Consider the following 57,671-nt stretch of genomic DNA (forward strand, 5'->3'; position numbering starts at 1 on the left):
TTTAGTTTATCAGTGCCACCAAATAGTGGAGATTCAAACTTTTCCGAATATTCGGGAAAAATAGCCGCATAAAAAAGGCTGCCCTTTTCGGACAGCCTCCCCGGGGTGAGGTGATTTGATGCCATTCTTTATTTTTTTTAACATTTTGATTTTTAAATTAGGTCAAACTCACGTTACTTCCCGAAAAATAGTAGCCGATTATCCTTGATTTCCTATCCGAAATCCTTATTTTGGTTATTGACAACCGAGAGACGGGTGGCGCATGGTTTGTGTGCAAGCAACCATCCTTTTGAGATAGGGATAGTAGCCACCACTTTCTGATCAAACACCGGCAACGAAAAAAGCGGCAATACTATTACGAATGATAACCGGGAGATTGCTGATTAATGTACTATTCAAAGTTTCGGATAGGGGATTTATTGACACATTCCCCCAACGAAAAAAAACTTACATTTTGATCCTGTAGAAGCATGGAAGAAGACGTTCAAGATAGGATATGGCCGATGCCAAAGTTTTACTTTACCGTCACCTTTGATTCACTGGAAAAAGCAGTGGTGTTTCAGGAGGTTACTGGTCTGGATGCGGAAACGGACATCATCGATTACCGCCACAGTGATTTTTCTGCGATCAAAATGCCGGGCATTGGCAGGATAGGCACGGTAACACTACGAAAAGGGATTTTTCAGTCCGATACCCATTTCTATGCCTGGTACAATGCCATTCATATGAATACGATTAAACGAGAAACGGTATCGATTCGATTGTTAGATGAGAAGGGTCACCCATCAATGACCTGGAATTTACAGAATGCCTGGCCCACAAAAATCACAGGTACTGATTTGAAATCCGAAAGCAATGAATTTGCGGTCGAGTCCATGGAGTTGGCGCACGAAGGATTAACGATTGTAAGTGGATGAATGGTGGTTTTTGGGTTTTTGACGATAACACAGTGAATCGGCACTAAAAGATACTACTTACCTTTTAGAAGTGCTAGAACCCGGAGAAAGAGCTACGTTTGTTACAGTCCCTCTACCCGGAGTGTTTACCGACGGTATTGCTTTTTGGCCGAAAGGATTTGGCGCGCCGTTTTTTAAAAAAATTATACCCAAAAAGTCTGGGTAGACGGTTTTGTACCGGGTTTCGGCTCCAATGATGCCAGGGAGCGTGTTTTGATCCATGCTGTGCAAACGTCGAAGGATATATTGATCACCGTATTAATGTACCGGACCTCGACCAGAAATACCAACTCGTCCCAGGTACTGGTGCGGTATTTGTTGCTACCTGATGCTGCTTCGGTCGGAATCATTTCCTGGAACTGGTAGAAAATCCGATCCAAGGAGGGGTTGGGAAGGCAAACATTTTGCTAAAATACCTCGAATCCGTGAGGAAAAAACAACCGAAATGCTTAAGTTAGAGTAGAGACGGGTATTGACCCCAATTGGTCATGGTCGGTCACTAATTTTTAGAATTGACGTAAGATTGTAGATGGAGAATATTCACGATTATAGCACCTTATTTTATTTCAATCCCTTGCCAAATTGGGTGTATGACAAGGAAACGTTTGAAATCGTAGACGTTAATCAATCGGCCATCGACCACTACGGCTACAGCAGGGAAGAATTCCTATCCATGACCATTCGGGACTTGAGACCCGCGGAAGAGATACCCCGCCTCCATGCCGCACATGTGGGGTTAGCGGACAAAAAGAACACCATTTATTTTGGTACGTTTACCCATACGAAAAAAAATGGGGAGCGAATTCGGGTGGATGTGAACGGGCACCCTGTGGATTTTATGGATCGAAAGTGCCTCATGGTCACCTGTCAGGACGTGACCGAGAAGGAGCAGCAACTATTGGAGCTAACGGATTCCGAACAGAAATTGAAAACAGCTTCGTCCATTGCCAAATTAGGCTATTGGCGGCAGGAAGTGGGTTCCAGCGTATTGAATTGGTCGGACGAAGTATACCGGATTTGGGGAAGAAAGAAAGCGCAGTTTGAAGCAACTTTTGAAAAATTTTTTGAAACCATTCATGCTGCAGATCGGGACCGATTTTTGCAGGAGCAGCAAGCGGTTTTCGCAGGAAAAGAAGCCCTAGATGTCAGCCACCGGATCCTTTTGCCGAATGGAAAAGTGAAATGGGTACATGAATTGGGACGGTTGAATAGAGATGCGCAGGGAAATCCCATTTCCTTCGAGGGTACCGTCCAGGACATCACTACGCAGAAACAGGAAGAACAGCAACTCCGTTTGCTAGAAAGTGTGGTGACCCATACCAGTGATGCCATTATGATTACCGAAGCGCCATCGGCAAATGAATTTGGGTCGAGGATTGTCTACGTCAATGAGGCATTCACCAGAATGACCGGCTACACATTCGGAGAGATCGTTGGAAAATCTCCGAAGGTACTGCAGGGTCCCAAATCCGATAGGGAAGAGCTCCGCCGACTAAGTCAAGCCATAAAGGACCAGCAAGACTGTGAGATTACGACCATTAACTATAGAAAAAATGGCGATCAATTTTGGATCAATATTTCTGTTTCTCCGGTTGTAGACGAAACTGGGCAGGTTAGCCATTGGATCGCTGTTGAAAAAGACGTGAGCGCCCAAATGATCGAGCAGCTTCAACGGGACCTTTTGGCAAAAATTAGCGCCATATTTCACGAGGGAACGGATCTTCGAGGCGCTCTTGGAGGCGTCTGTGAATTAATTGCTACTTACGGGGATTTTAGTTTTTGTGAGATTTGGCTTCCGGATATCCAAAAGAGAACGCTTAATTTGGCTGCCCATTATGCGCAGGACGCTGCTGGGAGAGCATTCTATACCCAGGCTGGAAACCTCTCCAAGATGGAGACTGGAACGGGCCTGCCAGGAAGCGTTTGGTTGGAAAACGTCGCCCTGATTTGGGATAAGGTAGCACAAAATGATTTATTTATTCGCAGGCAGGCTGCGCAGCATTCGGGCTTAGCGGTGGTGTTGGGAATTCCCTTACACCATCAGGAAAGCAAAGTAGGTGTAATGGTAGTGGGTGCTTGCGAGGAAAGGGTCACGGTGGAGCGACACCAGCCCGTGTTAACCCGGCTACAATCGTTTATCGGATCAGAAATCAATCGAAAAGGCTTGGAGGAGGAATTACTTCATTTGTTTGAGGCATTACCGGATATCGTTTGCCTTACCGATTTTGCGGGCAATTTCCTAAAAATGAACCGATCAGGTTGTGAGCTTTTAGGCTACGCGAAAGGGGAAATTCTGGGTAGCACCTTTGCTCGATTTGTTCATCCCGAAGATGCCCAGATAACGGCAGATGCATTCAAAAAACTGAACTCGGATGCCGACACATTCAAACTGGAAAACCGGTTTTTGACCAAATCCGGTAAGGTGTGTTGGTTGAGTTGGTACGGCAATCCCCAGGTAAGTGAGGAAGTAATCTATGCTTCCGCAAAGAATATCACCGAGGAAAAAAAGCTACAGGAGCTGTTAGAAGACGCCTCACAACTTGCAAAAATTGGAGGATGGGAATACGAAATAGCCGATCAGGAGGGCAACGATGCCATGTATTGGTCGCCGATGGTCCGAGAAATCCTGGAAGTACCGGAGGATTACAATCCTTCCCTTTCCGGCGGCTTTGAGTTTTATTCGGCAGAAAGCAAAGCAAAAATAATGGCCGCGGTGGATCGGCTGATTGACCAGGGTGTTGAATTTGACGAAGAACTGCTCCTGTTAAGCAATTCGGGAAAAGAAAAATGGGTTCGGTGTATCGGTAGGAGTGAACGGATTAATGGGAGGTGCACGAAGATTTTCGGTAGCTTCCAGGATATCGATGGCATGAAGAAAACGGAACTGCGTATTTCTGAGATATTGGGGAGTATTTCCGACGCGTTTTATGCCGTGGATGCCGATTGGAATTTTACCTACTTTAATAAAGAGGCAGAAAGCCTCCTTAACAGGAAGAGCGAGGAGGTTTTGGGCAAAAATATTTGGGAGGAATTTCGGCCGGCAATTGGAACCCAGCTGGAACGAATATACCGAGAAGTAGCGGCACAGGGAAAGGCAGTGAGTTTCGAATACCAGTATCCCGGCAACGGTGCCTGGTACGAGATCAATACCTACCCCTCGGGTGGAGGGATTTCTTCCTATTTTAAAAATATTGATGAAAAAAGAAGCGCGGCCGAAAAATTGGAAAAGGCATACCGGGAAAAAATCGATATCATCGAGAGCATTGGCGATGGGTTTTTTACGGTTGACAATCAATGGACGGTTACCTACTGGAACAAGGAAGCGGAGCGCTTGATGGGTAGAGACCGGGCGGCGATGCTGGGCCAAAATCTTTGGAACGAATATGACGATATCGTGGGTACCGCTTTCTATACGCAGTATAGGCGCGCCATGGAATCCGGTGAAAACGTGACCTTTGAAGAATTTTACCCGGCGTTGAGCAAGTGGTTTGAAGTGGCCGTTTATCCAAATATGAATGGATTGTCTGTTTACTTCAAAGACATCACCCGAAGAAAAATCACTGATTTACAAATTTTACGTGCGAATGAACGCTTTGAGAAAGTGACCCAGGCAACTACTGACGCCATCTGGGATTGGGATATTGAAAATGACACCCTTTTTCGCGGGCTGGGCTTCGAAAACTTTTTTGGATCCGGAGTTCGTCGAATGCTAAACTCGGCTGATTTCTGGCAGGATAGCTATCACCCCGAGGATGTTGCCGCCATTAAAGAAAGCCTGGAAGCCAGCCTTGCAGATCCAGAACAGGAAAAATGGCAAATGGAGTACCGAATTATTCATCCCAGCGGAGAAGAAAAAACGGTGATCGACAAAGGAATGATTATCCGGAATGATTCGGGAAAGGCCATACGGATGGTTGGGGCGCTGACAGATATCAGCAACCGTAAAAAGCACGAGCGAGAGGTTCAGGAGTTGAATCAACTATTGAAACAGCACATACAAGAGCTTGAAGTGACCAACGAGCAGTTGGAGCAGTTTGCTTTTATCGCTTCCCACGATTTACAGGAACCACTGCGTATGATTTCCAGTTTTCTCAACCAAATCGAACGTAAATACGGGGATCAGTTGGATGCAAAAGCCCACCAATACATTCACTTTGCGACCGACGGCGCAAAACGGATGAAACGAATTATTTTGGATTTGTTGGAGTATTCCCGTGCAGGGAAATTTGCGGATACACCCGAGCCAGTCAACATACACGTGCTCATTGAAGAATACAAGGTGTTGCGACGAAAGTTGCTCCGCGATAAAAAAGCGGTTTTGACTGCCGAAAGCCTTCCCACTATTTCCTGCTATAAGGCACCGCTCGTACAAACCTTTCATTGCTTGCTGGATAATGCGATTCATTATTCACGGGAGGGGGTGCCTCCCAGGGTTGACATACAGGTCAGCGAAAAAGAAACACATTGGGAGTTTGGTATCGCAGACAACGGAATTGGGATTGATTCCCAATTTTTTGACAAAATTTTCATTATTTTCCAACGTTTGCATAACCGGGATCGGTACAAAGGAACCGGAATTGGGCTTTCGATCGTGAAAAAACATGTGGAATCCTGGGGAGGAAAAATTTGGCTGGAATCCAGTCCCGAGGTTGGCAGTACGTTTTATTTTACCGTTAATAAAGAATTCGGATGAAAGAGGTACATATATTATTAGTAGAAGACAATGAAGGGGATATCGTTCTTACCTTGGATGCATTTGACGAATGCAAAATTAAAACCCGAATAAGTGTTGCCAAAAATGGGAAAGAAGCACTGGATTTTCTCTTTGGGGAGGAGGAGCAACCAGACAACCGTCCCGATCTGATATTACTCGACATCAATATTCCGGTATACAGTGGACACGAGGTGCTTAAGAGGATCAAGGAACACCCGTCTCTGAAAAAAATCCCGGTAATCATGTTGACCACCTCCTCCAACCAGAAAGACATCGACCTTGCCTACGAAAACCACGCAAATAGCTACATCACCAAACCCATAGAGATGGATCGTTTTATTAGCGCCATACTGAAAATCGAACAATTTTGGCTCCAATTGTCTAAATTAGCAAAATAAGCTTCCTTCCACTGTTGGTGTGTTAGCGGAACAACCGGTACCTGGCTTCCAAATACGGAGATGATTTTTTGAGGCTTCCCGAGCCTTTGCTCCAAAAAAAATGTAATTTCGCCGGGTCCTGTTTTTGGAAAATCCGACCCGTTTAAATATGCTAAAAATGGATCAACTAAACGCTACATATAAACTAGTGATCGAAAAGTACATCGCGGCTTACAATGCCAAGAATGTGGAAGAGATGGTACGGGACTTGTCTGTAGATGTGGTGTTTGAACACCTGACAAACGATGAGGTAAGCATGCGATTGGAAGGCCTGGATGCGTTTCGAAGACAGGCCGAGGAAGCCCTTTCCTATTTTTCCCATCGGAAGCAGACGGTTCTATCCTGGGAATTTGCGGGCGACCTTGTTCGCGTGGAGGTTGATTACCAGGCCGTATTGGCGGTGGATTTCCCTAACGGTCTCAAGGCCGGGGAGCGCTTGCATATGTCTGGAATCTCGGAGTTTACGTTTGAAAACGATAAAACCAAAGCCATCAAAGACCGAAGTTAACGAAGCCCGTATGGGCTGCTTTTAATAGGTTTTTGGTTGATTGGGGTCGGTGAGAACGATAATATCGGCTTTGTCCCGATGGGCTTCCCAGTTAGGTGCGTGGAAATCATCCGAGGGAAAACAGGAGATGGTAAGGATGTCAAGGCCCCGCTTTCTTTCTTTCACGGCTGCCACGGTACCCAATCCTTCGTCGCTATGAAATTTCCCTGTCAGGTGTAGGATTTTCGCTTTTCTATTTTTTTTCCAGGTAGTGACGATGCTTTCTGCCATCGTGGCGTCTCGCAATAGTTGGGCGTGAAAGATCGAGGGCCCCATGTGGTGCGCATGTTCGCCCATTGCCGCGTAGAATTTTTGGCGGTAGGGATCGTCTTCCCGGGGAAGTTCAAATAGGCTATAGTAAGATCTCGCCGCCTTGGGAAGCTGCTTTAAGGTACCAATCCCTTTTTGGCTGACCATGCTGGCATACCTTCCCGGGACGTTAGCCGCAATGACCTGTTGTGCTTTTGATTTGGCAAGCTGAACCAGGGGCGCGTAGTCGGCGTAATTGCTCCAGGCCCGGCTCTCTTTCGTAAAGCTTCGCTCACGGATAAGGCCGGCCAGGTACTCGTTTAGCACCAACTGTACGTCCCGCTCAAACATTTCCATGGAGAGAATTACCTGTGGGTATTCATCCAGCAAAGCAGCATAGAGTGCGTTTTGTAGCACATGTGCCAGGCTATCGTTGTGCTCTTCTCCGAATACAATTACTTGTTTTTTCCGGGACAGTTGGACGATGTCGGCCACGCTGATTTCTGTGGCGGAGGGTGTATGGTATAGTTTGACGCCGGTTTCTACGATTTGCTGCGCCCATGCCAAAGTGGGGGTTGCAAGAAAGAAAAAGAGCCAGATTCGGGTTCTCATGAGGGAAAAATTTTCAGTGAAAGTAAACAATTCTTTCCGTTTTTACCGGCTTATTGTGCCCTAATTCGGGTCAATGGCTTTCCGGCTTCGCAAAAAGCAAGTAACTTGCAGGAAACCGACCGGGTCCATACGATGACGATCAAACCCTATACAAAAGCGATCACCGGGATGAATCCCCGTTCCGATTATGAGCGAATTGCCTATTTATTGACCTTTCACTGTTTTCCCTGGGATATGGAAAAAGCACTGGAATTTGCCCTGTTCCGGACCTTTGCCGTTCCCTCGGTATCCAGGTTATTGCTGGCGACCGGAGAATTTGTCAACCGGACCCAAAAGCGATACGACGACACCGAACTCATCCTTTACGAAATCCTGGAAAATGGCATGGATAGTGTCCGGGGGCAGGCAGCCATCGCGCGTATGAATGCCATGCACGGTCGATTCAAGATTTCGAACGAGGAGTATTTGTACGTACTCTCCACATTCATATTTGAACCCATTCGTTGGATGGACCAGTGGGGATGGCGGCCGTTTACCCCGATAGAAAAGGAGGCCATTTTGATCAATTATCAGGAGCTTGCAAAACGGATGGGTATCCGGGAGGTACCCGATTCGCTGGATTCCTTCGAGGCATTTAATGTAGCGTACGAACGCGCTCATTTTTCCTTTGATCCGGCCAATAAAATCATCGGGAATAAAACCTTGGAATTGCTGTTGGGTTTCTACTTGCCGGGAAAGCTAATGCGGCTGGGCAGGCCCATCGCCTATTGCCTGATGGATTCCCGGCTTCGACAGGCGATGGGATACCCCCATCCACCGGGCTTGCTTGTGTTTCTGGTAAAGGTAGCGATGAAAGTCAGAGCACTGGTGACGGGTTGGATTCCGGAGCCAGGTAAACCGGTTCTTGGCACAAAACGCAAACGTTCCAGTTATCCCAAAGGGTACACCATCGAAGCATTGGGAACCAACACTCCTGGAAAATGAGTTCGTGTAGGTGCCGGATGGGGAGCCTTCAATGAATCGCTTTGTTTGGGAAATTCTGTAAGCAATTGAGCGAAGAGGTCATTTGATCTGATAATCCAGTTTCATGGTGATGGATGCGGTTTTCGCCTTCGAACTGGTATTGAAGGTGCCGCCCCAGGAGTAGTCTTCACCGGAATTTTGACCGGTGATCTGAAATATTCCCATGTTTGCAACAATCAGGTCTCCCAATGTTGCTCCTGAATTTTTGGCGATCGTCTCGGCGCGGATGCGGGCGTCTTCAGTCGCTTTGGAGATCAGTTCAATTTTCAAATCTGCCAGTTGGGTAAAATAATACCGGGGCGCCTGGGAGTAAAACTGAATTTCCTTGTTGAGCAGTTCGGTAATTTCCCGGGCTATTTTCTCCACTTTCTCCACTTCTTTGGATTCTATGCTGATGTTTTGACTCAGGATATATCCCAAAAATGTTTCTCCCATGAACCTGCCTTCAGGGCTGTATTCGGCCCGGGTATTTTGGCGGGACTGCACGGCGCTAAAGACAATTTCCTCCGAGGCAATTCCCTTCGAATTCAGGTATTCGGTAACGGCTTTGCGGTCTTTTTCCAAACCCGAATACGCTTCGCCCAGCGTATAGGCCTGTTTTTCAAAGAGTCCTTCCCAGACGATCAGGTCGGAAATAAAATCCGTCTCTCCGAGACCGGTGACGGAAATTTTCGCCTGGGCCTGGCTCCGTTTCAAGAAAGCATTCCCTAACACAATGGAGGAAAGTACGATTGCCAGGGCAAAAATTACAGCGGTAAGGTGTTGTTTCATTGCTTGGGGATTTTGATCGGTGGAATTTCGCAATTTATTGGCGAAATCCCCTAAATAGGCGCCAAATTTATTGATGCATTTTGGGCTGAAAAAAGCAATCACTGAGAAAAAGATGATATTTATCATGTTTGGCCCTTCCCAAAATCACTCTTTACCTTTCTTGCTAGGCCTAGCTTTGTAAAAAAAGATACGCTTATGCAGAGCAAGTTGGACGTACATTTTGCTTTTCCCGAAGACATTGTTACCGCGCACTACGGCTGTCCCTTACCCATGGGATTCCAAACCGGGGAAATGGAGGTATCCACCACGCAACAGCTACTGGGTCCGGCATCCGCTAAACTATATACCGCTCATTTACCGGAGGTATTGGATTGGTTGCATGGATTGGACTACCCCAAAGCTTTGGAAAGCGAGCCTTGCGAGGTGCCGGTTCTATTGTATGATCGGGAGCTTTCGTTCGAACGGTTGCTCTTTCATTACGATGGAACTCCAGCCTCGGCAAAGATTATCAAACAATTTCTCGCACTTTTTTCAGAAAATATTTCCAACAGTAGAGCAACCATTATTTCTCCGGCATTCATTCCCAAATCAAAAAAGAGGGAGGAGCAAGCAATCATTCAGGAAGTGAGCAATCACACCGCTGAAACGTCCTTCATTAAATTTAATTTCAATCGAATTGGGGATTTTTGGTCCTATGCGGTCAAACATCAGTGTACCTTTTTGGTCACTACCAAAAACAATCAGGCCGATCTGGCGAAAGTGTTGTTTCATTTTTACAAAGGCGGCATGTGGTACGAAAGACTTTCCTTTTATTTGGCTGTATAAATCAGTATATTGAATGACATTCGTCATGTTTTTGAGCTAGACGCTGAAGTAACTTGCCGCCAAATGGAGAATACATCTACCCCTGTTAAACAACCCGCTCAAATCAGCTGCTACCATTGTGGTGAGCGCTGTGAAGAGGAAATCCTGCACCATGAGGGAAAAGACTTTTGCTGTGCGGGATGCAAGACGGTGTACGATGTGCTGAGTGAAAACGACCTTTGCGATTATTACGACCTGTCCGATGCCCCGGGTTCAAACCGACGGAAGGAAAATACCCGGACCAATCGGTTTGATTACCTGGATGATACAGAGGTTCGGGACAAATTGGTTGATTATCAGGATGAGAAGCAGATCCACGTGACCTTTTATGTACCGTTGATTCATTGTGCCTCCTGTATATGGCTGCTGGAAAACCTTCACCGACTGCATGAGGGAGTGGTAGATTCGCGGGTTAATTTCATGGAGAAAAAAGTACAGATCCGCTTCCTCAAGGCCGAAATCGGTCTCAAAGAGTTGGTGGCGTTGATGGCGGGGATCGGCTACGAACCGCGCATCAATCTATCGGACATGGTGCAACAAAAAAACCACTCCGTTGATAGAAAGTTGGTGTATCAACTCGCCGTGGCGGGTTTTTGCTTTGGAAACATGATGTTTTTTAGCCTTCCGGAGTATTTTTCTGAGGCAGAATTGTTGGGTCAGGGATTCAGGGAGTTGTTTCGCTACCTCAATGTGGTGTTGGCCTTACCGGTCTTTTTTTATTCGGCTTCCGATTATTACCGAAATGCCTGGTATTCGCTGAAAAACAGATCCATTGGCATGGAAGTGCCTATTGTACTGGGCATCGTGACCTTGTTTACCTTTAGCCTTTATGAGATATTTCTGGCTGGTCAGGAAGGATACCTGGACACCCTGGGCGGGTTGTTGTTTTTTCTCCTTTTGGGCAAATTGTACCAACAAAAAACCTTTGATACCCTTTCCTTTGACCGTGATTATACCTCCTATTTTCCGATCGGCGTTAGTAAATTGACGCAAAACACAGAGCAAGTGATCCCTCTGACCAAAGTCCAGGTGGGGGATAGAATTCGGGTGCGGAACGAGGAGTTGGTGCCTGCGGATAGCGTATTGCTCGATGAAGTAGCCACAATCGACTACAGTTTTGTGACCGGAGAGGAAGTCCCGGTGCTGGTAAAAAAGGGCGCTTTGGTCTATGCCGGAGGAAGACAAAAAGGGGCTGCCATTCAGTTATTGGTTCAAAAATCTCCTTCGCAGGGCTACCTGACCGATTTATGGAACAACGAGGCATTTTCGAAAAATGAGCAAGAAGATTCCCTTGCCTCACTGGCTACCCGAATCAGCGGAAAGTTTACCTTCACTGTCCTCCTGATTGCATTTGGAGCCCTGAGCTATTGGAGTTTTTACGACTTTTCCATGGGGATTCGCGCCTTTACGGCCGTTTTGATCATCACCTGTCCCTGTGCGCTTGCCATGTCCACGCCCTTTACGCTGGGAAACGTGATGCGGATTTTTGGAAAACGTGGCTTTTATCTGAAAAACACCCAGGTAATTGAGAAATTAGCTGGATTAGACACCCTGGTGTTTGATAAAACAGGCACGCTGACCTCGCCGTCAAAAGCCCGTGTACATTACCAAGGAGAATCGCTTTCGGAGGAAACCCGTGCGGTAGTAAAAGCACTGGTAAACCATTCCATCCATCCACTGAGTAACCGAATCAATCGTTGGCTGGGGAGCGTTCCGGCAGTGGAACTGGAGCAGGTGGAGGAAATTCCAGGCAAAGGATTACGGGCGGTTTACAAGTCCCAGTCACTGGTCCTGGGCTCGGCCTCGTTTGCCGGCATGAAGGCATCTCCGCAAGCCCGCAGCGCGGGTAATGAAGTACATTTGGTCATTGAAGGAGTTCATTTGGGTACGTTTTACATTGAGAGTGGTATACGGCAGGGCATGGAAGAAATGATTCCTGCATTGGCTACCAATTATTCCCTGCATTTACTATCGGGGGATCAGGATCATGAAAAAACCGAGTTGGAGAAAAAACTGGGTACGGCACTTCGCATGCATTTTCAGCAGAGCCCGAAAGATAAATTAAATCAAATTCAGCAACTTCGTGAAGGGGGGCACCGGGTGCTGATGGTGGGCGATGGACTGAATGATGCCGGTGCATTGAAGGCAGGGCATGTGGGGATCGCTGTCACCGAGAATATTTCTCATTTTAGTCCGGCAAGCGACGCCATACTTGATGGAGAGAAACTTCGCCATTTACCGGCTTACCTGGATTTTGCGAAGCTAGGCAGAAAGATTATTAAGAGTAGTTTTGGACTCAGTTTTACCTACAACGCCCTTGGAATTTACTTTGCCGTGCAAGGGTTGGTAAGTCCCGTATTTTGTGCTATTTTGATGCCGGCGAGCAGTATTTCAGTGGTTTTATTTACCACACTGGCGACCAACTATTTTGCCCGGAGAAAGGGAATGAACGAAAAAACAGAGCTACGATGGAAGTAATTTTTGTATTGATTGGCATAAGTTTGGCAATGGCAGGAGGCTTTTTGTGGCTGTTTTTTAAAGCGATGAAAGGGGGACAGTTTGATGATCAGCACACGCCTGCCATGCGCATACTATTTGAGCGAAAGACACATAAAAAACATACAACCAATAAAAAAACACCTAAAAACACGAAGTGATATGTCAGGAACAACACTTGAACAGTTTAGTTACGATAATAAGATCGTAAAATACTTCGGTGCAGCCACCGTTATCTGGGGGCTCGCCGGTATGCTGATCGGGGTGATCGCTGCGACCCAGCTTTTTCTTCCCGAGGCCAATATGGGCAACCCGTACACCACTTTTGGAAGGATACGGCCACTCCATACGAATGCGGTGATTTTCGCCTTTGTAGGAAACGCGATTTTTGCAGGGGTGTACTATTCCATGCCCCGTTTATTGAAAGCGCCGATGTGGAACAAAACACTGAGTTGGTTTCATTTCTGGGGCTGGCAGGCCATTATTCTTTCGGCGGTCATTACCCTTCCGCTGGGCTTGACCTCATCCAAAGAATACGCCGAGTTGGAATGGCCCATCGATATTGCCATTGCGGTTGTTTGGGTGGCATTCGGGGCAAATATGATCGGTACGCTGATTACGCGTAGAGAAAAGCACATGTACGTAGCCATTTGGTTTTACCTGGCTTCCTTTGTTACGGTTGCGGTGCTTCATATCTTCAACTCCCTGGCCTTGCCGGTATCGCTTTTTAAAAGTTATTCGGCCTATGCGGGCGTACAGGATGCGCTGGTGCAGTGGTGGTACGGGCACAATGCCGTGGCATTTTTCCTGACCACGCCATTTTTGGGCCTGATGTATTACTACCTTCCCAAGGCAGCCAATCGGCCGGTTTATTCTTACAAGCTTTCCATCATCCATTTCTGGTCCCTGATCTTTATTTATATTTGGGCGGGACCCCACCATTTGCTGTACACGGCCTTGCCCGAGTGGGCACAGGTTTTGGGTGTGGCTTTTTCCGTCATGCTTATCGCACCTTCCTGGGGAGGGATGGTCAATGGCTTGTTGACCTTGCGTGGTGCCTGGGATAAGGTACGTGTAGATCCTGTTTTAAAATTCATGGTCGTGGCTGTAACGGCCTACGGCATGGCTACTTTTGAAGGCCCCTTGCTCTCTCTGAAAAATGTGAACGCAATTGCCCACTACACCGATTGGATCGTTGCGCACGTGCACATTGGTGGACTGGGATGGAATGGATTTTTAACCTTTTCCATGTTGTATTGGCTTTGGCCCAAGATGTGGCGAACCAATTTGTACTCGGTGAAACTAGCCAATACCCACTTTTGGCTCGGTACCCTGGGAATTTTGTTTTATGCCTTGCCCATGTATGTGGCAGCACTTACCCAAAGCTTGATGTGGAAGGAGTTTGGAGAAGCAGGCAGGTTGGCCTACCCGAATTTTCTCGAAACCGTAATACAGATTGTACCCATGTACATGTTGCGGGCCTTCGGCGGGGTGCTTTACCTCTCTGGCGCAATCCTGATGGTGTATAATTTGATAAAAACGGCTGCAGCTGGCTCGTTTCAGGAAGAAGAGGCAGACGAAGCCCCCGCGCTTGCCAAACACGTGCCTACCGGCGGAGAGTTTTGGCACCGGGCCTGGGAGCGAAAGCCCGTGTTCTTTACCATCCTGGCTACCGTGGCCATACTCATCGGGGGCGTGGTTGAAATAATTCCGACCATTTTGATAAAATCCAATGTGCCGACAATCAGCAGCGTGGAGCCCTATACACCGCTCGAGCTACAGGGAAGGGACCTCTACATTTCCAATGGTTGCGTAGGTTGTCACTCCCAAATGATTCGGCCCTTCCGGTCTGAGACGGAGCGGTATGGGGAATATTCCAAGGCTGGGGAATTTGTGTATGATCGCCCATTCCTTTGGGGATCCAAGCGTACCGGTCCGGATTTACACCGGGTGGGTGGAAAGTACCCGGATAGCTGGCATTACCACCACATGGTGGATCCAAGGACCATGTCACCCGGATCCTTGATGCCGCCCTACCCCTGGATGACGACCACGATAATGGATCATAGTTCGATAGGTGCTAAAATCCGCACCATGATGAAATTGGGTGTTCCCTATCCCGAGGGCTACGACGAAATGGCCATCGACGATTTGCGTGCGCAGGCAGAATCAATTGTGGCAGGTCTGAAAGAATCGGGGGTTGAAGTACTCCCCGAAACCGAAATCGTTGCCTTGATTGCCTACCTGCAGCGATTGGGAACCGATATAAGTAAAACTACCAGTGCGAACCCTTAATCCACCCCGATCATGCAAAAAGAAATTTTAAGATCCATAGAAAATATCGAAATCTATCCCATTATCTCGCTTCTGCTATTTGTTGCTTTCTTTATCGGAATGTTTTGGTGGGTACTGCGTGTCGACAAAAAGTACATCGACCACATGAAAGAAATGCCCCTTGCAGATGAACCTCAAAAAGATGATTCCCATGAAAACGTTTAAACTCATTGGAGCCAGTTCAATGGCCCTATTGCTGGCGACTCCTGGATTTGCTCAGGAGAGTGGAGAAAGCTGGACCTCCCAAATGCAACAATTGGACAGCAGCCAACTGACCCTGCTTGTCATCATCGGTGTGGTATTGCTATTGATTGTGATCATCATGGGCATCATGCTGTATTTATTGTCCTTCTTGATGTCCGTGATCAAAAAAGACAATCCGGTCCTCGCTGCAGAGCCTTCCTGGTGGGAAAACTTTAAAGTGAAATTTGTTACGGGCAAAATGAAGCCCATCGAAAAGGAACAAGACATCCAACTGGACCATAGTTACGATGGGATCGTCGAGCTGGATAATTTCATGCCTCCCTGGTTGAAATACGTCTTTTATACCAGCATTGTCTTTGCGGTGGTCTACTTTGTGAATTATTCCGTGTTGGGCCTTGGAAAGAACCAGTACGAAGAATACGAAGAAGAACTGGCGATCGCTGCGCTGGAAGAGGAGGAACGAAGCGAAACCATGCTGGCGGCTATCGATGAAACCACGGTTCAATTTGATGCAACGACCCCTACCATCGAGGCGGGCAAAGAGCTGTACACCGGAAACTGTGCAGCCTGTCATGCGATGGATGGCGGGGGAGGCGTTGGTCCCAACCTTACCGATGCGTACTGGATCCATGGCGGAGACATCAAGGATGTATTCTCGGTGGTAAAATACGGGGTGGTTGAAAAAGGAATGATTCCCTGGCAGGATCAACTAAGCCCGGAGCAAATGCAACAGGTTTCCAGCTACGTATTGACCCTTCAGGGCACCACACCAGCAAACCCTAAAGAACCTCAGGGAGAAAAATTCACCCCTGCGGTTGAAGAACCGGTTGACGCCCTGGGAGAGGAAGAATTGGGATTGGAACCTGTAGAATAAGTGTTTACCAATAGGGTCGGGCAGACTGTTCCGACCCTATGCACCGCGCATACACAAAAAATCGACTAACAACCATGGCGATAAAAAATGAAAGCCTCGACCCGGAAAAATTTAGGGACTCCTTAGGTACTGTCACCAGCGACGGTGGACGGAACTGGATTTATCCGAAGAAAGTGTCCGGAAAGTTCTACAAATGGCGGACCTATGTCTCCTGGCTGCTATTGGCTATCCTATTTGCCGGTCCATTTATCCGTATCGACGGAAGGCCCTGGCTACTTTTCAATATTTTTGAGCGCAAGTTTATTATTTTCGGGGCAGTATTTTGGCCGCAGGATACCCATTTACTGATTTTCCTGCTGCTGATTTTTGTGGTTTTCATCATCTTGTTTACCGTGGTTTTCGGCAGGGTTTTCTGCGGATGGGCCTGTCCGCAAACGCTTTTTATGGAAATGGTTTTTCGTAAAATCGAGTATTGGATTGAGGGGGATGCCAACCAGCAACGCAAGCTAAATGCCATGCCCTGGAATGGGGAAAAGATCCGAAAGAAGACCGTGAAAATGGGGATATTCATCCTTATCTCCTTGCTCATTTCACATACGGTGATGGCCTATCTCATCGGAATCGATCAGGTATTTGAGATTGTTCAGCAACCTCCGGCGGAAAATCTGGCTGGCTTTATCGGACTGATTGCATTTACCGGTATTTTTCTTTTCGTATTTTCCTGGTTTCGCGAACAAGCTTGCCTGGTAGTTTGCCCGTACGGGCGGCTACAGGGCGTATTGCTGGACAACCAGTCCATCAACGTCACCTATGATTACGTGCGGGGAGAACCCAGAGGCCCCATCCGAAAAAATAAGGTGGAAGATCAATCTTTGGGGGATTGCGTGGATTGCTCGCTTTGCGTACACGTGTGCCCCACGGGTATCGATATCCGGAATGGCGTGCAGATGGAATGCGTCAATTGTACGGCTTGCATGGATGCCTGCGATGAGGTCATGGAAAAAGTAGATCGTCCACTCGGGCTGATTCGCTACGCTTCGGAGACGAGTGTTCAAAAAGGCTCTTCCCGATTAATCACGGGTAGGGTCAAGGCTTATTCTTCCATTCTGGTACTTCTGATCGCCGGTTTCGTTGCCCTGCTGGCAACCCGGGAAGATTTGGGAGCTACGGTGACCCGATTCAGGGGGATGACTTTTCAGGAAAGAGAGGGAGAACAGATCAGCAACCTCTACGAGGTAACCCTGATCAATAAGACCTTTGACGAACAGCAAGTGAACCTGGTTCCCGAAGATCCTGCCTTCCAATTGGAACGGGTAGGAGATACCGATTGGACCTTAGACGGTCAATCGAAATTTGAAGGACGATTCTTTCTGGTGAAGCCGCAGTCAGCCATGCAGGTGCCTCAGGAAAGCATTGTCCTCTTATTGCAACAAAATGGTGAAACCATAGACCGGATAAAAACCAGTTTTATGGGGCCGGTAGAAAACTAAAACTAAAGACGATGAATTGGGGAAATGGAATAATTTTAGTGTTTGTCGCTTTTGTGGCGGTAATGGCCACGATGGTGACCATATGTATGAAACAAGATGACCTGCATCTGGTCACGGATAATTATTACGAAGAAGAGATCAAATATCAGGAGCACATCGATAAAGTAGGCAATTCGCTGGACGCTGCGAAAAATGCCCTAAGTTTCAATCCGCAGAGCAAGGTGTTGACCCTGAATCTACCCGTTGGAGCGCAGGGCGAGTTGCATCTCTTCCGGCCTTCGGACGCGAGAATGGACCGAAAAATAGCCGTAGACATTCAAAATGCTGCCGCAAACACCGTGAATCTCAAAAGCCTTCAAAGTGGGTATTGGAAGGTAAAATTAAACTGGGAGGAAAAAGGACAGGGCTTTTTCGAGGAAAAGAAGATCGATCTGTAAGCATGTTTTGGACAGCGTTTGTATGGGGATTATTGGGGTCGTTTCATTGCATCGGGATGTGTGGACCGATCGCCCTGGCACTGGCCGGAAAGGATAAAAATAAGTTCCTGCTAAACAAACTGCTGTACAATTCCGGCCGGACGATCACCTATGCCTTTTTAGGTGGTCTGGTGGGCTTGCTTGGTTTTTCGATGGCCCTGGCAGGAATTCAACAATGGTTGTCCATCCTTACAGGGGGTGTCCTGCTGCTCATGGCCTTTTCCTACCGCAAATCAGAAAAATGGGTTGCTAATTCCGTTTTTTCCACATCATTGGCCCAACTGAAAATCCGGCTCGGTCGTTCCATCAAACCGGGCGGTACCCGGGCCTTTGTTTTTTCCGGATTATTGAATGGCCTATTGCCCTGCGGGCTGGTTTACATGGCGTTGGTCGCTTCCTTGGCCATGCAAAGCCCCTTGCAAGGCATGGCCTACATGTTCTTTTTTGGCTTGGGTACCTTTCCGGTCATGATTTTATTAATGATCTCCGGCAACATTTTTTCCATGGGATTCCGGATAAAAATTAACCGGTTTGTTCCCTATTTTGCTTTGCTCATGGGCGCTTTATTCATCGTACGTGGGATGGGCTGGGGAATCCCCTACTTAAGTCCCAAACTTTCCTTTGCCAGCAACCAAACCACCGAGCTTTTGGATGCAAACATCACGCACTGCGAATAGCCTTTTGCCAGAAAAGGCCACTTTACCAGATGGCAGGCGCTGTGTCAGTGGATTTCTCATAGGTTCCAAACAGCCTGTAAACCAGCGCAAATTCATGGGTTTGTCCAGGCAGCAGGTAGCTGCGGTTTGAGGGAAATTCATAGACGTATCCCAGCCGAATCTTGTCAAACACGACACCAAACTGCAGATTGCTGGCATAATCAAAACGATGTCCACCCCCGATCCATAGCCTGTTGCCTAACAGGGTTTTTACATTGAATTCGATATTGTCGGGCAAGCCTTCCTGGTTGCGGTAAAATCCATTCAGAATCAGCGAGACCTGGGAGGAAAGCGCTTCCCGGTATCCGGCCTGTGCGATATAGGTGACTGGCCTTCCCTCCATAAATTCCTCTCCACTCGCAATCCGCCCTTTGTTTACGTTGTGCATGGCATAGGAGAGGTAGTACGATTTATGGGTAAGCGCAAGCCCCAAATTAAAATCAAAAATCTGCATATCGGAAAACCCGCCTACGTACTGCCCAATCAAGGGATCTCCGGCCTGTTCACTAGTAAGTGCATTTCCGTCTAGTCGGATCGTTTGGTAGTTGAGGCCCGCCCCCAATCGTAATTGGTGCCTGGCTGTCAGCCGCACCCGGCTGGCGTAGGCAAGCAGTAGTTCCGTTTCCTTGAATGCCCCATAGGTATCGTGCAGTAAATTCAAGCTGAAGGCATTCTTCCCCATTAGCGCAGGGTCTTCCAATCCTTTGGTTTCAGAAAAATCTATCTCCGCGCTGATAAAATAGGTTTTTGGTGCGCCTTCCATTCCGGACCATTGGTTTCGTACAAATCCCCTTAAGGCACTTCCCTCGTACCCCGTCAATCCAGGGTTAAAATAGCTTTGAAAGTGGCTGAATTGACTGATGTATTTTCTGGATTGTGCCTGCAAATAGGTTGTTTGTAAAGCAAGCATCAAGAGAAAGAGGTACACGGTTTTTTGTGTCTGGCTGTTTTTCATCTTTCTTTAATTAATCATTAAAAATTGTAAGCACGCCTCTGCGGGTTTCGTTGGTTTCATCCAGGCTGATCACCCAGAAATAGGTGCCGGTCGGCAGCTTCTTACCGAGATAGGTTCCATCCCAACGTATATCCGGACTTTCGGTGTAAAAGACGCGTTTGCCGCTGCGTTCATAAACGGCCACTTTTGCTCCTTGGTAATACCGGAGATCGTCGATTCCCCAGTCGTCGTTGAAACCGTCCCCGTTGGGCGTAAACGTGTTTGGTACCGAAATGGCTTCCAATTCCATTCGGTTTCTACGCAGCGTGAATGTCTGCGTGAGGGTGTTCCCGGCTCGGTCCGTACTACTGATTTCTACGGTAAAGGTGGATTTTCCAGGGAGCGCTTCACGGCTGTTCCAGAATAGTTCGGTTCCCGAAATTCCAAAGTACTGGTTGTCACCCGAGGAAGGAATCAGGGAATAGGCATGCACGTCGTCCGCAGGGTCCAGGGTATTCAAGGTTCCAATGCTTGTCCCCGGATCACTATCTGCTTCAAACGCATCGCTGGTTAAGGTGATTTCCTGTGGAAGCGCTTTGTCTGTCACCAATATGCTGAGAATGGGTTCCAGCTGATCCGGATTCTGAATTTCGCCCAGCTCCAGTACTCCGAAATACTGGTACAAACCGGCTATTTTGGTATCCAGTACGGGTAGCGTCCAATGAACCGGAAGGTCGACCATCTCTCCATTGCTAAGTTGTGCCTGTATCGTTTCCGGAAAAACTACGGATTCCAACGGACTGTTCCAGGCAATGGACAGCAATGCCGGATCCTCGATTTCGATGAGGTTGAGATTTAGTAGACGACGTTCAAATTCAACTTTACTTTCGTTTCCTTCCGCATCGGTTGCAATTAGTTGAATCCGGATTGTTTCTGAATCGGTGTATTGCGTGCCTGCCGCTGGTAGTTGTACGAATTGGGACAATTCGCAATTGTCTCGCGCTACCGCTATTTCGGTGAAGTCCGGTAATACATAGGTTCCGTTTAAGTAAATGGTTTCATCCGTAGGAACCGATTCGATTACCGGAGCCGTGGTATCCTCGATGATGACCTCCTGCAATTGGGTGCTGCTGTTTCCAGTCCTATCGGTAAATGTCCAGGTAATTACCGTACTCGCTGGAATCGGTAATTCAAGATCCGCTGTTCCCGTAACGATGCCTCCGCAGTTGTCCAGAGCAGTTGGCGGTTCCAGGCTTTCGATGCTGCATTCGGACTGCAACAAGGGTAAGTCGCTAGTAATCGGGACGGGAGCTGTCTGATCCTCCACGCGCAGCATTGCTGTGGATGAAAACAACTGTCCGTTCGGGTTGCGAATGGTAACGTCTATTTCCTGGGTACCCAGATTCGTGCAGGTGAAATTACTCGTTTCCAGAATCACCGTCTGTCCGGCAGACAGGGGTTGATCCAATAGTAGGGAAGGCTCTAATAAACCCATTCCGTTGGCATCCAGTACCAGTGTTCCGTTTTTGGTTTTTGGTAAAATCTGGAATTGGCTTTCTGCCAGTGAAAAAACGTAATTTCCACCGGCGCTCAAATCACCCAAAGTCAGCGCATAGCTGCCCACATCTTCGCCGGGTTCCCGGCTTAGTGCACCCGTCAGTATGGATTCGTCCTCCCCATTTACAAAACCGCTGCTGCTAAAGGCAAAGGTCGGATCGGCTTGCCCGTAGGTCTTGCTTTGGGCTGCATCTGCGGTGATGCTGAGTGTTTGTTGATTGATAGTAAAGTCGGCCGGAGTAAAGTCCAGCGTATAGTTTCCACTTGCACTTAGGTCGCCCAGGTTCAGTGCATAGCTGCCCACATCTTCGCCAGGCTCCCGGCTTAGTGCACCCGTCAGTATGGATTCGTCCTCCCCATTTACAAAACCGCTGCTGCTAAAGGCAAAGGTTGGATCGGCTTGCCCGTAGGTTTTGCTTTGGCCGGCGTTGGCGGAAATGCTGAGAGTTTGTTGATTGATGCTAAAGTTGGCCGGGGTAAAGTCTACCGTGTAGTTTCCACCGGCACTTAGGTCACCTAAAGTCAGTGCATAGCTGCCGACATTTTCTCCGGGCTCGCGGCTTAGTGCACCCGTCAGTATGGATTCGTCCTCCCCATTTACAAAACCGCTGCTGCTAAAGGCAAAGGTCGGATCGGCTTGCCCGTAGGTCTTGCTTTGGCCGGTATCGGCAATAATGCTAAGTGTTTGTTGGGTGACGACAAAGTCGGCCGGAGTAAAGTCCAGCGTATAGTTTCCACCGGCACTTAGGTCGCCCAGGTTCAGCGCATAGCTGCCCACATCTTCGCCGGGCTCGCGGCTTAGTGCACCCGTCAGTATGGATTCGTCCTCCCCATTTACAAAACCGCTGCTGCTAAAGGCAAAGGTTGGATCGGCTTGCCCGTAGGTCTTGCTTTGGCCGGCGTTGGCGGAAATGCTAAGTGTTTGTTGGGTGACGACAAAGTCGGCCGGAGTAAAGTCCAGCGTATAGTTTCCACCGGCACTTAGGTCGCCCAGGTTCAGCGCATAGCTGCCCACATCTTCGCCGGGTTCTCGACTTAGTGCACCCGTCAGTATGGATTCGTCCTCCCCATTTACAAAACCGCTGCTGCTAAAGGCAAAGGTCGGATCGGCTTGCCCGTAGGTCTTGCTTTGGGCTGCATCTGCGGTGATGCTGAGTGTTTGTTGATTGATGCTAAAGTTGGCCGGGGTAAAGTCTACCGTGTAGTTTCCACCGGCACTTAGGTCACCTAAAGTCAGTGCATAGCTGCCGACATTTTCTCCGGGCTCGCGGCTTAGTGCACCCGTCAGTATGGATTCGTCCTCCCCATTTACAAAACCGCTGCTGCTAAAGGCAAAGGTTGGATCGGCTTGCCCGTAGGTTTTGCTTTGACCGGCGTTGGCGGAAATGCTGAGAGTTTGTTGATTGATGCTAAAGTTGGCCGGGGTAAAGTCTACCGTGTAGTTTCCACCGGCACTTAGGTCACCTAAAGTCAGTGCATAGCTGCCCACATCTTCGCCCGGCTCCCGGCTTAGTGCACCCGTCAGTATGGATTCGTCCTCCCCATTTACAAAACCGCTGCTGCTAAAGGCAAAGGTCGGATCGGCTTGCCCGTAGGTTTTACTTTGACCGGGGTTGGCAATAATGCTAAGTGTTTGTTGAGTGACGACAAAGTCGGCCGGAGTAAAGTCCAGCGTATAGTTTCCACCGGCACTTAGGTCGCCCAGGTTCAGCGCATAGCTGCCCACATCTTCGCCGGGTTCTCGACTTAGTGCACCCGTCAGTATGGATTCGTCCTCCCCATTTACAAAACCGCTGCTGCTAAAGGCAAAGGTTGGATCGGCTTGCCCGTAGGTTTTGCTTTGACCGGCGTTGGCGGAAATGCTAAGTGTTTGTTGGGTGACGACAAAGTCGGCCGGGGTAAAGTCCAGCGTATAGTTTCCACCGGCACTTAGGTCGCCTAGGTTCAGCGCATAGCTGCCCACATCTTCGCCGGGCTCCCGGCTTAGTGCACCCGTCAGTATGGATTCGTCCTCCCCATTTACAAAACCGCTGCTGCTAAAGGCAAAGGTCGGATCGGCTTGCCCGTAGGTCTTGCTTTGGCCGTTATCGGCAATAATGCTAAGTGTTTGTTGAGTGACGACAAAGTCGGCCGGAGTAAAGTCCAGCGTATAGTTTCCACCGGCACTTAGGTCACCCAGGGTCAGTGCATAGCTGCCGACATTTTCTCCGGGCTCGCGGCTTAGTGCACCCGTCAGTATGGATTCGTCCTCCCCATTTACAAAACCGCTGCTGCTAAAGGCAAAGGTCGGATCGGCTTGCCCGTAGGTCTTGCTTTGGCCGGCGTTGGCGGAAATGCTGAGAGTTTGTTGATTGATGCTAAAGTCGGCCGGAGTAAAGTCCAGCGTATAGTTTCCACCGGCACTTAGGTCACCCAGGGTCAGTGCATAGCTGCCGACATCTTCGCCCGGCTCCCGGCTTAGTGCACCCGTCAGTATGGATTCGTCCTCCCCATTTACAAAACCGCTGCTGCTAAAGGCAAAGGTCGGATCGGCTTGCCCGTAGGTTTTGCTTTGACCGGCGTTGGCGGAAATGCTAAGTGTTTGTTGAGTGACGACAAAGTCGGCCGGAGTAAAGTCCAGCGTATAGTTTCCACCGGCACTTAGGTCACCTAAAGTCAGTGCATAGCTGCCCACATCTTCGCCCGGCTCGCGGCTTAGTGCACCCGTCAGTATGGATTCGTCCTCCCCATTCACAAAACCGTTGCTGCTAAAGGCAAAGGTCGGATCGGCTTGCCCGTAGGTTTTGCTTTGACCGGCGTTGGCGGAAATGCTGAGAGTTTGTTGATTGATGCTAAAGTCGGCCGGAGTAAAGTCCAGCGTATAGTTTCCACCGGCACTTAGGTCACCCAGGGTCAGTGCATAGCTGCCCACATCTTCGCCCGGCTCGCGGCTTAGTGCACCCGTCAGTATGGATTCGTCCTCCCCATTTACAAAACCGCTGCTGCTAAAGGCAAAGGTTGGATCGGCTTGCCCGTAGGTTTTGCTTTGACCGGCGTTGGCGGAAATGCTAAGTGTTTGTTGAGTGACGACAAAGTCGGCCGGAGTAAAGTCCAGCGTATAGTTTCCACCGGCACTTAGGTCGCCCAGGTTCAGCGCATAGCTGCCCACATCTTCGCCAGGTTCTCGACTTAGTGCACCCGTCAGTATGGATTCGTCCTCCCCATTTACAAAACCGCTGCTGCTAAAGGCAAAGGTTGGATCGGATTCGCCGTAGGTTTTGCTTTGGGCTGCATCTGCGGTGATGCTGAGTGTTTGTTGATTGATAGTAAAGTCGGCCGGGGTAAAGTCCAGCGTATAGTTTCCACCGGCACTTAGGTCACCTAAAGTCAGTGCATAGCTGCCGACATTTTCTCCGGGCTCGCGGCTAAGTGCTCCAGTTACTAGCGTTTCGTCTTCCCCAGTTACAAATCCACTGGAGACAAAGGTAAAGGTGGGATCCACGCTCCCATAGGTTTTGGATAAGCCTTCTGTAGCATCGATGCTCAATGGTTTCGGATTAATATTGGCACTACCGGTTGGGGCACCGGAAAGTGTCAGCGTGTACTTATCGGCATCTGCACCACTTAAGGCTGCCGATACGATGGACACGGGTTTGCTGGCTCCGCTTTGGGCAGTGGCAAACGCCACTACCAGGTCGGTGAGTTGTACGTCATCTCCTGTCTGTGGACTGAGTAGCTCCAGGTTGTTGCTAAGTAGCACCGCCTGTACCGTTCCGTCGTAGGTTTTGCCTGTGGCTTGGAAGGTGCCTCCCAGGGTAAGTTCTTGTTTTTCGGTGGTAAAGCTTGTTTCCGTACCAAAGGCAGTACCTGCGGTGTTGGTAGCAAAAGCTCTGACATAATACAGGGTATTGGGGTCCAATCCGGATACCGTGGAGGAAAAGACACCTGTACCGGTACCCATGCTGACTTTTTGGTCCGTCAGGTCTGGATTTCCCGACGTATTGAGAACAATCCCTCGTTCGGTTACCGAACTGAATTGGTCATTTTCCACCTCGCCTCCCAGCGATGCAGCGTCGAATGCGATGCTGGCTGGAGTCGTTGTAGTGACCACAGGAAGGGCAAAGACGGGGCCGAGGTAGGCGGATTTCACGGGGGTACCCGCATTGTTTCCGTCGGATGGAGTGACTTCAAAACTGATAAAATGGCCCAGATAGCCGGAAAGCAGGTTCAACACCTGTCCGTTTTCACCGGTAATTGGTGTCTCGTTACTTCCCAGCGCGTCGTCTGCCTGCCACCATTGAAAGGTACTTCCGGTCTCTGTGTCGTTTTCGGTATCGCTATAGGTATAGGCGCCCGTCAGGCTTTCACCAACAGCTGTCGTGCCGGAGGCAGTTACTCCGGAAGCGACCGGAGGAGCATTGGGAGCGTTTACCTGGATGGATAGATCGTTGGTTGCTAGCAGGGATCCTCCGGTGCCCGTATTTCCCTGGTCATCGACTTGAATGGAGAGCATTGCTTCGCCCACAAAACCGCTCGTACTGGTGAAAACCAATCCATCCAGCGCGTTATTTATGTCGGTCAGGTTTCCAGTGAATTCCATGGAAGAATCACCAGCGCCTGTGCCCGTTAAGAAGGTTAATCCGGTGGTCATTGCCAGGTCCAGGCTGCCGTTTGACACAGAAAGTTCCACAAGTAAGGCATTGGCTCCCGCGTCTGGATCGCTTACAGCAATTTCGTTACCGCCAGCGTTGCTAAATGTAAGGGCTTGGTCGGAGACCGTTGTTTCGTTGGCCGGAAGGGCGAGTTCCGGCGCATCGTTGACGGCTGTCACGGGTATGGATAGGTTATTGGTTCCGTTTGCCAGCACGGATAGGCCTCCATTTGCATCTTCCACGACAATGGAAACAATTCTTTCTGTTTCGGTCCCTCCCAGTGTGGGGTCGTCCGAGGTAGAGCGAAAGGCCAACCCTCGGAGTATGTCGGTCAGGGCTGCTGCGGTGGAGGTACCCGTCAGTTCCAACGTGTTATCGTCTACTTCCTGTAAGGTAAAGGGAGAGGGATCTCCGAGACTCAGCTCATCGCCTGTGATTTTTCCAGAACCTTCGAACCGGATGGCGGCACGAACGAGTTGGTCCCCGTCTGCGTCGCTTGCCACGATGCTTTCTGCAATCAAAACGTTAGCGGCATTTTCCAGGTAGGCAGGTGCTGTTAGGGGGTCCGGACTAACCTCAGGAACGGTATTGATAAACTTAGTCACTTGTGCGGTGGCATCTGCTCCTGTATTTCCGGATAGGTCGGTCAGTGAAACCGTTAGAACGACTAGTCCGTTTGGCAGGCTTGTAAGGTCGATTCCTGACACTTGTTCGGTGGTGCTACCGATTGTACCCGAGCCTGTCACGGGAGTGCCGCCACCGGAACTCGCAAATGAAAACGAATAATTCGTCCCCACTTCGGCCCCGGCGAAGGTAAACCCAATCTGATCCTGGTTTGAAGCGCCGATTTCGGCTTGATCGATGGTGACCGAATAGCCTGTAGGCGCTTCCGTATCCAGGCAAAAATCAAAATTATCCAGGGCCAGGTAGGCAAAGGAACCGCCAACTTCCAGAACCAATTCATCAACGAAGTTGCCGGAATAGTCGGATGCCCCGTCGGTTGAAAAATCCAGGCTAAAGAATCCACCGGTGCTGCCAAAGGAGGTGGGGAAGCCCGTATTTTTTTGGATGGTATAGACCGTAGTACCATCCAATTTTCCGGTAACTGTCAGCGAGCCATCGTTGGTAGGCGTCACTCCGGAGGCAAAGGAGGAGAGGTAAAGGCCGATTTTGCTCAGGGTTACGGGCGTTCCGCTGACTTGTACCGTATAGGGGCCGTTACCGGAGGATTCGAGGAATTTCGCGGATCCATTGGCTCCAAACCCAATCCGGTTTTTTACCGCCCAATTACCGGATAGGCCAAAGGTCTTTCCATTTCCGCTAAAACTTACGGCTCCATCTGTTTCATCCTCAAAAGACTCGGAAAAGCAAGCCCCAACCAAATGGATTTGTCCGTTGACGTACTCCAGCGGACCCGTGTTACCGAGCGCATCGGAAACATCCGTTCCACTCTTTAGACGGAGTTGAAGAGAACCTTCACCAGAAATACCTGTGACCGTTACCTGATAGCTGCTACCGCTGCCAGTAAGTTGATTTAAAGTACCGGTGGCGCTTCCGGTAGTGACCAATGAAAAATCATCCAGGCTCAGGTTAAAGGCGTTTTCATCAAAAAGGACAGAAAAGTCGATGGAACTGGCGGTGCTGCTGGGGCTTCCGTCTACCAGTATGCGCTGCACAGCCGGCGCTGCCGTATCGGTGTCGGGCACTGCTGCACAAAAGTTAATATTGTCAATCAGCAATTGTTGGAATCCATCGGCAATGGTAAATTCCACCTCGTCTACATTTGTATTTCTAAAATTTGTTGTTCCGTCGGTGGAAAAATCGAGTGTAAAAAACCCGCCATTTAGCGTGGCATCGACCGGAAACCCGGTGGTTTTAAGGATGGTAAATACAGCGACTCCATTTTTTTTACCTGTGACGGTCAGGGTGCCGCTTCCGGTAGGATTATCTCCGTTGGAAAGATCGGACAGAAACAGGTCGATGGTATTCAACGTGAACAAGCTACTAGAACTGATGGAAAAGCTTCCGGGATTGTCCGTGTTTTTTATAAACCGATTGGAATTCCCGGCACCAAAACCCAGTCGGCTTTCTACCTCAAGCCCCGTTCCCAGGGAAAAAGACAACCCATTGCTGGAAAAAGTGGTGCTTCCATCCGGAGCACTTTCCAGAGCTTCGGTAAAACAGGAGCTGACGGTGTGGGTATTTCCTGTGGTGAATGCGGGAACGCCTCCTGTGTTGTCTGCATTGGTGATATTGGTACCCCCTTTGAGATCCAATCGAATAAAGCCCTCACCGCTGATGCCGGTTGCGGTTACCTGGTAACTATTTCCCGAACCGCTAATTGCGGAAAGTGTTCCGGTGGTACCAGAGGTTGTCAATAGAAAGTCATCCAAACTGACATTGAGGGCAATTTTTGAAAAATTGACCGTGAAGCTCACCGTTGTTGCGGTGGTGGGAGGGGCTCCGTTTACGCTGATACCTGTAACTACGGGAGGATCTTCGTCCAACGGGGAAAAGGGTGATCCGGTCGTAACCTGATCGAGAAAGAAATAAATGTCCTCGGCATTGATCCGCACCTCGTCCACATCGTAAAAGTCCGGGTCGTTGTCAAATGTCTTCAGGCCATTGGTGGCTGAATTAAAGTCAATCGCTTTAGCCGCACCGATCGGGTTTCCTGCTTTGTAGGCACGGATGGTACCCGAAGTGGAAGCGCCCACACCGCCCTCCTGAAGAAAAATGCTTATAAATTGAAAGGAAGAGCCATCCGTTTTGCGAATGCTCCATTGCTGAATGCCGTTAGGGTTGAGGTTCGAGTCATTCAATGCCACGCTGCCCATAAATCCATCGTTTTGGGTGGCTTTTATCCCGGAGTTGACCGTGGCACTGGAGGTTTTTGTGACAGAAAATCGCAGACCGCTGTTGTCATAGGTCTCTCCAAACGTTCCTATGTAATTGGTAATTTCATTGAATGTTACCGTCGTTTGTGCCTTTACTAGCTGGCAACCAAAAAAAGATAAGGTTAGAACAAGCAGGTGCTTTAAAAGTGTCTTCATGGTCGTAAAAAGAATAATTGTTCGTTCGAAAAAGAATTCCCCGAAAAAACGATCGGGGAATTCTCTCAAGCATTTTCTAGCTTCGGGAAGGGTAGATTCCCTGGGTACAGATGATGAAATTTATCCCGGTAAAGGGAGGCGTATGGTCAAATGGCTGGCTTTGTCCTGCCACACCAATGGCTTGTGGACTCATGGTGGTGTTGGCGCCGCTGTCGTATGCGTTTACTGCTACGGGTGGATTGGATCGGTCTATTTGAACCTCGCTTAACGCAGGAAAGGCGTTTTGAGGACTATTGGTATTTCCTGCGGCACTGTTGGCAACAAGGGGATGATTGTGTGCGGGCATATTTGCGACCGAAAGGGTAGTGCTCTCCCGACCCGCCATTTCTCCGAGGGTCCGAGTTGAAAGTCCGGTTCCCTGACCCGGCCCCATGGGTACGCGCCCTCGGAGGTCCGGTAAAGCGAAGGTATTTCGGCCATCTCCACCATAGGTCGTACCCAGGATCGAGAAGAGGGCCGAATTTTGGCTGATGGATAAAAGTTGACCATTGCAGAGGGCATACCCCCTGGGAGCGAAGTTACCGGCGAACATTTTGATTGTGCCCATTAGTTCTTCCATGATTCTAAATTGAGTTTTGGTTGATGATTGAAATAAAATTTGAATAAATACCGTGAATTAGAAAGTAAATGAACGGTAACCAAAGGTAAATTAAAATAATAATATTTCTAGTCGATGAATTCGCTATATTTCAATAGTTTACGTTACTATACATGAAAAAGCTTTTTATATAAATTAAAACGCTTGATATACTGAAAAAAATTTAAATAATTCATTTTAATCGTGAATTTAAGGTAGCCGTTGTCTATAAGTTTTGCCAATTCAAACGTTGGCAGAATAAAATAAGTATTGAAAAAATTTAATGTAGGCAAATATGGATTTCTCTCCTTCCAGCCTTCTGCTGGAGTTCTTTTTGCGAAAGAGCAGGGTCTGCTCGACGCATAATTCGCACCCGTATTGAGTAGAAGTATGTTTGCTAGGATCGAATTCCTTGTAAATGACAAACCTTTTGCAGATTTTTGAAAAGGCCAAATACAGGCAAGGGTTGCAGCAATAAAGGCATGGAATCGCATGTAAGGAATAAACTATGGCACTAAATCGGGCGTGCCTGAGGCAGACAGGCATAGGGTCATTAAAAAGCAAGGTAAAATTCTATGAAAAATACGAACGGTGTAAAATCTGGAATTGCATCAAAAGCGGCGCTGTTGCTGGTAGTGGTGTTGGCTTTGGTTCGGGTTGGCTTTTGCCAGGATTCTCTACATGTCGTCGTCCATACGGAATTGGGCGAAATTCAAATCGAGCTTTTTCCGGATTGCGCTCCGATTACGGTGGCCAATTTTATGGCATATGTAGCTTCCGATGCCTATACTTACTCCCATTTTTTTAGGGTGTGCAACGCGAGAAATGAAGCTGAACGGGAAATTCGTATCGAAGTGATTCAGGGAGGAGACATACCCGATAGTCTGCTTCGCGTTCCTATTCAGTTAGAGACCACGAAACAGACCGGACTTTTACACAAAGATGGAACCGTTTCCATGGCCCGGTCCGAACCGAACAGCGCACAGAGTTCGTTTTTTATATGCATTGGCGATCAGCCGGAATTGGATTTTGGCGGAAAAAGAAATCCGGATGGCCAGGGATTTGCGGCCTTTGGAAAGGTAATTCGCGGGATGGACGTGGTACAACGCATCCAACAACTCCCCGACCAGGACCAATACTTGCTGGATCCCGTAGCAATTCGTTCGATTAAACGTCTGGAATAGGGGAAGGTGTACCCTTACCGGGTAGCTTATTTTGCCGTCCATCCTCCATCCACCGTGAGCATGCTACCGGTGGTGTAGCTGGCTGCATCGCTGGCCAAATACAGGGCGGCACCCTGTATTTCCTTTAGCTCGCCCCAGCGTCCAAGGGCCGTAGCGCCGATGATAAAATCCCGGGTCGCCGGATCATCCGCTACGGGTATATTCATTTCGGTTAAGAAGGGCCCCGGGCAAATGGCATTTACAAGGATGCCAAAAGGAGCCAGTTCGATGGCCAGGGCCCGGGTCATTTGCACGACTGCCCCTTTGCTAGCCGTGTAGGGCGTACGGTTTGCAAGACCTACCAAGCCCAGGGTGCTCGCCAGATTGATGATCTTTCCGGATTTTCGCGCTTTCATCGAGGGGATAACGGCCTTGTTGCACAGCCAGGTGCCGGTTACGTTGACGGACTGTACCTGATTGAAGGATTCCAGGCTAAGTTCGTCAATGGCCCCGCGAATGTTGATTCCTGCGCTGTTGATCAACACATCGATCTGGCCAAAATGCTCCAGCGCATAGGCAGCCATGGCCTCGGTTTCTTCTTCTTTGCTAATATCCGCCGCAAAGGAAAGGGCCCGTATGCCAAACGCTTCGGATAAGACAGCTGCGGCTTTTTCTCCATCAGCTGCATTCCGGTTGACCAACAGAACATCTGCCCCAGCCGAAGCCAGCCCGGCTGCCATGGCCAGGCCCAATCCCTTTGAGCCTCCAGTAACGATGGCTTTTCTGTTGCTTAAATCAAAAAGTTTGATTCCTGGTAGTCTGTCTTTCATAACGAAGGGGGTAACGAGTGAATGGTAGGGAAAGAGGTGCCTTCTTGCACCTTGCGGTTGGATTAATCCCTGTCGAGGCAGGCCTCCAAACCGGCTTCGATGGAAGTAGGTTGCAATCCGTATGCGGATTCAATTTTGCTGCTGTCGAAACAATAATCTTCATCGAGCTGGTACCTAAGTTCCTTGATTTCCTGCATCAGTGGCATAAATAGGGCCAGCAACCCGATGGCCCAGGCGGGTAGCACCTGAATTTTATCGGGTTGATCCAACTTCGACCCCAGAAATGTAGCAATTGTCTGCGCAGAGGGGTAGGCCTTGGCGGTAGGCAGGTGCCATATCTGATTCCAGGCATCTTCCTGTACTGCGAGAAAAGCAGTCGCTTCTACCGCGTCGGGAATAAAGGTAAAGGAGTGTTTTTTGTCCTTGTTGTACATCCATTGAGGCTGTTTGCCCTTTTTCATGCGGTTAATAATGGTTTCGTGTACCATACTGGATGTTGCTCCCGGCCCGTAAAAATCGGCTGCACGAACGATCATGGCCGTTAGTTGCCCCTGGGCGATTTCATCCAAAATCAATTGGGCAATGGCCGCCCGCACAGCCCCTTTTCTGCTTTTCGGTCGGATAGGCGTAGCTTCATGCAAGGCGCCCACCTCGGCGGGGTCGTAGGCATACATGTTGTCAAAGAAAACCAATCTGGATCCATGGGTTTTGCAGGCTGCAATCACGTTTTTCATGATTATTGGCCATTGCTGTTCCCAAACTTTTGCCCGGTAGGTGATCCCGGCTACCAGGTAGGTAATGGTAGAGCCCTTTACCGCTTCGTTCACCTCGCCAGCCTCCAATAAATCGGCTGTAATCAACGCTTCCTTGCCAGTAATTGGCTTGGGATGCCGGCTTACCAGGCGGACCGAAAGGGAGGATTCTGCCAGCTTACTGGTCAGACCGGTACCAATATTGCCACCGGCTCCTAAAATCGTATGTACCTTCATTGTGCTTTTTTAACGGTATGTTGACAAAATAAATAAAATTACCGGTAAACCAATGAAATTGGGCCAAATCGAGCACTATCGGGCATTTTCAAAAAAGCACATTGGGTTATTTTTTTCCAATAAAAAAGCTACTTTTGTCGCCTGTATATTCGTATCACGTTGGTTTTAATCCATACGCTATGGCCCATTTCCGAAGCATTCGTTCCATGATCGGTGGAATAGTATTATTCCTTTTTCTCGTTCCTTCGGCATTCAATGCAGCCGCTCAGGACACCGTTTCCTTTACCGATCTCGAGGCTTTTGAAAAACCCGGCAAAACCTGGCAGGTAGCGGGCGATGTCATCGCAGACCTATCAGAAAAAGGAAGACTGGATATCATCGATGGATTCGGCGTATTGGTGAATCTCCCCACGGATAAAGATAACGGACGGGATTTGTTCACGCGAGCGACCTATGGGGACCTGGACCTCGAAGTAGAGTACCTGGTGGCTAGTGGCGCCAATTCGGGAATTTACCTACAGGGAATGTACGAGATCCAAATCCTTGATAGCTGGGGTGTAACTACGCCACGCGCCGCTGACAATGGAGGCATTTACGAGCGCTGGGACGAGCGCCAACCGGAAGGTCAAAAAGGCTATCAGGGATATGCACCCCGGCAGAACGCCAGTAAGGCGCCCGGGTTGTGGCAAACGCTTTCGGTATCCTTCCGGGCGCCCAGATTTGATGCCGCTGGAAAGAAGATAGAAAATGCCCGGATTTTATTTGTGAGATTAAATGGGGTGACCATACACGAGGACGTGGAGCTTTTCGGGCCAACCCGGGGAGCCATGGCTGCGGAGGAAGTGAGCCGTGGCCCCCTGCGCATACAGGGAGATCATGGTGCGGTGGCATTTCGCAACCTTCGGATAACCGCTTTTGATAACCCAGCTCCTGAACTACGTGATCTGTCCTATGCGATGTATCGCGGAAAGTTTGACGCGGCACCTGATTTTACCGCATTGCAGGCAACTAAATCCGGTAGTTTGAAAGCACTTACGGCCTCAATGGCTGGCGATGCAGGTCAGTTTGTGATTCGATACCGGGGCCAGTTGGACGTGCAAACGGCAGGAAACTACTCCTTTCAGTTCAATTTTCCAGGAGGAAGCGGAAACGTGTCCATCAACGGAAAAGAAGTAGGTACTTCCGGCGGAGCAAATCTTTCGGCGGAGATGTATCTGGAGGCAGGAAGGCATGCATTTGACCTGGCTTATCTCAAAGTTCAGGATTGGGTGGCGGCCCATTTGGGTGCAGAAATTGCCGGTCCGGGCATCCGTCCGGTGACGCTCTCGGATCAGTCACTTTTGGGAACAAGGGGCCCGGACCCCATACTGGTGGATCCCAACGAGCGGCCGGTCCTGCGAAGTTTCATGGATATACCGGGTAGCTACCGGGTCACCCATGCCGTATCCGTAGGCTCGCCGCAGCAGGTGAATTATACCTACGACATGGATCACGGAAGCCTGGTGCAGGTTTGGACCGGTGGGTTTCTAAATGCGACCCCTATGTGGCACAGCCGGGGTGACGGTTCTTCCCGACCGATGGGCGTAGTCGTCCACCTGGGTACACCCGCCCTGAGTCTGGCGCGGTTAGGTTCTCTCGCGGAAGCATGGCCTTCCGATACACTGGGAAGTAAGTTTCGTACAAACGGATACCGGGTAGGTACCGAGGCCCATGATTTGCAATTTTTGTACGAAGCGTTTGGCCTGCAGGTGGAAGATTCGCTGGAGCCGTTAGAGGACCGGAAAGGCATTCGACGAATCCTGCACTTGACCGGGTCGCTCGAAAACACGTACCTCCGCCTGGCCGTTGCCGACCAAATCACCGATCTCGGAAAAGGCTTATTTCTGGTTGGAGACAAGGCGTATTACCTGAAGCTTGGCGGAGATAGCGCATTGCTTCCTGCAATACGTAGCAGTGAAGGGCAGCAGGAATTATTGATTCCGGCGAAGGAAAACATCGCGTATAGTTTATGGTTTTGAATACGATGGTAACAAGTACGATGAAACGAATAAAAAATTCAATGGCGCTGCTGGTTCTGGCTTCCCTAACCTGGCTATTTTTTCTGCCCGCATTCGGTCAGGAATCGCCCATGGAGGAGGATTATTTCAAGATTTTGCGGGTTGGCGCTCCCGAGGGTCTCTTGTTGGAAGTGGGGGGCTTAACGGTCTTACCAAACGGAAACCTGGGTGTGGCTACCCGAAGAGGCGATGTATATGTGGTGGAAAACCCGGGCAGTCAGCGGCCTTATTTTAGAAAATTTGCTTCGGGCTTGCACGAAATCCTGGGATTGGTTTACCGGGACGGCGCGTTTTATTGTTCCCAACGGGGAGAATTGACCAAGCTAGAGGATACCGATCAGGACGGCCGAGCGGATCGGTATACAACCGTTTTTAGTTGGCCGGTATCGGGCCATTACCACGAATACAGCTACGGACCCGTGATGGACGAAGCGGGGAACTTCTATGTTTCCGGCAACGTGGCTTTTGGAAACGAGGAATGGTGGAGAGGGGAAAGCCGGGTGCCCTTTAGAGGCTGGATCATGAAAATCAGTCCGGATGGCAACATGGAGCCATGGGCGACCGGGATGCGCTCTCCTGCCGGGCTGGGCTACATAGATGGCAAGCTTTTTTATACCGAAAACCAGGGGGATTACATGGCATCCGGAGGGATTTGGCACATCCAAAAGGGCTCTTTTTCCGGGCACCCGGCAGGGCTTACCTGGGCGGGGCTGGAAAATTCTCCTGTGGCCCTTAGCGCAGAAGAGTTTCACGCCGTGGTGGATCCCCGAAAGGTCAAAAACGCACAAGGGCGGTACATCAAGCCAGAAAATATCGTCGACGAGGATTTCCTGACCCTGTACCAGGCGAAAGAACGCTTGCCGCAAATTACCCTTCCTGCCGTTTGGTTGCCCTATGGCATTCACGGCATTTCCACGTCGGAGCCCATTAAAATCCCGGAGGGTGCGTTCGTTCCGTTTTCCGGGCAATTGTTGGTAGGAGATCAGGGACAAAGTAAAATCATGCGGGTAATGATGGAGGAAGTAAACGGGGTTTTGCAAGGGGCATCCATTGATTTCAGAAGTGGCTTTCGGTCGGGCGTGATGCGCATGGCCTGGGGCTTGGATGGCTCCTTGTTTGTGGGCGAGACCAACCGGGGTTGGGGTTCTGCAGGGGATGCAAACGAGGGCCTGGAGCGGCTGGTATGGAATGGAGAGGTACCTTTCGAAATCCGGGACATCAAGGCGATGCCGGACGGATTTGATATCCGGTTTACACTCCCCGTTGATCCCCTCACGGCAAAAAATCCGGATGCTTACAGTGTAGAGACGTTTACCTATAAATACCACCCCGTCTACGGTAGTCCTCCGGTAAGCAATGAATCGGCAAGGGTTGAGGGTGTACAGCTTTCAGCCGATGGCATGGGGGTACGCTTGAAAATTACTGGCTTGAAGCGATACCACATTCATCACATTCGATTGGATGGAATTCGCGAACGAGATCGTGTCCATGCCTTGGTTCATCCGGCTGCATACTATACCTTGAATGAAGTACCAGCGGGTATGCCGCTACAGGCGAATGACATGATTGCTTTTGCATCCCCCTCCCAATCGGCCCCTGCACAACCGGCGACAGGGTCAGCGGTCTCGGAGGCCGTGCCTGTTGCGGACGGTGGTGCTTCGGAGGTACCGGACGAAGCGTTGGTTAGCTCCTTGCTTTCGAAGTATACCTGTATCGCCTGTCACAACAAAGATAGCAGGCAGGTAGGACCGGCGTATAAGGATGTAGCGAAGCGAAAGTATACCGCAGCGGAGATTGTGGAGTTGATCTATACGCCCAGACCGGAAAACTGGCCGGATTATGCCACCCCTATGCCGCCGATGCCGCATGTTCCGGAGGCCGATGCGTTAAAGATCGCTCATTGGATCAATTCGTTGGATTAGCGAACAAATTGAATGCGGAAGGGTTTACGTCGTTCCCGCAATAAGTGGTCGTATCAACGCTTTTTTGTGCGTGTGTACCGTTTGGGAGAGTGTGGTAGGTCTTAATTCGTGTGGTATTCGTTGCGGCTAGTATGCCTACAAGCGAGTTGCTGAAAAAAAATGATGGTAAAAAGTAGAAAATGGATCGTATTTTTGACAGGTACGTTGTTAGTTGTTTTGGCACTTGTCAGTTATTTTCTAATTAGTCCCTCCGGTTATCCCAGCGTCTACAGGGTAATTTACTACGGGATTGAAAGATCTCCCAGTTGGTCTGCTTCTTTAGATGGGGTTGGATCTTTTTCTTCACCACGAGTGACCGATTTAAACAAGGATGGTGTTGGCGATATTGTACTGGGTGCGGGACGGCAAGAGTTTCAAGAATCCGATACGGCGGTTACCGCCCTGGACGGGAAAACAGGCGATGTGATTTGGAAAAGCGCTGCGGAGAATCAGGTGTTTGGATCGCCATTATTCCACGACATTACCCAAGACGGTGTGAATGACGTACTGATCAGTGGCAGAAATGGAATCTTTAAGGCAATAAATGGAGTTAACGGAGAAGTTATTTGGAACTTCTCGGATTTGGTAGACAAGGCAACCATCGGAAAAAAGTACTTTAATTTCTATAACCCTCAGTTAATACCCGATCAGGATGGGGATGGTTTGCGTGATGTTCTGGTAGCAAACGGAGGCGATGTCTTGAAGCAACCTTTCGATGAAGATCGACCGGTAGGCCACCTTTTGGTAATAAGTAGCGAAACGGGTAAAATATTATCGGAGGCGCCAATGCCTGATGGCAAAGAGACCTATTTATCTGCGGTTCTATCAAGCGGGTTGGAGAGTGAAGAAGTAGCGATTGCTTTTGGCACGGGTGGAGAAACGGTAGGCGGTAGTCTTTACCTGTGTACGTTAGCAGATGTATTGGCAGGAAACCTTTCAAGGGCGGTTCAAGTAGCATCAAACGAAAGCAAAGGGTTTATTGCTCCCCCGGTTTGGGTGGACCTCACCGGGGACGGCAGGGAAGATTTGGTGGCCGCCTCGGTAGATGGAGACGTGTATGCGTTTGATGGAAAAAGCAAGGCATTACTATGGAAAACAGCGATTCAAGGTACCGAGATTTACAGCACACCCGCAATTGGGTTTTTTAGAAACAGAGATACACCTGGTGTCTATGTTACTTCCGCTATAGGCACCTGGCCAAACCTGGGCTTTTCGAAACACAGCCTGTTGGACGGGGCGAGTGGAGAGATGCTACAAACCGATACCTTGGGATATTTTCAATCCAGCTCCCCGGTAGTTGTCGATTTAAATGGCGATGGGTTGGATGAAGTACTGCTCAGCGTCAATTACGAAAGCTTCTCGGAGGAAGGGAAAAAAATATATCAAAACACCCTTTTTCTGGTGGATTTTTCAACAAATAAAAAATTTGAACTTCAGGTGCCTCTTGATGGGCAAAATATAGCGTCTACTCCATGGCTGGGAGATTTGGATGGGGATGGGAATTTGGATATCGTTTTTTGTCATAGTACCAACCCCACCAAGGAATACGCTTTCGACGGCATGAGCGTTCACCGCATTAAAACGAAGGTTGCCATCGAGACGCCGATTATTTGGGGAGCTTACATGGGAAACGAAGGGAATGGAAGGTTCAACTGAATCAACCAACGTATTAAAGGGTTCCCTGTTAATTTCTACGATTTTCTATCTATTTTAATAAAAAATTCGTAAACTTAAAAACTTTATAAAAGCTATTCGGTTATATCGTTAGCTCAAGCCTATTCGAGTCAATTAAACCTAATTTAAAATGATTACCAAAACAGCCCAAAGACCATCGGTTTTCACCGGTTTCCACTCTCGGTATTTATTTATTACCTACCAGTTTTTTGAGTGTTGATTTTCTCCCTTGTAAAGTTTATTTACGTTTTTTGTTTTCGTATGCATGCCATTTAATGGTTTGTTACTATTCTTTTGTTGAAAAATTCCACGTTCGGTGGGTCACAATAGCAATTACACAATTATTAACCTAATCTTACACATATGCTGAAAAATTACAAAGTTGTTTTGTTAACCTTGCTCGTTGGCGTGTTAAGCACGGCGATGGTGTTTGGCCAGCGAGAAGTATCCGGAGTAGTTTCGGATGATTTTGGTGATCCGCTCCCCGGGGCGGCTGTTTTGGTAAAGGGTACTTCCACCGGCACGGTGACGGATATCGATGGTCAGTTTACGATTTCTGTTCCTGGGAGCGATGCGGTGTTAGTCGTGTCCTTTTTAGGGTATATCAACCAAGAGGTTGAAGTTGGAAATCAGAGTTCTCTCGATATTCAGCTGGAGCAGGCCATTAGTGGTCTGGATGAAGTGGTGATTACCGGGTATGGAGCTCAGTCTCGTCGAGAAATTACCGGCGCGGTAACGTCAGTGGACTCGGAGGAATTGCTGAAAATTCCTGCCACTACCTTTGCGCAACAATTACAAGGTCGTGCTGCAGGGGTAAATATTGTTAACGATGCCACTCCCGGCGGAAATGCAACGGTGCGGATTCGGGGCTTTGGCACCATCGGTAACAACGACCCCTTGTATGTGATTGACGGAGTACCTACCCAAAATCAGGGTAACCTCAATCCCAATGATATCGAAACCATTCAAATTTTGAAAGATGCGTCCGCAGCGTCTATTTATGGATCGCGGGCTGCGAATGGCGTAATCATTATCACAACAAAGCGAGGGAAAGTAGGGAAACCTACAATTTCTGTAAACTCCTTTTATGGAACCCAAACCCCTGACGGAACGCCAGAGGCGTTGAATGCAGAGGAACTTGGACGATACATCTTTTTGGCAAACACCTATGCGGGGAGAAGTACGGAACACGGTCAGTACAGGTATGGCCCTAATGGAGAAGTAATACTACCCGATTACGTGTTTCCAAGCGGTGCTATGGAAGGAGATCCTGGGGTTGATCCGGCCTTGTACGCTTTAGAGCCAGGGAATATTTATCCCATTACCCGAGCAGCTGATACGGATTGGTGGGCTGAGTCTACCCGGTCCGCTCCCATTCAGAGCTACCAAATCACTGCAAACGGCGGTACGGAAAACGGACGTTACGCCTTGTCGCTTAACTATTTCAACCAGCAGGGTGTGGTGAACGATATCGGTTACGACCGCTACTCGCTACGGGCAAATACGGAATTTAAAGCGCTGAACAATAAACTGACGGTTGGAGAAAATTTGTCTGTCTCCTTCGATGTGAGAAAGGGCGGTTTTGGGAATAACCAGGAACAAAACGCCGTTTCCGGAGCCTATAAACAACATCCGTTGTTGCCGGTGTACGATATCATGGGTAACTTTGCGGGAAGTCGTGGGGCCAATTTAGGAAATAACTTTAATCCTGTGGCGGTTTTGGCCAGGCAACAAGATAACCGAAATTTTAGAATCCGTGGGTTTGGTAACGTATACGCTTCGTACGATTTTACAGAAGATTTGATTTTTAAAACCAGTTTTGGATTCGATGGAACCAATCGTCGTGGAAGGTTTTTAGGAAGGCCTCAGCCGGAATACGTGGAGGGTAACTTTATCAACTCTTCAACTGCGGAAAACCAATACTCCTTACAATGGGTATGGACGAATACACTTAGCTGGTCCAAAACTTTCAACGATGTGCACAAATTTGATGCCTATGTAGGCACCGAGGCGATACGCGAATTTGGTGAGATCTTTGGTGCATCCAGGCAGCGGTTCGCTTTCCAAACCACCGACATCCTGAGTTACCTTGATTTGGGTGATCCCACAACCGCATCCAACTTTGGTCGGGTGGATACCGATTACCGCTTATTTTCCACCTTTGGCCAGTTTAACTATTCCTACGAAGGAAAATACCTGGTGCAGTTTATTTTGAGAAACGATGCTTCTTCCAGATTCCTTGCAGCTTCCAGGAATGCGACCTTCCCGGCATTCAGTTTGGGATGGAGGCTTTCGGATGAAGCGGTTGTAGCGGACGCACTTCCTTTTGTTTCGGATATGAAATTGAGGTATGGATGGGGACAGACAGGTAACCAGGCCATTGGTGATTACAACGCCTACACAACCTACCGATCCAATATTTTCAATGCAGGCTATCCAATTGACGGGTCCACGACAAATCCGGTTATTGGTTTCGATGCTGCTCGATTTGGAAATCCAGATGCACGATGGGAAACAACTACTTCCAATAACCTTGGTTTGGATGTAGAGATGCTGGATGGCAAATTCTTTTTCGAATTTGACCTTTGGAACCGGGTGACCTCGGACATGTTGTTTGTGCCCCCCATTAGCTTTGCGCACGGAGATGCTACCGCCCCTTCATTTAATGTGGGTCAAATGACCAATAAGGGGTACGACCTGAACATTGGGTACAACAACACACTTGGTAGTGATTTTAGGTACAGCGTTTCGGGTAACTATTCCGTATACCGCAACACCGTAGACAGGTTGGATGAAAGTGAAGAAACGATTTTCTTTGGCAACACATCCAGGGTTCCGGCCGTTACGGTGACACAGGCGGGTCTTCCCATCTCATCCTTCTTTGGCTACAATAACCTCGGTATTTTTCAGTCACAGGAGGAAGCGGATAGCCATCCTCCCTATGGAGATTATAATGCTCCCGGGAAATTTAAAGTGGAAGATGTAAATGGAGACGGTGAAATCACGGATGCTGATCGTACGATCATCGGTAATCCACACCCGGATTTTGTATTTGGTATAAACCTTAATTTGGGGTATAAAAACTGGGATCTGAACGTGTTTGGCAATGGTTCAATTGGTAACGATGTATTTAATTACGTGAGGTATTTTGCTGATTTCAATACCTTTCAGGGGAACCGGTCAACGAGAGCCTTGTATGAAGCCTGGCAACCCAACAATCCATCCGGTACCACCCCAATTATGGATGCCAATGACCAAATCAGTAGTAGACCTTCCAGTTATTTTATTGAAGACGGATCGTATTTTAGATTTAGAAATATCCAGCTAACCTATGCCCTGCCTAAGACCGCATTGGATGCGGTAGGCTTGTCGAATGCTTCGATTTATTTTCAAGGACAAAATTTACTCACGTTTACCAGCTACACGGGGTTAAATCCTGAAATTCAAACAGGAACGGATAACACCTTGGGTTTTGACGGGGGCTATATGCCGGTTTCCCGAAACCTGATTCTTGGTTTAAATCTTACGTTTTAAATTTAATCGACGATGAACTTATTAAAAAAATATAGAAATATTGGTGTTGGAGCAGTAGTCGCAGGGGCGCTAACCTTTGCTTGTAGCGATGAGTTTCTAGAGACGGTTCCCCAGGGACAGTTTAGCACCGTAGCGATTGCCAATGCAGATGGCGTTGAAGGTCTTTTATTGGGGGCCTATGCCATGATGTCCGGTTTTGGTTTGGACGGTCAGCCGCAATGGAACAACGACATCCACAATTGGGTCTTTGGTGGAATCACCTCTGATGATGCTTACAAAGGTACAGATGCAGGTGACCAGCCAGAACAGTCATTTCTGGAAGCCTATGATTTTCAGGCGACCAATACGCACCTCCGGAACAAGTGGAGAGGCGTGTACAAGGGTGTCGCACGAACAAATGACGTACTCAACACACTGGCTGAAGTAGAAGATATTTCGGATAGTAGAAGGCAGCAAATCATTGCTGAGGCGCGTTTTTTGCGTGGATTTTACCACTTCGAGGCGCGAAAAATGTGGCGTGCTGTTCCCTATATTGACGAACAGACCTTTGTATTGAATGACCTTGAAAGCTCCAAGGTGCCAAATGATCGGGAGATTTGGGCGGATATCGAAGCAGATTTTGAGGCAGCCATGAATGTGTTGCCTGCCTCCCAGTCTGAGGTAGGTAGGCCCACGCGTTGGGCGGCTATGGCATTTCTTGCCAAAGCAAAGATGTTTCAGGGTTGGGATCAAAACACCGGACAGGCCAACACGGCCAAATTACAGGAAGCGAAGGTTTTATTGGATCAAATTGTAAACTCGAATGAGTTTGAGTTGGTGCCTAACTTTGAAGACAACCACTTGGTAGCTACGCGTAATAATCAAGAGTCCATTTTTGAGATTCAATTTGCCATTACCAGTGCGAATGCTGATAAAGCCAATGCTGGGGTTGGTTTGGCTCATCCCTACACTGACCCCTGGGGATGCTGTGGTTTTTACCAAGCCTCTCAGAATTTGGTAAATGCGTTTAAGACGACGGAGAATGGATTACCGATGCTGGACGATTTTAACGAAGTGAGCGTTACCTGGGAAACGGAGTATACAGGACCGTTGGATCCTCGAATTGACCATACCCTGGGTCGGCCTGGTATTCTTTACAAAGGATTTAAAATCCACCAAACGGATTTCATTCGGGACTTGGGCTATGCGGGTCCATACTCTCCGAAAAAGCACGTAGCAGAGCCCGAAGCGCATGGTATCGGAGGTTGGCAGAACCTCTCTTCCAATAATTACCGAATCATGCGGTATGGTATGGTACTATTATGGCTGGCAGAGGTAGAAGTGGAATTGGGTAATCTCGAAAGAGCAAGGGAATTGGTGAATATGATCCGTGAACGCGCCGCCAATCCGGAAGGGTTTGTTCCACGGGCGATTCAAGGTGCCGAACGAAACGACTTTACCATTGTGGAAGGTGAGCCTGCTGCGAATTACGTAATTTCCACCTACGATGCTCCCTGGACAGATCCGGATGTGGCACGAGCGGCTGTTCGCATGGAAACTCGTCTGGAATTTGCCATGGAGGGGCACCGTTACTTTGATTTGCAGCGTTGGGGTATTGCCGCAGAAGTGCTGAACGATTATCTGGAAGTGGAAGGTACACGAAGGTCCTACTTGTCCGGACGACGCTTTACGAAAGGAACGCACGAATACTACCCGATACCTTTGGAGGCGATCGAGCGCTCATTTAAGGATGGAGCACCCACACTTACCCAGGATCCTGCTTATTAATAAAGTTAGATTTAGGAAATTTGGGAAAATAGTAGAAAAGTGAGGGACACCCTCACTTTTCTTTTTATCAGCCTATCGGTAAAATCCGGTCAATGCTGAACTGCTGCCACACATTTTTGCCCATCCGTTTATTTTACGACCGGCTGGTTTCTAAAGAAGAGCAGGACGAATGATCGTTACACACGGTGTTGGCATTTGACCTGATATCAATGATCCGATGTTCCTGCCTAAAGCCGGTTCAATGCCGATCAAAGCTTAATTTGTTGGCGATGATGAAAAGTAATAAATTTGCACTATGAATGTCAAAAATCGGATAGCCCTTTTTCAATTCGTTTTTTTTCTCCTGAGTGTCTTGATGCTATCTTTGAGCTGCAAGGAAAACAACGTGGATACACTCTTTTTACGATTGCCTGCGCAGCATACGGGCATTTCGTTTTCGAACGACATTGTTGAGTCCGATTCCTTCAATATTCTTACCGAAGAATTTATCTATAACGGCGCTGGTGTGGGTACGGCGGATTTTAACAACGATGGACTTCCTGATTTGTTTTTTGCCGGCAATGCGGTAGCTAACCGGCTCTACATTAATCAGGGAAACCTGCGATTTGAAGACATTTCGGAAAGTGCAGGAATCCAGGCATCCGAAAAATGGTGCACCGGCGTTACCGTCACCGACATCAATGGGGATGGCTGGATGGACCTGTACGTATCCGCGGCCATGAAAAAAGACTCGGTGGACCGAGCAAACCTACTTTTTATCAATCAGGGGCTGGATGCAGAGGGCATGCCTTTTTTTACCGAAGAAGCCGAGAAATACGGCCTCAATGAAATGGGATACAGCATGTCGGCTGCTTTTTTTGACTACGACCTGGATGGGGATTTGGATCTGTACGTACTGAATAACCTACTTGTAACCGATCTTCCGGGCGTTTTTCGAGACAAACTGACCGACGGCTCTGCCGGGAATAACGACCGCTTGTACCAAAATAATGGAGACGGTACATTTTCAGACGTAAGCCGGCAAGCGGGAATTCAAATTGAGGGATATGGGCTCGGATTGGCCATTTCGGACATCAACGGAGACGGTTATCCGGATATTTATGTAAGTAATGACTACTTGTCCAATGATCTGCTCTACCTAAACAACCGCGACGGCACCTTTACCAATGAAGTCCGGAACTATATCCGTCACCAAAGTCATTTTTCCATGGGGTTGGACGTAGGAGATATCAATAACGACGGACTCCAAGAAATCATCACACTGGATATGTTGGCTGAGAGTAATTTTCGAATGAAAACCACCATCAGTCAGAATTCTTACCAAAAATACGTCAATAACGATCGTTGGGGTTTTGAGTACCAGTACGTTCGGAACATGCTTCACCTGAACAATGGCAACGGGCTGCCCTTTAGTGAGATCGGGTTTTTGGCCGGAGTCTATCAAACGGATTGGAGCTGGTCCCCCTTATGGGCAGACGTGGATAACGATGGATACCGGGACTTACTGATTACCAATGGCTATCCCAGGGACATTACCGACAAGGATTTCACCAACTTCCGCGCTGATTTGGGTTCGGTGGCTACGACCAAAATGTTACTGGACTCCATACCTGTGGTAAAAATCCCCAATTATGGTTTCAGGAATAGGGGGAACCTCACCTTTGAAAACAGCAGCAAAGCCTGGGGAATCGATGTACCCTCTTTTTCAAACGGGGCAGTATATGTAGACCTGGATTTAGATGGAGATCTGGATTACGTGGTCAATAATATCAATCAGGAAGCATTCGTTTTTGAAAATCAACTGTATGATAAGACCGATGAACGTAGGGGAAATTACCTGAGAGTGAAACTTATCGGCAACCCAGACAACCGGCAGGGTTTGGGAGCAAAAGTACGAATTACGCTTGCTGACGGCCAAATCCTCCTGCGGGAGCAATTCACTGCCCGGGGATACATGTCTTCCGTAGAAGAAGTACTTCATTTTGGTTTGGGAAGTGTAACCAATATCGATTCCCTGGAGGTGATTTGGCCCAATGGGCACAGGCAGGTACAAAGAAACCTACCGGTCAATCAGGTGTTGCCGTTGGATATTGCAAATGCCCAAAAACCAACCCTTCCGGAGGAATCCGGTTCGGATACGGCAATGCCCCTGTTGGAGGAAGTAGGCGAAATGATGGGTCTGGCGATCGATCACCGGGAGCGGGATGTGGTGGATTATCACGTACAGCGAACGCTCCCACACAAGCTGTCGCAATTTGGGCCGGGGTTGGCTGTAGGAGACATCACCGGAGATGGCCTGGACGACTTGCTTGTGGGGGGAGCAGCGGGCTATCCACGGCAATTACTTTTTCAGGCGAAGGATGGGAGTTTCCGGGTTCAGGATTTCCCGCTTGCTTCCGAAAGCCAGATGGAAGATATGGGCTTATTGCTCTTTGATTGGGACATGGATGGGGATCTGGATTTGTACGCCGCTAGTGGGAGCAGTGAATTCGGGCTGGAAAACGAGGTGTACCGGGATCGGCTTTACGAGAACGATGGAAAGGGCAACTTTCGCTTGCTGGAAAATGCACTGCCAGACCTGCGGGAAGTAGGTACCGTCGTGCGGGCTGCGGACGTGGATGGAGACGGCTTTTTGGAGCTTTTTGTGGGAGCCCGATCCGGACAGGGAAAGTACCCCTTGCCGGGGAGAAGCGTTATTTTGAAAAAACAAGGGCAGAAAATGATCGATGTGACCGATAGCCTGGCACCGGGTCTGGCGACCATTGGAATGGTTACCGACGCCTTGTGGACGGATACAGACCAGGATGGACTCGTGGATTTGCTTCTGGTCGGGGAATTTATGCCGGTGACCATCTTCAAAAATACGGGTGGAAAATTAGTAAAACAGGAACATACCGGTCTGGAAGATGCACTTGGGTGGTGGAATGGAATCGTCGCTGCTGATTTTGACGCTGACGGTGATATGGATTATATCGTGGGCAATCTGGGACGAAATAACTTTTACCAGGTCACAGAGGAGCGGCCCTTATCGCTTTTGGCTGCGGATTTTGATAAAAATCAGAGCATTGACCCCATTTTATTCGCGTATTTCAAAAATCAAAACGGCGATTTTGAACAATTTCCCGTGCACTTCTGGCAGGATTTGTACGGGCAGAGTCCCTTGTTTAGAAAACGGTTTTCTACCTACAAATCCTATGGAAGGGCAGGGATGCAAGAGGTTTTGACAGCCGAGGAACTCGATTCAGCCTTGCACCTTAAGGCCAACTACATGGAGAGTAGTTACCTGGAAAACCTTGGCAATGGGCAGTTTTCCGTGCAACCCTTACCGCTATTGGCGCAGGTGGGACCGGTTTACGGAATGGTGGCTACTGACCTGGATGCGGATGGTAGTACCGATGTGTTACTGGTTGGAAATAATTATGGGAACGAGGTGTTTAGCGGTCGACAAGATGCCTTCGTAGGTCTGTGGCTCAAAGGGGATGGGGAAGGAGGGTTTGATCCCGTTTTGCCTTCCGAAAGTGGCTTTTTGGTGCCTGGAGACGGAAAATCCCTGGTGCGGTTGAAAACTTCGGATGAGCGGCTGATAACGTTGGCCGGACAAAACCGAAGCCGTTTGTTAGCATTTAGTGAAACCGGGGCTTCGGCTTCTCCGGCGTATTTTTTGCCCCAGACGCTGGATGTTGATGTAGTTTTTCGCCTAACGGGTGGCAGGTCAATTCGCAGGGAATTGTACCATGGATCGGGGTTTTTATCTCAGTCTACCCGTTGGCTAGAAATTCCGCGCGATGCGGAAAAAATCGAAGTAACCGACTATTCCGGGAAGGTTCGCACGATACCTGTATCCAGGGAATAACAATAGGGGCTGCAGCGAAGTAGTGAATGCCAGGTGGTAGGAGCGCAGGCATACTTTTTCAGACATTGGCTCGTTTATCCAGGTAGTATTTCCAGCAAGTTACCGCTCATTACGCCCAAACCTATCGAAATTAGAGGTATATTTGCATTTTTAACGAATCGCCCTACTGAATGCCAAAACTAATCCGAATCACGACCGTTCCCCTTTCCCTAAAATTACTACTAAGACACCAGTTGAAGTACATGGCCGAATCCGGTTACAAGGTTTTGGCTGTTGCTTCGGACGGGAAAGAGTGGCCGGATGTGTTACGGAATGAGAAGCATACCGAGCGGGTGATCGTACCCTTTACCAGGAAAATCACGCCCCTAAGGGACCTGCATTGCTTGTGGTTGCTGTACAAATTGTTTCGGGAGCAGAAGCCGGACATTGTGCACACGCACACGCCCAAGGCGGGTTTGCTGGGAATGGTAGCTGCCTGGGCCGCCGGTGTTCCGCACCGGGTCCATACCCTGGCTGGCATGCCACTGCTATCCAGGAAGAAAGTTCAAAAATCCTTGTTGCTTTTCGTCGAGAAAGCGACCTACCGCCTGGCGCATGAGGTATGGCCCAACGCCCATTCCTTGAAGGAATTCATTCTTCGCGAAAAATTAACCGACGAAAGAAAGATCAACGTGATAGGCAATGGAAGTTCCAATGGTGTGGACGTAGACCAGTTTAACAGGGGGAACCTACAGGAGAACCATTTGGTGGCGGCCACGATGAGAATTTCTCCGGGAGAGAACGAGTTCCTTTTTCTGGCGGTTGGACGATTGGTGAAAGACAAGGGAATCGCCGAACTGGTGGAGGCTTTTGTTCAGTCGAAGATCGTCGACCGTTCCAAATTGGTCTTATTGGGAGATTTTGAACAGGAACTTAATCCCCTGAGCAGGAAGACGATGAACCAAATTGCCGATCATCCAAAAATTATTCACGTGCCTTGGTCCGATCACGTGGCCCACTACATGGCGCTCTCCGATGTGCTGGTGCATCCGTCACACCGGGAAGGCTTTCCCAATGTATTATTAGAGGCTGGAGCCATGTGCTGTCCGGTTATTTGTTCGGACATAGCAGGCAATCTCGAGGTAGTTTCCCCAATGAAATCGGCATTGGTTTTCCCGGTCGGGCAGGTGCAGGCATTGCAGGAGGCCATGGAATACGCCTTCGTGAAAAGAGCCCGGATGCAAGACTTCGCAGAAAACCTGTACCGGATAGTTGTGGGTGGTTATACCAGAAAATCCGTACACCTGAGTATGTTGAATGCATATAATCGCATGTTGAATAGAAAATAACGTATTTAAAATTATTTGCAAATAATAATTTTGTATACCGTCCTATTTACTTAATTTTGACTCCGGGCAATCTGAACTTTTACCGAATGAGGCCGATTTGTATCCTGCTGTTTGTTGTCATGATCACCTCCTGCATCAGCAACAAACGAATCAATTACCTTCAAAACCTTAGTGGGAATGAAGCCATCGAGTTGGATGAGTTTATTCCCTATGCCGATGTTGATTACGAGTACGTCCTGCAACCCCACGACATCGTGGAAATAGATTTCGCTTCTCCGGATGAGGAATTGCTTCGGGCATTTGAGTACCAGGGAGCCTCTGCTGCCCGGGGTGCACGGGGAGGAGGGGGTGCCGCTGCTGGTGGAGCGATGGATGTATTTTATTTTTCCGGATATCCGCTTGACAAAAACGGTTTTGTACGCATGCCCGTATTGGGGACGATCAAATTATCCGGATTAACGGAGGAAGCTGCCCGAATCAAGGTGCAGGAAGCCGTTAACGTTTATTTTAAGGAAGACGTAGAGGTGAGATTGCGTATCGGTGGCATCCGTTTTACAACCCTGGGTGAATTTCAAAGCGTGGGCCCAAAAATCATCCTAAAAAACAGGGCGACGATCTTTGATGCAATTTCTATGGCGGGTGAATCCAGTATTTTGGCGCGAAAAAATGAATTGTTTTTGATACGCCAATACGACGGAGGTACCAAAATTCATCAAATTAATCTGAATGATAGACAGCTGTTGGCATCGCCGTTTTATTTTATCCAGCCCAATGACATTCTGTATTTGCAACCCATGCAAATACGGCAGATTGGTTCGGGGGAAAATTTCTCCGCCAGTCTGCAGTTGGGGTTATCCATCATTACTGCCGTGATGTTTTTTTACGGGATCACTTCAGGAATTTTTTGAGCATGGAAAATCTAGATTTGTCCAAATTCGAAGAACAGGAAAAGCCAATTGATATAAAGTATTATATCATCAAGTATTTTCGGTACTGGCCCTTGTACCTGTTTTGTATCCTGATTGGCTTGCTGGCCGTGTTTCTTTTTCATCGTTACACCGTAGAACGGTTTGAGGTCAAAGGTAGCGTGCTGATCAAGAGTAACCTCTCTCCAGAAGTACGCATACTCGATCGATCGAATATTTTTTCGGGAGGAGAAAACCTCACCAACGATATTTTGCTTTTTTCATCCAAAAACCTGGCAGCAGAAGCGTTGGAAAAGGTACATTTTGACGTCAGCTATTTTGCGTCCACAACCATTAAGGAAATCGAACTGTATACCAATAGCCCAATTCGGGTGGATGTGGACTGGGATTACCCTCAAATGGAAAATAGAAAAATCCGGATTGAAATCCTCTCAGATTCTACGTTCCAGCTATTGCCGGGGGAAAACATGTTTTTTGATCGGTTTTTCATGAGTTACCAATACGTAGAAGAGGACCGGGATATTTTTGGCAAGGAATTTTACTTTGGCGAACCGGTGGTGGGAGACCATGCCCGGTTTACCGTGCACCAAACGACACATTCGCCCCAATACGATACCTATGAATTCTTGCTTCATTCGCCTCAATCCCTGATCGATAGCTATGCGGGGTCGGTGCAGGTGAGGCCCTTGATCAATTACGGTTCGGTGCTTGAGGTGAGCATGACCACAAAAATTGTAGAAAAAGGAAGCGATTATGTCAATGCGCTCATGGATTCCTTTTTGGAATACGACCTGCGGGAAAAAAACCAGATTTCAGAGAATGCCCTACGGTTTATCGAAGAGCAACTCTTTATTGTGGAGGATTCATTGAATTCGGTCGAGCGACGGATGCAGCGCTTCAAAGTGGACAATAAAATGCTGGATGTGGATGCAGAGTTTGGCGGTGTGCTAAACAGCATCCAACTGTTGGAAGAGAACATTCAATCCATCGATTTCGAACTGGCCTATTATACTGCCCTCAAGGATTACCTGCTTACGAAATCAGACAATTTTGAAGAGATCGTCGCTCCCTCGCTGATCGGTATTACGGACGGGCTTCTCAGCGAACTGATTCAGCAATTGGTGGATCAGTCCCTGGAGCGAAGGAAGCTATTAACTGCAGTCAGGGAGACCCATCCGGACGTTGCGGCCCTGGACCGACAGATTGGGCGGTTGAAAGAAAACATCTTCGAAAACATTGAAAACCTGGTCACCAATACAGAGAATAAGAAAAAACAGTACCAGCAAAAATTGGCTGCCTTTGATCGTCAGTTTGCCAACCTGCCCCAGGCAGAGTCCAACTATTCATCCATTTTTCGGGAGTTCAAACTTCGGGAAAACCTGTATACCTATTTGCTCGAAAAGCGCGCAGAGGCAGGCATCGCAAAGGCTTCGAATGTACCCGATAATAGCATTGTGGATTATGCTAAACGCGGCATACTCATTTACCCCAAAAAGACGCAAAATTATTCCTATGCGCTAGGACTTGGTTTTTTCCTTCCCCTCGGGTTTTTGCTGCTGTTTCATTACCTCAATAACCGAATCATGGATCAGGTTCAGCTAAAAAATTTGTTGAGAATTCCACTTCTGGGAACGATAGGTTTCAGTGACAAAGACACCAATTTGTTGGTGGCAGAGCACCCGAGGTCCCTGGCGTCTGAATCGTTTCGATCCTTGCGATCCGCCCTTTTTTACATTGCGAGCGAAAAGAAATGCAAAAAAATCCTGGTAACCTCCAGTGTCTCCGGAGAGGGCAAAACCTACATCAGCCTCAACCTGGCATCCGCCATGGCCTTAAGTGGCAAAAAGACCTGTATTATCGGATTGGATTTGAGGAAACCGAAACTGTCTACCTACCTGGATATCTCCAGTAAAAAAGGGCTGTCCGGATACCTGATCGACAAAGATAGCGCCGATGAAATCATCGTTCCCACAGCATACGACAACCTGTTTGTTGTCCCTTCGGGACCCGTACCACCTAACCCGGCGGAGCTGCTTTTGAAGGCCAAAATGAATGATTTTTTGGATAGGCTGGAAAAGGAATTTGACATCATCGTGATGGATTGTCCCCCGGTAGGGTTGGTGTCGGAGACCATGGATTTGTTGCGTTTTTCGGACGTAAACCTGTATATTGTAAGGCATGATTTTACCCATAAAAATCAATTATTAATGATCAATGATCTGTATGCAAATGACCAGATTAGAAATTTTTATGCGATATTTAATGGACTGAAAAGTGGGGGGGATACCTATGATTTTGGCGGGTACAATTACGGGTATGGCTACAATTATTCCTACATGAAAAAAAACAGGTACGGAGAAGGGTATTATGCAGCGGAGCCTCGCTACCGGCCGGGTTGGTTCAAAAAACTGATCAATAGGTTTAAGGTTTAATCTGCACACGGTATTTAACTAGTTTTTAGAATTTATTTATTAGTTTGTTTGAACGAATTTGCTATGAAAAAATCAATTTTAATTACCGGCGGAGCGGGGTTTATTGGCTCCCATGTGGTTCGACTTTTTGTGAATCGGTATCCGGATTACCGAATCATTAATCTGGATTGCCTGACCTATGCGGGTAATTTGGAAAATCTTTCGGATATAGAAGGAAAAACCAATTACGTATTTTCAAAGGTGGATATCAACGATAGCACCCAATTGGAGCAGGTATTTAACGATTTTCAGGTAACCGATGTGATCCATCTTGCGGCCGAATCCCACGTGGACCGATCCATTACCGATCCGCTTTCTTTCGTAAAGACCAATGTGGTGGGCACGGTCAATTTACTGAATGCCGCAAAAAATTTCTGGAAGGATCTATCGCAGCATCTTTTTTACCATGTTTCTACCGATGAGGTTTATGGTTCACTGGATAACGGAGGGTTTTTTACCGAATCCACACCTTACGACCCGCAGTCTCCCTATTCCGCATCCAAAGCGGCCTCGGATCATTTTGTGCGGGCCTATGCCAATACGTACGGACTTCGAACCGTACTTTCCAACTGTTCGAATAACTACGGTCCCAATCAATTTCCCGAAAAATTAATCCCGCTTTGCATACACAACATCAAAGAGGGAAAACCCCTTCCAGTCTACGGAAAGGGCGAAAATGTCAGGGATTGGCTCTATGTGGAAGATCATGCCCGCGCCATTGATTTGCTTTTTCACCAAGGCGAGACTGGAAATACCTACAATATTGGCGGGTTTAACGAATGGAAAAACATTGATATTGTGCGATTGGTTTGCGAGATTATGGACCAGAAACTGGGGAGAACAGCGGGTGAATCTGCCAAACTCATTACATTTGTAAAGGATCGGGCCGGGCATGATTTAAGGTATGCCATCGACGCAAAGAAAATCAACGAGGAACTGGGCTGGAAACCACTGCAAACCTTCGAAACCGGCATCGAAAAAACCATCCATTGGTACCTGGATAACGAGGCCTGGCTGCAGCGGGTCACCTCTGGGGATTACCTGAAATACTACCAGGAACACTACGGCTAAGTAAAACAATCATGAGACAATACCATCAACTACTACAGCACATTTTGGCGAATGGGGTACAGAAAGGAGACCGTACCGGAACCGGAACCATCAGTGTGTTCGGTTACCAGATGCGGTTTGACCTTTCCGAGGGGTTTCCGCTCGTTACCACTAAAAAATGTCATACCCGATCCATTTTTCACGAATTGCTCTGGTTTTTAAAAGGCGACACCAACATCGCGTACCTGAAGGAAAACAAGGTGTCCATCTGGGACGAATGGGCAAACGAAGCGGGTGATTTGGGTCCGGTATACGGATACCAGTGGCGGCATTGGCCCGATGGGAAAGGAGGAGAAATCGACCAAATAAAAAATCTTATTCACCAAATCAAAACGAATCCGAACTCCCGCAGGCTCATTGTAAGCGCCTGGAATGTAGCAGACGTGGACCAAATGGCACTCCCTCCCTGCCACCTATTGTTTCAGTTTTACGTGGCTGAGGGCAAACTTTCCTGCCAGTTGTACCAACGTAGCGCAGACGTTTTTCTAGGCGTACCCTTCAACATAGCCTCTTATGCACTTTTCCTTTCCATGGTAGCCCAGGTTTGTGACCTCATACCGGGGGAATTCGTCCATACCTTCGGTGATGCCCATTTGTATACCAATCACCTGGATCAGGCGCGCTTGCAGCTTAGTCGGGATTGCAGGCCCCTGCCCCGGTTGAAACTTAATCCCGAAATAAAAGATATCTTCGCTTTTCGCTACGAAGATATTCGATTGGAAAATTACGATCCCCACCCACACATAAAGGCCGAGGTTTCTGTTTAACTGTTCGTAGACGAACCAAATAGCGCTGCTATCCCGGGAACGGGTTGAGTAGCAAATGAAATCCCCTGTATTTGTTCCAAGTAGCTGATCCCGGAAACGTTGCTTACAAATACCTGCTCGGCTTGCAATAGATCGTCTGGCCGAAAGCTGCCCTCAATCAGGGTAAGGTTCATTTCCTGAAGTTTTATGAGGATTTGTCTCCTGGCTACCCCGGCCACACAGGCATGCCGGAGCGAGGGCGTGTAGAATATGCCTTCTTTTTGCCAGAATAAATTGGCGCTTCCAGCTTCCGACAGGTATCCGTTCTGGTCCAACAAGATGACTTCCTCCTGTTGCTTTTTTTGCCGTTCCAGATTGGCCATCACGTAGGGAAGCGCGTTGAGTGTTTTGCAATTTGCCCACGAATTGTAAGGAACCCGAATTGAATCACTGATGTAGGCTGTTTTTTTTACGCTTGTCGCGGGATGAAAAGGAGCCACCGTTAGTAATTCGCAATACCCATTATCTGTGGGGGTATATTTCCCCAGTCCGGCTCTGAAAACCGTCCATCGTAGGCGGAAGGTTCCCGTCTTTCCGACCTGGTTTGCAACCAATCTGGCGATGGCCTTTACCTCTGGAAGTTCTTCGGATTGAATCATCAAAGCCCGTATACCTTTTAGCAGGCGCTCCTGATGCAAACGTTCAAACCGTATTTTTCCATCGATATAAACCATCGTCTCAAAAATGCCATCCCCAAAAAGCATCGCTCGGTTGGGGGGGAAAGCCGGGACCTCCCGGAAGCTATTCGGACTCTCGGAAAAGAAATGTCTCATTATCGTACAATCAGCTGTCCGAATTTGGACGGTTTGCGTGAAGCATTTTTGTAAACTGTTAAAATTAATTAATTTTTGAGGCAGAAGGGCAATAGTTAGCGAATTTCGCCTAAACTTGCAAGAAATACCAAAACTAGCACTAATTTTGACAATGGTAACGAAGTTTTTATTAACTTTATAGTCATGCCTAAAAACTTTCTCCATCAAACGTACACGTTCCAAATGACTTGCAACCTATGAAACGAATTTTACTCCTATTTTTTTTAGGCTGGGGGCTAGTGCAGCACGGGTTTTCGCAAACTACTTCTGGTAAATTAAGTCTGGAACAATGTGTTCAAATAGCCCTGGAAAACAACCTCAATCTAAAACGCAGCGAGTTGAACTTGCTTTCCTCAGAAGCGACGTTGATGGAGTCAAGGGGACAGCAATTGCCTTCGTTTTCCATGGGTGCTTCCTCTGGCTTTCGCTGGGGGCGCTCCATCAATCCCGTCACCAACTTGTTTGAAACCCGAAGAATTGGAAACGTAAACGTCTCCGCGAATTCCAGTTTGCCGATCTTTGCCGGGGGGCAGATTCAAAACAGCATCCGTCAGGCAGAAACCACTGTAGAAACCAATCGGCTGAATCTGGAAGCCAGCCGCAACGATATTTCGTTGAACACGGTCAACCTGTTTATCAATGTAGCTTTTGCGCGTGAGCAGCTCAACATTGCCAACTCTCAGTTGACGACTAGCAAAGATCAGTTGGAACGAACCGAAAAATTGGTACAAGCGGGTTCTCTTCCGGTAGCCGATCAGCTAGATTTGCAGGCACAAATGGCCACCAACGAGCTTGAGGTAATCAATGCAGAAAACAACCTGCGGATAGCCCGGTTAAATTTGTCGCAGGCACTGCAGTTGCCCTTTACCGATGATTTTGATATTCTGATTCCGGAGTTGGAGGTAGACGGACTGGAGATCGAAACGCGAGGTGTTGCGCACATTTATTCTGTTGCCGAGGGGATACTTCCAGAGGTAAAAGCAGCCGAACTCGGCATACAGGCAGCAGATTACGGTGTTCGAATCGCGAAGGGGACGTTTTTACCGAGCCTAAACTTGAGCGCGAACGTTTTTTCCAATTACGTGGACCAAACCAATTTTGCTACATCGGATCCCCTGCTGCGGCAATTTGAAAACAATTTATCGCAAGCAGCTAATTTGGGTTTATCCATTCCGATTTTTTCCAATTTCAGAAATCGGGCGAGCGTGCAGCGAGCCAGGGTTCAACGTAGGCTAAGTGAAATCTCCGAAATAGAAGTTCGGAATCAGTTGCGGCAGGACATCGAATCAGCCTATACCTCGGCGTACGCGGCAAGGCAATCCTACCGGAGTTCACTACTGCGGGTAGAGGCATTGGAAGAAGCCTTTCGAATGGCGCAGCAACGCTTTGAGGTAGGGGCAATAAACGCCGTAGACTTTCAAGTCGCCCAAAACAATCTGTTCAATGCACAGGCAGACCTGGTGTCTGCGAAATACGAATACGTCTTCAGTGTGAAGGTGCTTGATTTTTACCTTGGAAAGCCACTTACACTCTAATTCAATCCCAAATCATGACAACTAAAAAGTCGAATAAACTAATTTACAGCCTATTGGCAGTAGTAGCCCTCTTGGTAATCGTTACATTGGTAGGCAGAAAGGCTGGATGGATAGGCGGAGAAAAACCACTGGAGGTAGAGGTAGGGAAAGTTATCAAACGAGACATTGTGGAAAAAGTTAGTGCATCCGGTGTGGTTCAGCCTGAGAGAGAAGTAAAGCTGAGTCCCGATGTAGCGGGGGAAATCATCGAATTGAATGTGAACGAAGGGGATTCTGTAAAACAGGGCGACCTGTTGGTAAAAATCAGACCGGATAATTTCATTTCTGCGCTGGATCGCTCACAGGCAAATTTAAACCAGCAATTGGCCAACCTTGCCCAATCCAAGGCTTCTCTGAAACGCGCAGAAGCGCAATTTACCCGTGCAGAGCTTTCGTTTCAGCGGAATTCGAAACTATACGAAGACAACGTCATATCAGACGCCGACTTCGAGCAGGCAAAAGCGGAATTTTTGACGGCGCAAAACGATCTGGAAGCAGCGAGACAGTCGGTTTTGGCTGCCGAATACGTTATCAAAAGCGCCCAGGCCTCGGTGGATGAGGCTGCGGAAAACCTTCGACTTACCAACGTATACTCGCCCACCAATGGTGTGGTTTCCAGCCTATTGGTAGAACAAGGAGAACGTGTGGTAGGAACGGCTCAGATGGCGGGAACTGAAATGCTTCGCATCGCCGATTTATCGCGGATGGAGGTTCGGGTTAACGTCAATGAAAATGACATCGTCCGAATCAGTATGCACGATACCACCTTGATTGACGTAGATGCCTATGCGTTTAGTGGGAAAAAGTTTTCCGGGGTAGTTACTGCCATTGCCAATTCGGCCAACGAGAAGGCGAGTGCAGATGCAGTCACAGAATTTGAGGTGCGCATCCGGATTTTAAATGCGTCCTACGAAGAATTGATATCGGAGGGCAACCCTTTTCCTTTCCGACCAGGCATGACGGCAAGCGTGGAGATCATTACGGACAGAAAGGAAGCGGTGCTATCCATTCCCCTGGCAGCAGTCACTACCCGTGCCAACGAAACGGTAGATTCCGAAGGAGGGATAGAGCGAATGAAAGAATTGGTTTTCATTAGAGAAGGCGAGGTGGCAAAAATTCGCGAGATAAAAACTGGAATTTCAGATTTTGAAAATATTGAGGTGTTGGAAGGTATTGCCGAAGGGCAGGAAGTGATCACGGGTCCTTATTTTGTCGTGAGCACACAATTGGAAAACGATAAA

At 48.3% G+C, this 57,671-nt stretch carries 36 protein-coding genes (1 of these 36 running past the window's edge); 28 read left to right on the forward strand and 8 right to left on the reverse strand.

Annotated features, from left to right (window positions below; genetic code table 11):
- Window positions 1-470: 470 nt before the first annotated feature.
- From GCU44_RS15975 to GCU44_RS15990, 4 genes are all read left to right on the forward strand, one after another.
- The gene (locus tag GCU44_RS15975) at window positions 471-917 is read left to right on the forward strand and encodes a phage tail protein (RefSeq protein ID WP_154857597.1); all 447 of its coding nucleotides are present in this window, start codon (window positions 471-473) and stop codon (window positions 915-917) included.
- 568 nt (window positions 918-1,485) lie between these two features.
- Window positions 1,486-5,649, forward strand: coding sequence for a PAS domain S-box protein (locus tag GCU44_RS15980; RefSeq protein ID WP_154857599.1), 4,164 nt, complete (start codon window positions 1,486-1,488; stop codon window positions 5,647-5,649).
- Window positions 5,646-6,068 (forward strand): response regulator, encoded by a 423-nt coding sequence (locus GCU44_RS15985; RefSeq protein WP_154857601.1) that lies wholly within the window; start codon window positions 5,646-5,648, stop codon window positions 6,066-6,068. The genes GCU44_RS15980 and GCU44_RS15985 overlap by 4 nt, the downstream gene beginning before the upstream one ends.
- Window positions 6,069-6,225: 157 nt before the next feature.
- Window positions 6,226-6,615, forward strand: a complete 390-nt coding sequence (locus GCU44_RS15990; protein WP_161993953.1) for a nuclear transport factor 2 family protein — start codon at window positions 6,226-6,228, stop codon at window positions 6,613-6,615.
- A 21-nt stretch (window positions 6,616-6,636) separates the two neighbouring features.
- Here GCU44_RS15990 and GCU44_RS15995 read toward each other — a convergent pair whose 3' ends face one another.
- On the reverse strand, window positions 6,637-7,515 hold the full coding sequence (locus GCU44_RS15995; protein ID WP_154857605.1) for a ChaN family lipoprotein: 879 nt from the start codon (window positions 7,513-7,515) through the stop codon (window positions 6,637-6,639).
- A gap of 132 nt (window positions 7,516-7,647) precedes the next feature.
- Between GCU44_RS15995 and GCU44_RS16000 the strand changes: the two genes are divergently transcribed.
- Window positions 7,648-8,499: an oxygenase MpaB family protein gene (locus GCU44_RS16000; protein ID WP_154857607.1), complete on the forward strand. Its 852-nt coding sequence runs from the start codon at window positions 7,648-7,650 to the stop codon at window positions 8,497-8,499.
- 78 nt (window positions 8,500-8,577) lie between these two features.
- Here the strand turns inward: GCU44_RS16000 and GCU44_RS16005 are convergent, their stop codons facing one another.
- The gene (locus tag GCU44_RS16005) at window positions 8,578-9,309 is read right to left on the reverse strand and encodes an SIMPL domain-containing protein (protein WP_154857609.1); all 732 of its coding nucleotides are present in this window, start codon (window positions 9,307-9,309) and stop codon (window positions 8,578-8,580) included.
- A 195-nt stretch (window positions 9,310-9,504) separates the two neighbouring features.
- On the opposite strand from GCU44_RS16005, the gene GCU44_RS16010 reads away from it, so the two are divergent.
- The 9 genes from GCU44_RS16010 (at window position 9,505) to GCU44_RS16050 (ending at window position 18,724) form a co-directional block, all read left to right on the forward strand.
- The gene (locus GCU44_RS16010; RefSeq protein WP_154857611.1) at window positions 9,505-10,134 is read left to right on the forward strand and encodes a hypothetical protein; all 630 of its coding nucleotides are present in this window, start codon (window positions 9,505-9,507) and stop codon (window positions 10,132-10,134) included.
- Between the two features lie 63 nt (window positions 10,135-10,197).
- Window positions 10,198-12,651: a heavy metal translocating P-type ATPase gene (locus GCU44_RS16015; protein ID WP_154857613.1), complete on the forward strand. Its 2,454-nt coding sequence runs from the start codon at window positions 10,198-10,200 to the stop codon at window positions 12,649-12,651.
- Entirely contained in the window at window positions 12,642-12,830 is a 189-nt protein-coding gene (ccoS, locus tag GCU44_RS16020) for a cbb3-type cytochrome oxidase assembly protein CcoS (RefSeq protein ID WP_154857615.1), read from the forward strand. Before GCU44_RS16015 ends, ccoS begins: the two co-directional genes overlap by 10 nt.
- Before the next feature lies 1 nt (window position 12,831).
- Window positions 12,832-14,964, forward strand: a complete 2,133-nt coding sequence (gene ccoN / locus GCU44_RS16025; protein WP_154857617.1) for a cytochrome-c oxidase, cbb3-type subunit I — start codon at window positions 12,832-12,834, stop codon at window positions 14,962-14,964.
- A gap of 12 nt (window positions 14,965-14,976) precedes the next feature.
- Window positions 14,977-15,168: a CcoQ/FixQ family Cbb3-type cytochrome c oxidase assembly chaperone gene (locus GCU44_RS16030; protein ID WP_092177369.1), complete on the forward strand. Its 192-nt coding sequence runs from the start codon at window positions 14,977-14,979 to the stop codon at window positions 15,166-15,168.
- The gene (locus tag GCU44_RS16035; protein WP_241684984.1) at window positions 15,155-16,081 is read left to right on the forward strand and encodes a cbb3-type cytochrome c oxidase N-terminal domain-containing protein; all 927 of its coding nucleotides are present in this window, start codon (window positions 15,155-15,157) and stop codon (window positions 16,079-16,081) included. Before GCU44_RS16030 ends, GCU44_RS16035 begins: the two co-directional genes overlap by 14 nt.
- Before the next feature lie 74 nt (window positions 16,082-16,155).
- Entirely contained in the window at window positions 16,156-17,571 is a 1,416-nt protein-coding gene (gene ccoG, locus GCU44_RS16040) for a cytochrome c oxidase accessory protein CcoG (protein ID WP_154857621.1), read from the forward strand.
- A gap of 11 nt (window positions 17,572-17,582) precedes the next feature.
- Complete coding sequence (locus GCU44_RS16045) at window positions 17,583-18,008, forward strand: FixH family protein (RefSeq protein ID WP_154857623.1); 426 nt, start codon at window positions 17,583-17,585, stop codon at window positions 18,006-18,008.
- Between the two features lie 2 nt (window positions 18,009-18,010).
- The gene (locus GCU44_RS16050; RefSeq protein ID WP_154857625.1) at window positions 18,011-18,724 is read left to right on the forward strand and encodes a sulfite exporter TauE/SafE family protein; all 714 of its coding nucleotides are present in this window, start codon (window positions 18,011-18,013) and stop codon (window positions 18,722-18,724) included.
- Window positions 18,725-18,746: 22 nt separating this feature from the next.
- On the opposite strand, the gene GCU44_RS16055 is transcribed toward GCU44_RS16050, so the two are convergent.
- The 3 genes from GCU44_RS16055 to GCU44_RS16065 form a co-directional block, all read right to left on the reverse strand.
- Window positions 18,747-19,718 (reverse strand): PorP/SprF family type IX secretion system membrane protein, encoded by a 972-nt coding sequence (locus GCU44_RS16055; protein WP_154857627.1) that lies wholly within the window; start codon window positions 19,716-19,718, stop codon window positions 18,747-18,749.
- Between the two features lie 10 nt (window positions 19,719-19,728).
- On the reverse strand, window positions 19,729-28,938 hold the full coding sequence (locus GCU44_RS16060) for an MBG domain-containing protein (RefSeq protein WP_154857629.1): 9,210 nt from the start codon (window positions 28,936-28,938) through the stop codon (window positions 19,729-19,731).
- Window positions 28,939-29,014: 76 nt separating this feature from the next.
- Complete coding sequence (locus GCU44_RS16065) at window positions 29,015-29,557, reverse strand: phage tail protein (RefSeq protein WP_206670850.1); 543 nt, start codon at window positions 29,555-29,557, stop codon at window positions 29,015-29,017.
- 593 nt (window positions 29,558-30,150) lie between these two features.
- On the opposite strand from GCU44_RS16065, the gene GCU44_RS16070 reads away from it, so the two are divergent.
- Entirely contained in the window at window positions 30,151-30,759 is a 609-nt protein-coding gene (locus GCU44_RS16070) for a peptidylprolyl isomerase (protein WP_154857633.1), read from the forward strand.
- Between the two features lie 26 nt (window positions 30,760-30,785).
- Here the strand turns inward: GCU44_RS16070 and GCU44_RS16075 are convergent, their stop codons facing one another.
- Together GCU44_RS16075 and GCU44_RS16080 are read right to left on the reverse strand one after the other, a co-directional pair.
- Window positions 30,786-31,568, reverse strand: coding sequence for an SDR family NAD(P)-dependent oxidoreductase (locus GCU44_RS16075; RefSeq protein ID WP_154857635.1), 783 nt, complete (start codon window positions 31,566-31,568; stop codon window positions 30,786-30,788).
- A gap of 62 nt (window positions 31,569-31,630) precedes the next feature.
- Window positions 31,631-32,557, reverse strand: coding sequence for an NAD-dependent epimerase/dehydratase family protein (locus GCU44_RS16080; protein WP_154857637.1), 927 nt, complete (start codon window positions 32,555-32,557; stop codon window positions 31,631-31,633).
- 179 nt (window positions 32,558-32,736) lie between these two features.
- Between GCU44_RS16080 and GCU44_RS16085 the strand changes: the two genes are divergently transcribed.
- From GCU44_RS16085 to GCU44_RS16135, 11 genes are all read left to right on the forward strand, one after another.
- Complete coding sequence (locus GCU44_RS16085; RefSeq protein WP_154857639.1) at window positions 32,737-34,575, forward strand: 3-keto-disaccharide hydrolase; 1,839 nt, start codon at window positions 32,737-32,739, stop codon at window positions 34,573-34,575.
- Between the two features lie 20 nt (window positions 34,576-34,595).
- Window positions 34,596-36,536, forward strand: a complete 1,941-nt coding sequence (locus GCU44_RS16090) for a hypothetical protein (protein WP_154857641.1) — start codon at window positions 34,596-34,598, stop codon at window positions 36,534-36,536.
- Window positions 36,537-36,695: 159 nt separating this feature from the next.
- A complete protein-coding gene (locus GCU44_RS16095; RefSeq protein ID WP_154857643.1) occupies window positions 36,696-38,231 on the forward strand; it encodes an outer membrane protein assembly factor BamB family protein in 1,536 nt (511 codons plus the stop codon).
- Window positions 38,232-38,612: 381 nt separating this feature from the next.
- Window positions 38,613-41,783 carry a SusC/RagA family TonB-linked outer membrane protein gene (locus tag GCU44_RS16100; protein WP_154857662.1) on the forward strand — a complete coding sequence of 1,057 codons (3,171 nt, stop codon included), beginning with the start codon at window positions 38,613-38,615 and terminating at the stop codon, window positions 41,781-41,783.
- A gap of 12 nt (window positions 41,784-41,795) precedes the next feature.
- Entirely contained in the window at window positions 41,796-43,550 is a 1,755-nt protein-coding gene (locus GCU44_RS16105) for a RagB/SusD family nutrient uptake outer membrane protein (protein WP_154857665.1), read from the forward strand.
- Window positions 43,551-43,845: 295 nt separating this feature from the next.
- The gene (locus tag GCU44_RS16110) at window positions 43,846-47,403 is read left to right on the forward strand and encodes a VCBS repeat-containing protein (protein ID WP_206670851.1); all 3,558 of its coding nucleotides are present in this window, start codon (window positions 43,846-43,848) and stop codon (window positions 47,401-47,403) included.
- A gap of 170 nt (window positions 47,404-47,573) precedes the next feature.
- Window positions 47,574-48,731, forward strand: coding sequence for a glycosyltransferase family 4 protein (locus tag GCU44_RS16115; RefSeq protein ID WP_154857667.1), 1,158 nt, complete (start codon window positions 47,574-47,576; stop codon window positions 48,729-48,731).
- Window positions 48,732-48,817: 86 nt separating this feature from the next.
- Window positions 48,818-49,639, forward strand: a complete 822-nt coding sequence (locus tag GCU44_RS16120; protein WP_154857669.1) for a polysaccharide biosynthesis/export family protein — start codon at window positions 48,818-48,820, stop codon at window positions 49,637-49,639.
- A 2-nt stretch (window positions 49,640-49,641) separates the two neighbouring features.
- A complete protein-coding gene (locus tag GCU44_RS16125; RefSeq protein ID WP_154857671.1) occupies window positions 49,642-52,089 on the forward strand; it encodes a GumC family protein in 2,448 nt (815 codons plus the stop codon).
- 63 nt (window positions 52,090-52,152) lie between these two features.
- On the forward strand, window positions 52,153-53,199 hold the full coding sequence (gene rfbB, locus GCU44_RS16130; RefSeq protein WP_154857673.1) for a dTDP-glucose 4,6-dehydratase: 1,047 nt from the start codon (window positions 52,153-52,155) through the stop codon (window positions 53,197-53,199).
- Window positions 53,200-53,210: 11 nt separating this feature from the next.
- Complete coding sequence (locus GCU44_RS16135) at window positions 53,211-54,005, forward strand: thymidylate synthase (RefSeq protein ID WP_154857675.1); 795 nt, start codon at window positions 53,211-53,213, stop codon at window positions 54,003-54,005.
- On the opposite strand, the gene GCU44_RS16140 is transcribed toward GCU44_RS16135, so the two are convergent.
- Entirely contained in the window at window positions 54,002-54,817 is an 816-nt protein-coding gene (locus GCU44_RS16140; RefSeq protein WP_154857678.1) for an aminotransferase class IV, read from the reverse strand. The two genes, GCU44_RS16135 and GCU44_RS16140, sit on opposite strands and share 4 nt — an antisense overlap.
- A gap of 236 nt (window positions 54,818-55,053) precedes the next feature.
- On the opposite strand from GCU44_RS16140, the gene GCU44_RS16145 reads away from it, so the two are divergent.
- Together GCU44_RS16145 and GCU44_RS16150 are read left to right on the forward strand one after the other, a co-directional pair.
- Window positions 55,054-56,391: a TolC family protein gene (locus GCU44_RS16145; RefSeq protein WP_154857681.1), complete on the forward strand. Its 1,338-nt coding sequence runs from the start codon at window positions 55,054-55,056 to the stop codon at window positions 56,389-56,391.
- Window positions 56,392-56,405: 14 nt separating this feature from the next.
- Window positions 56,406-57,671, forward strand: partial view of an efflux RND transporter periplasmic adaptor subunit gene (locus tag GCU44_RS16150; protein ID WP_154857683.1) — the 5' portion only. Its footprint extends 42 nt past the window's final position; the window shows 1,266 of its 1,308 coding nt (coding positions 1-1,266); its start codon is at window positions 56,406-56,408; the stop codon falls past the right edge of the window.

This window comes from Cyclobacterium xiamenense, from assembly GCF_009467825.1.
Lineage (GTDB): Bacteria > Bacteroidota > Bacteroidia > Cytophagales > Cyclobacteriaceae > Cyclobacterium > Cyclobacterium xiamenense.

Bases quoted from the DNA above. Each gene is read 5' to 3' on its own strand.
- GCU44_RS15975 (WP_154857597.1), top strand. From the start codon at position 471: ATGGAAGAAGACGTTCAAGATAGGATATGGCCGATGCCAAAGTTTTAC.
- GCU44_RS15980 (WP_154857599.1), top strand. From the start codon at position 1,486: ATGGAGAATATTCACGATTATAGCACCTTATTTTATTTCAATCCCTTG.
- GCU44_RS15985 (WP_154857601.1), top strand. From the start codon at position 5,646: ATGAAAGAGGTACATATATTATTAGTAGAAGACAATGAAGGGGATATC.
- GCU44_RS15990 (WP_161993953.1), top strand. From the start codon at position 6,226: ATGGATCAACTAAACGCTACATATAAACTAGTGATCGAAAAGTACATC.
- GCU44_RS15995 (WP_154857605.1), bottom strand. From the start codon at position 7,515: ATGAGAACCCGAATCTGGCTCTTTTTCTTTCTTGCAACCCCCACTTTG.
- GCU44_RS16000 (WP_154857607.1), top strand. From the start codon at position 7,648: ATGACGATCAAACCCTATACAAAAGCGATCACCGGGATGAATCCCCGT.
- GCU44_RS16005 (WP_154857609.1), bottom strand. From the start codon at position 9,309: ATGAAACAACACCTTACCGCTGTAATTTTTGCCCTGGCAATCGTACTT.
- GCU44_RS16010 (WP_154857611.1), top strand. From the start codon at position 9,505: ATGCAGAGCAAGTTGGACGTACATTTTGCTTTTCCCGAAGACATTGTT.
- GCU44_RS16015 (WP_154857613.1), top strand. From the start codon at position 10,198: ATGGAGAATACATCTACCCCTGTTAAACAACCCGCTCAAATCAGCTGC.
- ccoS (WP_154857615.1), top strand. From the start codon at position 12,642: ATGGAAGTAATTTTTGTATTGATTGGCATAAGTTTGGCAATGGCAGGA.
- ccoN (WP_154857617.1), top strand. From the start codon at position 12,832: ATGTCAGGAACAACACTTGAACAGTTTAGTTACGATAATAAGATCGTA.
- GCU44_RS16030 (WP_092177369.1), top strand. From the start codon at position 14,977: ATGCAAAAAGAAATTTTAAGATCCATAGAAAATATCGAAATCTATCCC.
- GCU44_RS16035 (WP_241684984.1), top strand. From the start codon at position 15,155: ATGAAAACGTTTAAACTCATTGGAGCCAGTTCAATGGCCCTATTGCTG.
- ccoG (WP_154857621.1), top strand. From the start codon at position 16,156: ATGGCGATAAAAAATGAAAGCCTCGACCCGGAAAAATTTAGGGACTCC.
- GCU44_RS16045 (WP_154857623.1), top strand. From the start codon at position 17,583: ATGAATTGGGGAAATGGAATAATTTTAGTGTTTGTCGCTTTTGTGGCG.
- GCU44_RS16050 (WP_154857625.1), top strand. From the start codon at position 18,011: ATGTTTTGGACAGCGTTTGTATGGGGATTATTGGGGTCGTTTCATTGC.
- GCU44_RS16055 (WP_154857627.1), bottom strand. From the start codon at position 19,718: ATGAAAAACAGCCAGACACAAAAAACCGTGTACCTCTTTCTCTTGATG.
- GCU44_RS16060 (WP_154857629.1), bottom strand. From the start codon at position 28,938: ATGAAGACACTTTTAAAGCACCTGCTTGTTCTAACCTTATCTTTTTTT.
- GCU44_RS16065 (WP_206670850.1), bottom strand. From the start codon at position 29,557: ATGGAAGAACTAATGGGCACAATCAAAATGTTCGCCGGTAACTTCGCT.
- GCU44_RS16070 (WP_154857633.1), top strand. From the start codon at position 30,151: ATGAAAAATACGAACGGTGTAAAATCTGGAATTGCATCAAAAGCGGCG.
- GCU44_RS16075 (WP_154857635.1), bottom strand. From the start codon at position 31,568: ATGAAAGACAGACTACCAGGAATCAAACTTTTTGATTTAAGCAACAGA.
- GCU44_RS16080 (WP_154857637.1), bottom strand. From the start codon at position 32,557: ATGAAGGTACATACGATTTTAGGAGCCGGTGGCAATATTGGTACCGGT.
- GCU44_RS16085 (WP_154857639.1), top strand. From the start codon at position 32,737: ATGGCCCATTTCCGAAGCATTCGTTCCATGATCGGTGGAATAGTATTA.
- GCU44_RS16090 (WP_154857641.1), top strand. From the start codon at position 34,596: ATGAAACGAATAAAAAATTCAATGGCGCTGCTGGTTCTGGCTTCCCTA.
- GCU44_RS16095 (WP_154857643.1), top strand. From the start codon at position 36,696: ATGATGGTAAAAAGTAGAAAATGGATCGTATTTTTGACAGGTACGTTG.
- GCU44_RS16100 (WP_154857662.1), top strand. From the start codon at position 38,613: ATGCTGAAAAATTACAAAGTTGTTTTGTTAACCTTGCTCGTTGGCGTG.
- GCU44_RS16105 (WP_154857665.1), top strand. From the start codon at position 41,796: ATGAACTTATTAAAAAAATATAGAAATATTGGTGTTGGAGCAGTAGTC.
- GCU44_RS16110 (WP_206670851.1), top strand. From the start codon at position 43,846: ATGAATGTCAAAAATCGGATAGCCCTTTTTCAATTCGTTTTTTTTCTC.
- GCU44_RS16115 (WP_154857667.1), top strand. From the start codon at position 47,574: ATGCCAAAACTAATCCGAATCACGACCGTTCCCCTTTCCCTAAAATTA.
- GCU44_RS16120 (WP_154857669.1), top strand. From the start codon at position 48,818: ATGAGGCCGATTTGTATCCTGCTGTTTGTTGTCATGATCACCTCCTGC.
- GCU44_RS16125 (WP_154857671.1), top strand. From the start codon at position 49,642: ATGGAAAATCTAGATTTGTCCAAATTCGAAGAACAGGAAAAGCCAATT.
- rfbB (WP_154857673.1), top strand. From the start codon at position 52,153: ATGAAAAAATCAATTTTAATTACCGGCGGAGCGGGGTTTATTGGCTCC.
- GCU44_RS16135 (WP_154857675.1), top strand. From the start codon at position 53,211: ATGAGACAATACCATCAACTACTACAGCACATTTTGGCGAATGGGGTA.
- GCU44_RS16140 (WP_154857678.1), bottom strand. From the start codon at position 54,817: ATGAGACATTTCTTTTCCGAGAGTCCGAATAGCTTCCGGGAGGTCCCG.
- GCU44_RS16145 (WP_154857681.1), top strand. From the start codon at position 55,054: ATGAAACGAATTTTACTCCTATTTTTTTTAGGCTGGGGGCTAGTGCAG.